This is a genomic window from Thermomicrobiales bacterium (assembly GCA_023954495.1).
GTDB lineage: Bacteria > Chloroflexota > Chloroflexia > Thermomicrobiales > CFX8 > JAMLIA01.
Genome location: JAMLIA010000024.1, coordinates 1 through 42,616, shown reverse-complemented (window position 1 = coordinate 42,616; position 42,616 = coordinate 1). Strand labels below are relative to the sequence as shown.

Annotated in this window: 36 protein-coding genes and 1 pseudogene; 12 read left to right on the top strand and 25 right to left on the bottom strand. The window is 61.3% G+C overall.

Annotated elements, in window-relative coordinates; translation table 11 throughout:
• A partial coding sequence (locus M9890_06845; protein MCO5176674.1) for an NFACT family protein occupies window positions 1-394 on the bottom strand: 394 nt, incomplete at its 3' end.
• Between the two features lie 101 nt (window positions 395-495).
• Between M9890_06845 and M9890_06840 the strand changes: the two genes are divergently transcribed.
• Window positions 496-1,176, top strand: coding sequence for a guanylate kinase (locus M9890_06840; GenBank protein ID MCO5176673.1), 681 nt, complete (start codon window positions 496-498; stop codon window positions 1,174-1,176).
• On the opposite strand, the gene def is transcribed toward M9890_06840, so the two are convergent.
• The 3 genes from def to M9890_06825 form a co-directional block, all read right to left on the bottom strand.
• On the bottom strand, window positions 1,151-1,702 hold the full coding sequence (gene def, locus M9890_06835) for a peptide deformylase (GenBank protein MCO5176672.1): 552 nt from the start codon (window positions 1,700-1,702) through the stop codon (window positions 1,151-1,153). The genes M9890_06840 and def overlap by 26 nt on opposite strands.
• A gap of 74 nt (window positions 1,703-1,776) precedes the next feature.
• Window positions 1,777-4,257 (bottom strand): primosomal protein N', encoded by a 2,481-nt coding sequence (priA, locus tag M9890_06830; GenBank protein MCO5176671.1) that lies wholly within the window; start codon window positions 4,255-4,257, stop codon window positions 1,777-1,779.
• A gap of 64 nt (window positions 4,258-4,321) precedes the next feature.
• Entirely contained in the window at window positions 4,322-5,314 is a 993-nt protein-coding gene (locus M9890_06825) for a D-cysteine desulfhydrase family protein (GenBank protein MCO5176670.1), read from the bottom strand.
• A 292-nt stretch (window positions 5,315-5,606) separates the two neighbouring features.
• On the opposite strand from M9890_06825, the gene M9890_06820 reads away from it, so the two are divergent.
• The gene (locus tag M9890_06820) at window positions 5,607-6,968 is read left to right on the top strand and encodes an aminotransferase class III-fold pyridoxal phosphate-dependent enzyme (protein MCO5176669.1); all 1,362 of its coding nucleotides are present in this window, start codon (window positions 5,607-5,609) and stop codon (window positions 6,966-6,968) included.
• A 79-nt stretch (window positions 6,969-7,047) separates the two neighbouring features.
• Here M9890_06820 and M9890_06815 read toward each other — a convergent pair whose 3' ends face one another.
• The 14 genes and pseudogenes from M9890_06815 to dprA all read right to left on the bottom strand — a co-directional run bounded on the left by M9890_06815 (window position 7,048) and on the right by dprA (window position 23,632).
• Entirely contained in the window at window positions 7,048-8,001 is a 954-nt protein-coding gene (locus M9890_06815; GenBank protein ID MCO5176668.1) for a branched-chain amino acid transaminase, read from the bottom strand.
• A gap of 224 nt (window positions 8,002-8,225) precedes the next feature.
• Window positions 8,226-10,109 (bottom strand): ABC transporter substrate-binding protein, encoded by a 1,884-nt coding sequence (locus M9890_06810; GenBank protein MCO5176667.1) that lies wholly within the window; start codon window positions 10,107-10,109, stop codon window positions 8,226-8,228.
• A gap of 608 nt (window positions 10,110-10,717) precedes the next feature.
• Entirely contained in the window at window positions 10,718-11,737 is a 1,020-nt protein-coding gene (locus M9890_06805) for an ABC transporter ATP-binding protein (protein MCO5176666.1), read from the bottom strand.
• A 34-nt stretch (window positions 11,738-11,771) separates the two neighbouring features.
• Window positions 11,772-12,812 carry an ABC transporter ATP-binding protein gene (locus M9890_06800; GenBank protein ID MCO5176665.1) on the bottom strand — a complete coding sequence of 347 codons (1,041 nt, stop codon included), beginning with the start codon at window positions 12,810-12,812 and terminating at the stop codon, window positions 11,772-11,774.
• A 73-nt stretch (window positions 12,813-12,885) separates the two neighbouring features.
• Window positions 12,886-13,815, bottom strand: a complete 930-nt coding sequence (locus tag M9890_06795; protein MCO5176664.1) for an ABC transporter permease — start codon at window positions 13,813-13,815, stop codon at window positions 12,886-12,888.
• 3 nt (window positions 13,816-13,818) lie between these two features.
• Window positions 13,819-14,694, bottom strand: coding sequence for an ABC transporter permease (locus tag M9890_06790; protein MCO5176663.1), 876 nt, complete (start codon window positions 14,692-14,694; stop codon window positions 13,819-13,821).
• A 457-nt stretch (window positions 14,695-15,151) separates the two neighbouring features.
• The gene (locus M9890_06785) at window positions 15,152-16,111 is read right to left on the bottom strand and encodes an ROK family protein (protein ID MCO5176662.1); all 960 of its coding nucleotides are present in this window, start codon (window positions 16,109-16,111) and stop codon (window positions 15,152-15,154) included.
• Between the two features lie 27 nt (window positions 16,112-16,138).
• Entirely contained in the window at window positions 16,139-16,867 is a 729-nt protein-coding gene (locus M9890_06780; protein MCO5176661.1) for a glycosyltransferase family 2 protein, read from the bottom strand.
• A gap of 28 nt (window positions 16,868-16,895) precedes the next feature.
• Window positions 16,896-18,269 (bottom strand): ATP-dependent protease ATPase subunit HslU, encoded by a 1,374-nt coding sequence (gene hslU / locus M9890_06775; protein ID MCO5176660.1) that lies wholly within the window; start codon window positions 18,267-18,269, stop codon window positions 16,896-16,898.
• On the bottom strand, window positions 18,266-18,871 hold the full coding sequence (gene hslV / locus M9890_06770; GenBank protein ID MCO5176659.1) for an ATP-dependent protease subunit HslV: 606 nt from the start codon (window positions 18,869-18,871) through the stop codon (window positions 18,266-18,268). Before hslV ends, hslU begins: the two co-directional genes overlap by 4 nt.
• Before the next feature lie 154 nt (window positions 18,872-19,025).
• Window positions 19,026-19,388: a topoisomerase DNA-binding C4 zinc finger domain-containing protein gene (locus tag M9890_06765; GenBank protein ID MCO5176658.1), complete on the bottom strand. Its 363-nt coding sequence runs from the start codon at window positions 19,386-19,388 to the stop codon at window positions 19,026-19,028.
• Window positions 19,389-19,607: 219 nt separating this feature from the next.
• Window positions 19,608-21,280, bottom strand: a pseudogene (topA, locus tag M9890_06760) (type I DNA topoisomerase).
• A gap of 86 nt (window positions 21,281-21,366) precedes the next feature.
• A complete protein-coding gene (locus M9890_06755; GenBank protein MCO5176657.1) occupies window positions 21,367-22,455 on the bottom strand; it encodes a sugar phosphate nucleotidyltransferase in 1,089 nt (362 codons plus the stop codon).
• A 67-nt stretch (window positions 22,456-22,522) separates the two neighbouring features.
• On the bottom strand, window positions 22,523-23,632 hold the full coding sequence (gene dprA, locus M9890_06750; GenBank protein MCO5176656.1) for a DNA-processing protein DprA: 1,110 nt from the start codon (window positions 23,630-23,632) through the stop codon (window positions 22,523-22,525).
• Between the two features lie 497 nt (window positions 23,633-24,129).
• Between dprA and M9890_06745 the strand changes: the two genes are divergently transcribed.
• From M9890_06745 to scpB, 6 genes are all read left to right on the top strand, one after another.
• The gene (locus M9890_06745; GenBank protein ID MCO5176655.1) at window positions 24,130-25,062 is read left to right on the top strand and encodes a branched-chain amino acid transaminase; all 933 of its coding nucleotides are present in this window, start codon (window positions 24,130-24,132) and stop codon (window positions 25,060-25,062) included.
• 270 nt (window positions 25,063-25,332) lie between these two features.
• Entirely contained in the window at window positions 25,333-26,328 is a 996-nt protein-coding gene (locus tag M9890_06740; protein MCO5176654.1) for an ABC transporter ATP-binding protein, read from the top strand.
• Window positions 26,329-26,408: 80 nt separating this feature from the next.
• Entirely contained in the window at window positions 26,409-27,398 is a 990-nt protein-coding gene (locus tag M9890_06735) for a dipeptide ABC transporter ATP-binding protein (GenBank protein MCO5176653.1), read from the top strand.
• 120 nt (window positions 27,399-27,518) lie between these two features.
• Window positions 27,519-28,169, top strand: a complete 651-nt coding sequence (locus M9890_06730; GenBank protein MCO5176652.1) for a site-2 protease family protein — start codon at window positions 27,519-27,521, stop codon at window positions 28,167-28,169.
• Window positions 28,170-28,730: 561 nt separating this feature from the next.
• The gene (locus tag M9890_06725) at window positions 28,731-29,474 is read left to right on the top strand and encodes a segregation/condensation protein A (GenBank protein ID MCO5176651.1); all 744 of its coding nucleotides are present in this window, start codon (window positions 28,731-28,733) and stop codon (window positions 29,472-29,474) included.
• Window positions 29,467-30,045 carry an SMC-Scp complex subunit ScpB gene (scpB, locus tag M9890_06720; GenBank protein ID MCO5176650.1) on the top strand — a complete coding sequence of 193 codons (579 nt, stop codon included), beginning with the start codon at window positions 29,467-29,469 and terminating at the stop codon, window positions 30,043-30,045. Before M9890_06725 ends, scpB begins: the two co-directional genes overlap by 8 nt.
• Here scpB and M9890_06715 read toward each other — a convergent pair.
• From M9890_06715 to M9890_06705, 3 genes are all read right to left on the bottom strand, one after another.
• On the bottom strand, window positions 30,035-31,210 hold the full coding sequence (locus tag M9890_06715) for a cysteine desulfurase (protein ID MCO5176649.1): 1,176 nt from the start codon (window positions 31,208-31,210) through the stop codon (window positions 30,035-30,037). The two genes, scpB and M9890_06715, sit on opposite strands and share 11 nt — an antisense overlap.
• 27 nt (window positions 31,211-31,237) lie before the next feature.
• The gene (locus M9890_06710) at window positions 31,238-31,705 is read right to left on the bottom strand and encodes an Rrf2 family transcriptional regulator (protein ID MCO5176648.1); all 468 of its coding nucleotides are present in this window, start codon (window positions 31,703-31,705) and stop codon (window positions 31,238-31,240) included.
• A 143-nt stretch (window positions 31,706-31,848) separates the two neighbouring features.
• Window positions 31,849-32,994 (bottom strand): site-2 protease family protein, encoded by a 1,146-nt coding sequence (locus M9890_06705; GenBank protein MCO5176647.1) that lies wholly within the window; start codon window positions 32,992-32,994, stop codon window positions 31,849-31,851.
• A gap of 248 nt (window positions 32,995-33,242) precedes the next feature.
• On the opposite strand from M9890_06705, the gene rpoN reads away from it, so the two are divergent.
• Window positions 33,243-34,649 carry an RNA polymerase factor sigma-54 gene (gene rpoN / locus M9890_06700; GenBank protein MCO5176646.1) on the top strand — a complete coding sequence of 469 codons (1,407 nt, stop codon included), beginning with the start codon at window positions 33,243-33,245 and terminating at the stop codon, window positions 34,647-34,649.
• 62 nt (window positions 34,650-34,711) lie between these two features.
• Window positions 34,712-35,647 carry an aspartate carbamoyltransferase gene (pyrB, locus tag M9890_06695; GenBank protein ID MCO5176645.1) on the top strand — a complete coding sequence of 312 codons (936 nt, stop codon included), beginning with the start codon at window positions 34,712-34,714 and terminating at the stop codon, window positions 35,645-35,647.
• A 6-nt stretch (window positions 35,648-35,653) separates the two neighbouring features.
• On the opposite strand, the gene M9890_06690 is transcribed toward pyrB, so the two are convergent.
• The gene (locus M9890_06690) at window positions 35,654-37,000 is read right to left on the bottom strand and encodes an MFS transporter (GenBank protein MCO5176644.1); all 1,347 of its coding nucleotides are present in this window, start codon (window positions 36,998-37,000) and stop codon (window positions 35,654-35,656) included.
• A complete protein-coding gene (locus M9890_06685; protein ID MCO5176643.1) occupies window positions 36,997-37,254 on the bottom strand; it encodes a DUF951 domain-containing protein in 258 nt (85 codons plus the stop codon). Before M9890_06685 ends, M9890_06690 begins: the two co-directional genes overlap by 4 nt.
• Window positions 37,255-37,377: 123 nt before the next feature.
• Between M9890_06685 and M9890_06680 the strand changes: the two genes are divergently transcribed.
• Window positions 37,378-38,016 carry a hypothetical protein gene (locus M9890_06680; protein MCO5176642.1) on the top strand — a complete coding sequence of 213 codons (639 nt, stop codon included), beginning with the start codon at window positions 37,378-37,380 and terminating at the stop codon, window positions 38,014-38,016.
• Here M9890_06680 and M9890_06675 read toward each other — a convergent pair.
• The gene (locus M9890_06675; GenBank protein ID MCO5176641.1) at window positions 37,982-38,284 is read right to left on the bottom strand and encodes a YbaB/EbfC family nucleoid-associated protein; all 303 of its coding nucleotides are present in this window, start codon (window positions 38,282-38,284) and stop codon (window positions 37,982-37,984) included. The genes M9890_06680 and M9890_06675 overlap by 35 nt on opposite strands.
• A 66-nt stretch (window positions 38,285-38,350) precedes the next feature.
• Window positions 38,351-40,114: a DNA repair protein RecN gene (gene recN / locus M9890_06670; GenBank protein ID MCO5176640.1), complete on the bottom strand. Its 1,764-nt coding sequence runs from the start codon at window positions 40,112-40,114 to the stop codon at window positions 38,351-38,353.
• 635 nt (window positions 40,115-40,749) lie between these two features.
• On the opposite strand from recN, the gene M9890_06665 reads away from it, so the two are divergent.
• On the top strand, window positions 40,750-42,426 hold the full coding sequence (locus M9890_06665) for an ATP-binding cassette domain-containing protein (GenBank protein MCO5176639.1): 1,677 nt from the start codon (window positions 40,750-40,752) through the stop codon (window positions 42,424-42,426).
• Window positions 42,427-42,616 lie beyond the last annotated feature (190 nt).

Genomic DNA, 42,616 nt, shown 5'->3' with positions numbered 1-42,616 from the left:
ACATCGTCGTAGGGGTGACCTCAATATCGTCGTCCGTCGGCTCCGTGTTGTCGTCCTTGTTGGTCGCATCAACAGCCTTGGCTATACTCAGTCGGATAATCCGTTCGCCGGGCGGTTGGGAGATGTCCAGCAATCGACCCCCACGAGCGTATTTCCGGAGCAGAAGCAGCAGCGGCGACACGTGCTCCGTGTCGGCGTCAACGCGATCCGACGAAAGCCAGAATGCGGCGGCGTCCGGATGCGCATTCAAAATGAGCCAGGAACGTCGACGCTGGGCATACAGTTCAAACGCAAGTGTGCGAGCGTCGACATGCAGAACCTGTTGTATTCGTGCGTTGGCAAGCCGGCTGTCACATTCATGGACAAGCGCGGCGATCGTCAGGACGTCGTACACGGGCAACTCCGGCAGATTGATTCGCGAGCTTGGAAGCTCTACAACGAGTAGCGGGCGCCGACACGTGAGAGCGCAGCGCCTGATCCGGAGGTACCTGAGGAATGGGTGATCGGCATCTGGCGGCGCGACAGGAGTCGACTCGGTCGATGGATTATCGCGGCAATGAGCTGATCGCCGAGGTGCGAGCCTCGGTCCGTCCGCGTCTGTACGTCATATCAGGCCCGTCCGGCGTCGGCAAGGATACGATCATCGACAACCTGCGTCCGCGACTACCGGATTTCTACTTTGCCGTGACCGCGACAACGCGCCCACGACGCCCCGGTGAAATCGATGGCGTCCACTACTACTTCATGACGCCCGAGGAATTCGATCGCAATCTTGCCGACGGTGAGTTCATTGAGCACGCCGAAGTCTATGGCAATTGTTACGGGGTACTGAAAGGCGGCGTCCGTGCGGCACTTCGTGAGGGCCGCAACGCCATCGTCAAGGTCGATGTTCAGGGGGCGGCGAGTATCCGCGCGCTCTCTGCGGAAGCGATCATGATCTTTCTGATGCCGACGAGCATCGAAGAACTGACGCGCCGGCTCTGGACGCGCAAGACCGACGCGCGCGACGCCTTGCTACATCGAATCAACACCGCTGCACAGGAACTGGCCAGGGTTGGCGAGTTTGACTATCGCGTCTTCAACGAAGAGGGCCAGGTTGATCGAGCGCTCGACGACATCATGGCAATCATCTCAGCCGAGCAGCTGAAAGTTATTCAGCGAGAGGCGTCGCTGTAGCCTCGTCCTCGGCGGGCGCCGGGTAACGCAGCGTCGACCAGTCCACCATCCGATCGAAGAACAGAATCCCGTTCAGATGGTCGATCTCGTGTTGCATGACGCGAGCGAGATAATCGTGGGCCTTGATCTTCACCCGCTTGCCGTCGGTCGTGTGAGACCGAACGGTGATGGACGTGTAGCGCGGCACATCGCCGATGAGCTCCGGAAAGCTCAGGCAGCCTTCGACATCCATCTCCTGCCCACCAGCTCGCATGACTTCGGGGTTGATGAGCGTCAGGCGCGTCTCCGGTGAGTCCTCGTACTCGTAGCCCGCTGGAATCCGAATCACACAGATCTGTAGCAAGACTCCAACCTGCGGCGCGGCCAGCCCGACGCCGTGCTCGGCGTCGAGCGTTTCATAAAGGTCGCGTTCCAGATTGAGCAACGCGTCATCGAATGCTGCAATCGGCGCGCAACGCTGCCGCAGGCGATCGCTGATCTGGCTGTATCTTGGATCCGGCTCAGTTACAAGTTTGAGTAGTGCCATACTGAATTGCTGTCTCTCCTTCTCTCACAATTATACCGAGTGCGGGAATCGCGATTCGGATGTGTTTGGGTCAGTCAGAGCAGGTTGAGCGGATCGACATCGATCAGCCAGCCGGGATGCAGATTCAGATCACCGAGCAGCGTCGGCAGCGGCCCTCCGCGAACGACGATCTGCCAACCGTACTGGCTGCGGACCCGCGCCGAGAACGCCGGCGCAGGCCCGACAATGTCGATCCCCTGCAAGTCTGGCCGGGCGAGGATGGTCCGCTCCAGATGCCCTGCGACAGCTTCGGCCTCGTTGCGCGCCCGGGTTTCGTCGGTGTGGCGGATGACGAGGCGAGCCAGACGCTTGAACGGCGGATAGCCGTGGCGCGCGCGGAAGGCGATTTCCTCGCGATAGAACGCGGCGTAGTCGTGTGCCGCCGCAGTCGTGATCGCATAGTGCGCCGGGGAGTAGGTTTGCAGGACGACCTCGCCGCCGGATGCCCGGCGGCCGGCGCGGCCCGATACCTGTGTCAGCATCTGGAATGTGCGTTCTGCCGCGCGGATGTCTGGCAGATACAGGTAGGTATCGGCATTGATGACGCCGACTGCGGTGACATCAGGGAAGTCGAGTCCCTTCGAAACCATCTGCGTACCGACGATAATATCGACTTCGTGCCCTACGACACTGCGCATGAGGGTTTCGTGCGTGACATCGCCACGTAGCGCGTCCTGGTCCCATCGCAGCACACGGGCGTCGGGCATAACCTGCTGGATTTCGCTCTCGATCCGCTGCGTCCCTGTCCCGAAGTACCCAATCGCGTCGCTGCCACACTCGGGGCAACGCTGCGGAGTCGATTCGCGGTGACCGCAGCGATGGCAGATGACCCGCCCGACAGTGCGGTGGTAGACGAGCGGGATGTCGCAGTACGGGCATTGCGTCACGGTTCCGCAGGAACGGCACTGCACGATCGTTGACATGCCTCGCCGGTTGAGAAACAGGATGACCTGCTCGCGTCTCGCCAGTCGTTCGTGCATGACCTCCAGCAGGCGGCGGCTGAAGATCGACGGATTGTTGGCGCGGAGCTCTGCACGCATGTCGACGATCTCGGTTGTTGGCAGTGCGATAGGCCGCGCCACCATCTGGCCGTCGTCGCCGATGATCCGCTGCCCGACACGTTCACGCAGATCAACACGCGACCAGCCAGATCGCTCCGATCGATAGTACGTCTCGACATCTGGCGTTGCGCTACCAAGGATGAGCAGCGCCCGGTGCGCACTCGCCAGCTGCTCGGCGACTGCGCGTGCGTGGTAGCGCGGAACGGAGTCCTGCTTGTAGGAGCTATCGTGCTCCTCGTCGAGGACGATCAGGCCGACATCGCGCGACGGAGCGAACAGGGCTGAGCGAGGGCCGATGACGACGACTGGCTCGACGTCTCCGGCGCGCCGCCAGTTGGTGGCGCGTTCGCGGTCGGTGAGCGCTGAGTGCAGGATCAACGCCTGGTCGCCGAACCGCGAGCGGAACCTGGCAGCGATCTGACTGCTGAGTCCGATCTCGGGGACGAGCACGAGCGCCGAACGACCATTGGCGAGACACGTTGCTGCCGCGCGAAGATAGAGTTCCGTCTTGCCGCTGCCAGTGACACCGTGCAGCAGGATTGTGTGCGGCTCTGCGCCGGGCGCGAGATGCGGCCGAATGCGATCCCAGGCCGCAGCTTGCTCGTTGGTCAGATGAATCGACGAGGAGCCACGCTGCGGAGTCGCCACATCTTCTTGCAGCGGCTCGATCACGACCGAACCGCGTTGAGCCAATGTACGAAGCGTCGCCCGACTGATGCCAGAGATCTGCAATACCGAATCGAGCGGCATCGCCAGGTCCGGGCGCACGCGTAGTCGCGGCAGCAGCCAATCCATCGCCTCGACCTGCCGCGGCGCGCTGTCAGGGGGCCGCGGTCCGTCCGGGATCAGACGGATCTGCTCGACGACGCGTGGCCGTGGTTCGGGGCGATGACGCACTTTCGCGATGCGCTGCAGGATGCCGGCTGCTTCGAGCGCCGGGATAATCGTCGAGAGCGATGAGCCTTGTGAGCGCTGTGCGCGTTCGAGCGGCACCTCACCCTCAGCTGTCAGGAATGCGACGAGCCGCCGTTGAGCCGCCGTCAGCCGCGCCAGATCATCGTCAGATGGCTCGTGGCGCAACGAAAGGTACTCAACGGCCCGCGAACCGACTCCGGGTGGCAACATGACCGAGGCAGCCTCAAAGAGTGTGCAGACGGTCTCCTCAGCGATCCAGACCGCCAGCTGCCATTGCAGCGGCGTCAGGCAGAAGGACGGCTCGACAGGTGCATGGATCGGTCGCAGGCGTTCTTCGTTGACGGGTCGCCCGTGACGCTCGACGACGATGCCGAGGACGAGCTTCTTGCGCAGCGGCACCCAGATCAACTGCCCGACGTCGATATCCTCATCCAGCGACTGCGGCACGCGATAGGTGAGCGTGGCACGTCGATCCGAAAGCCGCGAATTTGGCGCGACTTCAGCAAACGGCGTTGGCGGCTGAATAGAACATGCGTTCATATATTGCAGTGTACATCCAGCCGCAACCGGCGTGAGCAGCCTACGCCGCTCACGCCCTGTTTCACTAGCTCAATACTGACTTGAGGAGATCGCGCTGCGCGAAGAGCGCCGGCGAACCGCCGGTATGCAGGAAGATGATGCTGTCGTCCGGCGTGTAGACACCGGCGCGGATGTCGGCAACCATGCCGGCAAACGCCTTCGACGTGTAGACCGGATCGAGGAGCACGGCCTCGGTTCGTGCGAGCATACTGATCGCTTCGATACCTTCGTTAGTCGGGATACCGTAACCCTCGCCGACATGACCGTCGTCGGCAATGAACGCATCATGTGGTGGCGTGGTGACGCCAAGCTCACTGGCTGCCCAACCCGCGACTTCCTCGGCGCGAGCGATGCCGTCAGCGCTGTTACCTTCGACGAGAACACCATTCAGCGCGAAGTCGAGGCCGTGTTGATGTGCGCCCACGACAATGCCACCCTGGGTGCCGCCAGAACCAGCAGCGAAGTACATTGCCTTTGGCGACAGGTCGTTCGACCAGAGTTGCTCGGCAAGCTCAAGCATGGCCGCGACATATCCCAGAGCGCCAATACCGTTCGAGCCCCCGACTGGAATCGGATAGGGGACACCGCCGTTGTCGGCCAGATCGGCCGCAACCTCGTCGACCTTCGCCTGGCGCTGGGAGCCGTCAGTGACGATGTGAACCTTTGCGTCGAGCAGCTTGTCGAGGAGCAAATTGCCCTGCACGTCCGGCTCCGGCGTCGCCGCATTCAGCACGAGATGGCATTCGAGACCAGCCATGCGCGCGGCAGCGGCTGTCTGACGGGCGTGATTCGACTGTGCAGCGCCGACGGTGATGAGATGCGTGGCACCGTTCGCCAGCGCGTCGGCAACAAGGTATTCGAGCTTGCGTGTCTTGTTGCCTCCCATTGCCAGGCCGGTCAAGTCGTCCCGCTTCAGGTAGATCTTCGGACCGCCCAACTCGGCTGTCAGCCGCGGGGCGAATTGCAGCGGCGTTGGTAGAGCCGCCAGCCGAAAGCGCGGATGTGCAGAAAGCCCCATTGCAGTTGTTCCTCCCACATGTGACAGAATCGCTTCATCTGTCGTCTATGTGCCCCGATAGATTTGATCCCCGAAGATCGTATCCGATTTCCCCGGGTCCGTCCTGAACGTGTGGAGCACGGTTGAAGCCCCGATCGACTCTCGCGCGTACTATTGGCGTAGCGCTTGGCGTAGCGCTGGATATCCAGGCAGCTGGAAGTTGGTGGCACGACATAGACATGTGCGAAATGGTTGGCGATAATGGCAAATCGGAGCCTGGATTGGCACCAGGATGAAGGAGGAGACCGTAGCGATGGCACAGACCACGAAGACTCTTGAGCAGGAATTCAGTGAAGAATTTGGCGGTTCGCGCCAGCGCGCGATGCAGTCGATTGAGCTCTTCCCTGCCGGTGTGACCCACGACTCGCGCTACGTCAAGCCGTTCCCGATCTATATCGATCGGGCGCAGGGCGCGAAGAAGTGGGACGTCGATGGCCACGAGCTGATCGACTATGCCGTCGGTCATGGGTCGCTGATTCTTGGCCACAATCACCCGAATATTGTCTCGGCCGTGAAGGCGCAGCTCGAGCGTGGCACGCACCTCGGTGCCAGCCACGACCAGGAGCTGATTTGGGCCGACAAGGTGCAGCAGCTGATTCCGTCGATGGAGCGGCTGAAGTTCACCTCGTCGGGGACCGAGTCGACCATGCTGGCGATTCGCGCCGCGCGCGCGTTTTCCGGCAAGAACAAGGTGCTGAAGTTCGAGGGCCATTTCCATGGCTGGCACGACTACGTGGCACGTGGTGAGCGACCGGGCGACGGCGACACGGAGATCCCCGGCATTCCACGTGAAGTCCTCGACCTGACGCTTGTCGCGTCGATTGACGACCTCGATGCAGTCGAGGCCTACCTGAAGGATGGCGATGTCGCTTGCGTGATCCTGGAGCCGAGCGGCGCGTCGTGGGCAACACTGCCGCCGAAGGAAGGCTTCCTCAAGGATCTGCGCGCGCTCACGGAGAAGTACGACACAATCCTTATCTTCGACGAGGTTATTACCGGCTTCCGCTGGGCTCCGGGCGGAGCGCAGGAGCGCTTTGGCATCAGGCCGGACATGACGACGCTGGCGAAGGTGGTCGCCGGTGGCTTGCCGGGCGGCTGCTTCGGCGGACGTCGGGACATCATGAGCGTCTTCGAGTTCAGCACCGATCCGAACCACAAGAAAATCTTCCACCCAGGCACCTACAACGGCAACCCGCTGTCGGCCGTCGCCGGAGCAGCCATGCTTGAGCTGGTTGCTGATCCTGAGGTGCAGAAGAAGGCCGATGCACTGGCCGAGCGACTCCGCGTCGGCTTCAACACTGCGCTGGTCAACCAGGATCTGCCGGGCTTCTGCTACGGTGAGTCGTCCGTCTTCCACCTGATCCTCGGCAAGACCTGCGGCAACATGCAGGCGGGCGATATTCGCCGACCTGAAGGCATGCAGCTTGCCGATCTGAAGGGTGGGCTGCCCGGTAAGCTGAAGAGCAGCCTGATCTCCGGCCTGATGCTGGAGGGCACCGACCTGACCTTCGGTGGTGGCTGGCTCAGCGCCGCACACACGACTGACGATATCGATAAGACGATCGCAGGGTTTGAGCGCACGATCGCGCGCATGCACGGCGAGGGCCTGCTCTAGGCATAACCGCGCTCGCAACGGGCACGCAAAAGCGGGGTGGCCTTTCGCCACCCCGCTTTGCTGTGTTGCTGCTCGGGTGTTAGTCCGCGACGGCGGCTGTTGCGGCGACACCAACGGCGGTGCGCCACTCCGGACGCAGGCCGGACTTGCCACGGAAGCAATCGTCCAGCAGCTCTTCGAGCTTGCGGGTGATCGGCCCGACATCACCGTTGCCGACCTGGTACCGATCGACAGACAGAACCGGCGTGATCTCAGCCGCAGTGCCCATCATGAACACCTCATCGGCGATGTAGAGCTCAGTGCGGTCGACTTCGCGTTCCTCGACTTGCAGGCCAAGCTCGTTCGCGGCGAGCTGAATGAGCGCGTCGCGGGTGATGCTCTCCAGGATGCTCTGGGTGACACCAGGAGTAATCAGCTTGCCGTCGCGCACGAAGGCGATGCAGGCTCCGCCACCCTCGGCCACCTTGCCATTCTCGTTCAGGATGATGGCGAGATCGTAGCCGTTCTGGGCCGCTTCCTGATTGGCGAGCTGGCCATTGCGATAGTTGGAGAGATTCTTGATCCGTGGCGGCATGACGTTCTCGGAGATGCGTCGCCACGACGAGATGCAGGCGTGCTTGCCGTTGCCGGAAAGCAAGTGCGAGGCGCTTGCATGTGTGTTGATCAGGATCTCCGTGTCGCCACCGATGGCGCTGAAGCCGCGTGAGCCACCGCCTCGATACGCAAGTGGCCGGATGTACGTATCCTCGCGCGTCTCGTTGGCACGCAGCAAATCGAGAATCGCCGCTTTGAGCTCCTCCATGTCGTGCGTTTCCGCGAGATGCACGAGCTTCATCGAGTTGCGGAAGCGCTGCATGTGCTCGTCCAGACGGAATACATAGAGCTCTTCTTGCTCGGCGTTCCAGTAGGCGCGAATACCTTCAAAGATCGCGCCAACAGTCGACCAGCCGAGTGCGGTCACGTGGACGTTTGCGTCGTCCCAGGCGACCTTCTCACCATTCCACCAGAGGTACGTTGGATTCCCTGCCGCCATCGCGTCAAGCACCTTTCTTCAGAGGGGCCGGCGGGTATTGCCGCGGTCCAATCGGTGATCAGGCTGCTAGCATAACAGAGGTTTCGCTGCAATCTACAGCCAAAACGGCCTGATCCAGACCGTCCAATTTGACACAAGTGTCGCCCGGGACATGTCGCTGGCGCGATTGAGGGGAGCCGTTCGGCTCCCCCCTTTCGCTGTGTGTGATGTCGTCGTGCGTGAGATCAGGCCGGCCGGCCCTCCATGTACACGCGGTTGTACATCGACACAAAGATATTGCCGTTCGGAATCCAGTAGCCCTGCTTGTTAACGGGGACACCCTTCATCCATGGCTTGTAGACGTCGTAGGCGTTGCGATACACGATCGGAACGTAGGCCACGTCCTCGTTCATGAGGCGCTCGCAGTTCCGATAGGCGTCCAGTCGATCTTCGGGGTCGGCTGCTTCCTTACCCTTGATCGTCCAGTCATCGAACTCCGGATTCGACCATGCCTGGCGCTTGCCGGTCTCCTTGTTGGAGTAGAACATGTCGAAGTAGCCGTTGTTCGGATCCGGATAGTCGTAGTACCAGCGAATCCAGCACATCTCGTAGTTGTTCTGGAATTGCAGGTCACGGAACGGCTGGAAGTCCATGATTTGCAGCTCGACCTGCAGGTTCATGTTCTCCAGGAGCTGCGCCGAGACGTCCTCGGCCATGATGGTGGAGTTCAGCTGGGCCTCGTTGCGGAGGATCATCGTGACCTTCGGCAGATCCTGGCCGGCGTACGTTGACGCGTCCAGATGCTCCTTGACCTTGTCCAGGTCGAAGTCCGAATAGTCCTTGAACTCCTCGCCGAAGTAGCCGAACACGCCCGGCGGGACCAGGCAGTAGGCCGGGTCGCCACCACCGTTGGTCAGGGTGTTCAGGCGCTCCTTGTCGACCGCGTGCTGCAGGGCGCGGCGCAGCTCGATGTCGTCGAACGGCGTCACGTTCGTGCCCGGCAGGATCTTCCAGATCAGCGGCTCGACCCACTTCTGGAGCTCGTCCTTCATAACCGGATCGGACTGGATGCGCGGGAGGTCTGCGCCCGGGACGACCGCCCAGTCGACCTCGCCGGCCTCGTACGGCAGCATGCCCTGCTCGGCTGGAACGATCTTCCAGTCGACCGTTTCAAGGATGATGTCCGTGTCCCAGTAGTTCGGGTTGCGCTCGAGCGTCAGATACTCGTCGTGTTTCCACTCGGTCAGCACGAATGCGCCGTTGGAGATAACCGGTCCGCCGGCCTCGGCCGGGTCGGTGAAGTTGCCGCCCTTGGCAGCCGATGGCAGGTGGGTCGGGAAGCAGGCGGCATAACCGGCGATAACCGGGAACATACCGCGCGGGCCAACCATGTCGACTTCAAGTGTCCAGTCGTCGACGGCACGGCAGCCGAGCGTGCTCGGATCTGCGCCGTTGAGGTTGATGTCCTCAGCTCCGACGATGTCGAACAGAATCGAGGCGTAGGCCCCCTTTGTCTCCGGATTGAGCAGGCGCGCCCACGAGCCGATGAACGTATCGGCTGTAACAGGGTCACCGTTGGAGAAGCCCTTGTTGTCCTTGCGCAGGTAGAAGGTCCACATCGACGCGTCGTCGTTTGGCTCCCACCGCTCGGCCCAGTCGGGGATAGGAATCAGGTCGGCATCGTATGTCAGCAAGCCAGACCAGATCGAGGCAGTACCGCCGCAATACAGGTCAGCGTTGAAATCATTGGAGGCCGGTTCCTGGCGAGCACCGATTGTGTGCAGAATCTGCTCGGCGTCGATACTGCCGGTCGAAGAATCTTCTGTCGGCTCCGCCGGGGCCTCGGTTGGCTCTGCGGGAGCCTCGGTCGCCTCCGCCGGGGCTTCGGTCGCCTCCGCAGGAGCCTCAGTCGCCTCTGCAGGAGCCTCGGTCGGGGCAGTTGTCGCCTCAGCCGGGGCTGTTGTTGCTGCTGGCTCGTCGTCGTCACCGCCGCAGGCAGCGAGAATCGAGCCGACCATTGGCGCAGCCATCGCGGCCGACGCGAACTTCAGGAACGATCGGCGGTCAACACCGATCCCGCGTAGGCGCGCTTCCAGGAGACGAACCTGTTCCTTATCGATTACAACCATCCGCGTTATCTCCCTACTCGTTGGCGGCTGCGTACGTCCTGCTTATTCGCCGATGCTCATTCCTGGCCCTGCATCTTGACGTGGACGCTTTCAACCGTCGGTCTACGATTTTGAAAGATGCCCTCACCTGGGGCGGTCGATCGATTTACGGTGTCCCCGCGGGACAGCGCCCTCCTCTCTGCGGACGTCCATAGATTTAGTGGTCTGTCTGGTGATGCTACCTATCTGTACGTCAGCACTACGGCTTCCGGACGCCTGAACCCCGGAAATCCGGTCTGACGCAGGATCCGTAGGCGATACGTTCTTGCTGCGACTGTCCCCGACTTGCGGCGCGCCGTCCTGCTGAACGTGCATCAGAACGATCACGCTGCACGCAGCAGCGCCCAACGGACATCATCACCGTCGCGGCCCTGCCGCGACATCGACCTTTCCCTGTGGAACGACGTGAACTATGTAACACAAGCATTCGTGGATTGGCAAGCGTATTTGTTTCAGTTTGCGGGATTCTCAGACAGGCTCGTTTCACCTGCCGAACGGAGTTGCCCGCGCCGTACCTGCGCCCAGAGTCGACGCAGATGGTGGGTCGCGTTGCATTCAAACCGGTATGCCTAGACGGCATAGTGGCAAGCCACCCAATGACCCGGCTCAATCTCTCGCATTTCCGGCTCAACCTCAGCACAGTTCGGTCGCGCGATTGGGCAGCGAGGATGAAACCGACATCCAGTCGGAGGATTCGCAGGACTAGGGACGTCGCCTTCAAGAATGATGCGTTCGCGCTTGCGACCCGGGTCGACAATCGGAATGGCGGAGATGAGCGCCTGGGTATACGGATGCTTCGGGCGCTCGGTGATCTCTCTCGATTCGCCGATCTCAACCATTTTGCCGAGATACATCACGCCAACACGGTCGCTGATGTGCGCGACAACGGCGAGGTTATGAGCGATGAAGAGGTACGTCAGATTGAACTCTGTCTGAAGCTGTCGCAGCAGATTCAGCACCTGCGCCTGAACCGACACATCAAGCGCCGATACCGGCTCGTCGCAGATAACCAGCTCCGGCTGCAGCGCCAATGCGCGTGCGATGCCGATGCGCTGTCGCTGGCCGCCGGAAAACTCGTGCGGATAGCGATTGACAAAGTACGAGTTCAGACCAACGACTTGCAGCAGCTCGCGAACGCGATTGCGACGTTCGTCGCGAGAACCGATGCCGTAAATATTCAGTGGCTCAGCGACAATTGAGCCGACCGTCATGCGTGGATCGAGCGATGCCGAGGGATCCTGGAAGATCATCTGCAACGCACGCCGGTGCTTGCGCATGTCCGCTGCGCCCAGCGACGAAATGTCATTGCCGTTGAAGACGACTGTTCCGGCGGTCGGGTTGTAAAGTCGGATGATCGTTTGCCCCAGCGTTGTCTTGCCGCAGCCGGACTCACCGACGAGGCCGAACGTCTCGCCTCGGCGAATGCTGAACGACACATCGTCCACGGCGCGAATGTTGAGCTCGCTGCCGCGTGAAAGCAGTCCACCACCCATCCTGAAATGCTTCTTGAGGTTTTTAACCTCAAGGATGGTGTCGCCGCTCGCGGCAGACGCGGTTGCTGGCTCTTGAACTTCAGTGGCCAAACTCATCTCGATTCTTCAGGCTAGCGGCGAACATCGCGCCTTAACTTCGAGCGGCCGCAGGAGCAGGAACTGCCGCTTCATCTGGCGGCGTAGCGCCTCGCCCTTGCGGGAACCAGCAGCGCGCCCGCTGGCCGGGTGCGACATCCGCTAGCGGCGGCGATGTCTCGCACTTCTCCTGGCGGAAGCGACAGCGCGGGCGGAAACGACAGCCAACCGGCGGCGCAAGCAGGTCTGGTGGCAGTCCGGGAATCGGCGTGAGCGCGTCTTTCACGCGCTCGCCAATCTGTGGGACTGAGTTGAGCAGACCAATGGTGTACGGGTGTTGCGGATTGTTGAACAGGTCCTTCGCGTCGCCCGTTTCAACGATCTGCCCGGCATACATGACCACCACGCGCTCGCAGATCTCGGCGACGACGCCGAGATCGTGGGTGATCATGATGATCGCCGTGCCGAACTCGTGGTTGAGGTGCATCATCAGCTCCAGGATCTGCGCCTGGATGGTGACGTCGAGCGCTGTCGTCGGCTCGTCGGCAATAAGCACGCGCGGATTGCAGGAGAGCGCGATAGCGATCATCACGCGCTGGCGCATGCCGCCGGAAAACTGGTGCGGATAGGCGTTGATGCGATCCTCGGCGGCCGGAATGCCGACGCGCTTGAGCAAGTCAATCGCGCGCTCTTCCGCCTCGCGCTTGCTCAGCCCGAGGTGAAGGATCAGCGGCTCGGTGATCTGGTCGCCGATAGTCAGAACCGGGTTGAGTGAGGTCATCGGGTCCTGAAAGATCATCGCGACTCGATGGCCGCGTACGTGCCGCATCTCACTCTCGGAGAGCGTCAGGAGATCTGTCGTGCCCGATTCGTCAGACAGCAGAATCTCGCCATTGACGATCTTGCCCGGCGGGCTGGGAATGAGGCGCATGATCGACGTGGCAGTGACGCTCTTTCCGCAGCCCGACTCACCGACGATACCGAGCGTCTCACCTTCGCCGACGTGGAATGACACACCATCGACGGCGTAAACGACGCCTGCGCGTGTGAAGAACTGTGTTTTCAGGTCGTTGACTTCAAGAACGTTCTTAGCCATGCGTTGCTTGCCTCATCCCGTGCTGCGAGTCCGCATCAAGTGACATCGCCGCCGATCCTTTCGTCAGGTCGCGCTAATCGTTCATCTTGACATCGAGTGCGTCACGCAGTCCGTCGCCCAGGAAGGTGAACGCCAGCATCGTGATGGCAATCGCCAGACAGGGGAAGAACATGAGGTGCTGCGCCGACTGAATGTACTGTTGGCCATTCCCAACCATTTGTCCCCAGGATGGCTGTGGTGGTCGGATACCAACGCCGATGAAGGAGAGCGATGCCTCGATAAAGATGGCTTGCGGGATGCCGAAGGTGAGCGCGACGATGATGGGCGTCAGGCTGTTGGGCAGCATGTGGCGAAGGATGATGTAACCGCTGCCGCCACCAGCGACCTTCGATGCCTTGACGTACTCCTGTTCGCGATTGGCCAACATCACGCCTCTGACAAGGCGCGCCATTGTCACCCAGCCGGTGAGGCCAATGGCGATGAAGATGTTCTTCATACCCGGCCCAAGCATGTTGACCATGAGCAGCACCAGCAGCAGCTGCGGAATGGCGTAGAAGACATCAACTGTGCGCATCAGCGCGTTATCGACATTGCCGGAGTAGTAGCCAGCGAGTGCGCCAATCGGCACACCGATCGCGAGCACGATGAGCTGCGCGACGACACCTACGAGCAATGACACACGCGCGCCGTAGAGCATGCGGCTGAACAGGTCGCGACCATTTTGATCGAGACCCATCGGGAAGTACCAGGATGGGGTCGACAGACGGAGATCCGTCGACACAACCTCGGCCGGCCCATACGGCGCGATCAGGGGCGCAAACAGCGCCAGCAACGACAGCATGATGACGGTGACGAGGCCAATGACTGCCAGCTTGTTCTTCAGCAGTCTGCGCCATGCGTCACCCCAGAGGCTCGCCTGTCGAATAGGTACGGCTTCGGCAGCCTCTGCGAGGAGCTGCGCCTGAGAAACGGCGTCAGCGTTGCGGTCCTGCGGGGTTGCCATTCGTTACTCTCCTCGAATGCTCATGCGAATTCGCGGATCGATCACACCGTAGAGGATGTCGACGACAAGATTCATGGCTGCCAGGAATGTCCCGTAGAGCAGGACAACCGCCATGATCATGGGTTGATCCTTCGACGACATACTGACGACGAAAAACTTGCCGATGCCGGGAATGCCGAAGACCTGCTCGACGAAGAACGAGCCAGTGCCGAGTGCGGCAAACAGCGGGCCGATCAGTGTAATGACCGGGATGAGCGCGTTCTTCAGCACGTGCTTCAGAACTACCTTCTGCTCTGCGAGGCCCTTCGCGCGTGCTGTGCGCACATAGTCAGAGCGGATCACGTCGATCATGCTGGATCGGGTGTAGCGCGCCAACTGGGCGAGCGGCCCAGCGCCCAGAGCGATCGTTGGGAGAACCCACGCGCGCGGACTCTCCCACCCGCTGAGCGGGAAGAATCTCCATCCTGTCCAGTCAGGTATCCAGATGACAAACAGAAGCAACAGGAGAATGCCAAGAACGAAGCTGGGGACGCTGTAGAAGAGGATCGCGAGCGTGGCGCTGAAGTAGTCGAGCCATCCGTTCTGATTCACCGCGGCCAGCACACCAAGGAGGATGCCGCCGACTGAGGCAAGAACCAGGGCCATCGCACCGAGCTGCAGTGAAACCGGGAAGCCACGGCGAATGATGTCATTCACCTGCTGTGGCCGCCGTGTGTAGGACTCACCGAAGTCGCCGCGCACGGCTTTGCCGAGATAGATCACGAATCGCACCGGTAGAGGCTTGTCGAGCCCGTACTGCTTTTCGATCTGCTTGATGATGTCTTCGCGCAGGTTATTGGCACCTGCAGGTTGGAACGGACTGCCTGGCGTCAGATTCACATCAGGATGAATCCTTCCGCCGTCACCATGGCGATAGCGAGAATCGTTGGTATAAACCACATCACGCGCTTGACGATAAATGAACATCTCCGGGAACGCCTTCCTCTGAGCGGTCGCCGACCGGACGATCCGTTATCGTCGCGGGAACGATCGGGCGAAAGTCCAACGACCGTCACGCAGCCGACCATCAAACAACCGTCACCTGAACCACTCCAGCGTACGGAGTCACCGTGTGAGGAGTTCGGCGCATTGCATGCAGTTCCCAAATAACGGGACATACCGCGGCACTTGCTGCGAATAACTGGCTCGCGGTCGTCATCCTCACGCGGGCCAAAGCGGGATCGTACTTGTAGTGCGATCTGTTCGTTCGGCGCGGACTATACACGGATGCGAAATCCACTGTCAAGCGTCTTAACGGGTGGATCTGCAGAAATTGGCTCGAAGTTCAGGGCAGAGGTTAGCGAGGACCGTCGTAAAACACGAGCGCGGCCGCACCGTAGATCCCGGTTTTGACGCCCAACTGCGACGGCACGACCTTGACGCTCTCCAGCATGATCGGCATCGCAAATGCGGCAAGTGCTTGTCGGGCGGGCTGGAGCAGCGGCTCGCCGATCAGCGACACGCCGCCGCCGATGGCAATGACTTCGGGATTGAAGATGTTGACGAAGCTCGCCATGCCGGCACCCAGCGCCCTGCCGGCGCGATCCAGTAGCGCGAGCGCGGCGGCGTCTCCGTCGCTCGCTGCCTCGCCGATCGCCCGTGGCCCGACCGTACCGCGATCTCCGGCTGCCTTGAGGATGGCATCGCCGCGACCACTATCGACGAGTGCGAGCGCGTCTCGCGTCAGCGCCCAGGCGGAGGTATAGGCTTCGATGCAGCCTGCCGATCCACAGGTGCAACGCGGCCCGTTGAGATCGACGGTCACATGCCCCAGCTCGCCACCCATGCCACGCACACCGTCGATCAGCATGCCTTCGGAGTAGATCCCGCCACCGACACCCGTTCCCAGCCCGATGTAGAGCAGGTTCCGCGTGCCTTTGCCCGCGCCAAAAAATACCTCGCCGAGCCCCGCTGCATTGGCATCGTTGCTCAGGACAACTTCACGGTTCGTGTGTTCACGCAGTTTCGTCGCAAGCGGGATATTGGTCCAGCCCGGCAGGTTTGGTGAGAAATAGACAACGCCGGTACGAGGATCGAGTGGGCCCGGCGATGCGATGCCTACCGGCACATCCTTCGGCACCTGGTTGCTCTCAGCGATGTCGTTCACGGCGGCACCAATGCGGGCGATGACGGCATCCGGACCTTCGGATGCCTGGGTCCGCTGCTGTGTCTCGGACTGGATGACACCATCGCGGTCAACGACGGCAGCGCGAAGATTCGTGCCACCCAGATCGACTGCAAGTGCAAGTCGAGGCATCTCAGTCCTCCTGCTAGCTCGTGGGTCCTAGCGGAAAAAGCGGTATCGGATGAGCGTTCGCAACACGACGAATGCATCTTTCCACGATATTTTCTTGCCCTCCCAGAACTCTCGCCCGTTGTAGGAGATGGGCACTTCGTAGATACGGTGTCCATCTCGCAGGATCTTGGCCGTGATCTCCGGGTCAATTCCCCAGCGCATTTGCTGGATGTTCAGTGACTTGGCAATGTCTATGGTGAAAACTTTGTAACACGTCTCCATATCGGTCAGCGTGGTGTCGAACAGCACGTTGGTCACCAGCGTCAGGAACTTGTTGCCCAGCGCATGCCAGAAGTACATGGCCTTGTGCTCGCCGAGGAATCGCGATCCATAGACGGCTTCGGCTCGCCCTTCGAGGATCGGCCGTAGCAGGACGCGGTAGTCACGCGGGTCGTATTCAAGGTCGGCGTCCTGGATCAGCACGATGTCGCCGGTAGCGTGCTCGAGTCCGGTTCGGACCGCGCCGCCCTTGCCGCGATTCACGTCGTGGAGGACGACAATCGTATCGGGGTGTTGCCGTTCGTCCTCAAGCTTCTCGCGGGTTCCGTCGGTCGACATGTCATCAACGACGATGATCTGCTTGGGGATGTCCACAGCTCGGACGCTCTGAAGGATTTCGGTGATGGTGCGCACTTCGTTGTAGACCGGCACGATGACGCTGAGGACGAAGTCTCGATCCGTCTTTGCGTCGGTGTCCGTCACGGTCGCTGATCCCATCTCCCCCGCTCCCATTGCTGCGTGATTGCTAGAGAATCGCGTTACTCAGGTCGTCATCGGTGGCAATATCGCCGACGTGCTCGGTGACGTAGGCAACGTCAATGACAACGCTGCTGGTGCCCTGCTCCGGCGCATCGAACGAGATGTCTTCGAGGACGCGCTCGACGATGGTTTGCAGGCGGCGCGCGCCGATATCTTCCGTTCTCGCGTTTACGTCTGCGGCCAGCCGGGCGATCTCGCGCAGTGCCTCGTCCTGGAACTCGACCTGAATTCCCTCGGTCGCAAGCAGGGCAGTCGCCTGACGGGCGAGGGCGTTGTCCGGGGCTGTGAGGATCTCGTACAGATCGTCCTCTTCGAGGCTGTCGAGCTCGACGCGGATCGGAAAGCGCCCCTGCAGCTCCGGGATCAGATCGCTCGGGCGGTGCGACGAGAACGAGCCGGCCGCAACGAACAGGATGTGATCGGTGCGCACCGGACCGTAGCGTGTCGCGACGACTGAGCCCTCGATGATCGGCAACAGATCGCGCTGGACACCCTCACCGGAGACATCCGGGCCGTAGTCGCCGTCGTTGATCGTCTTGTCAATCTCGTCGATGAAGACGACGCCAGACTCCTCAACGCGCTTCAGCGCCTCGTCGATCACGGTGTCGATGTCCACGAGCCGCTCGGCCTCTTCGTGCGCCAGGATGCGCCGTGCTTCGGCAACAGAAACCGTGCGCCGCATGCGTTGCGGGCCAGACGCGCGCATGATCTCGCGCAGCGTATCCGGCAGCTCGTCTGGCGCGACGCCGGTGATGATCTCGAACGGCATCATGAACGGATCCTCATCCTGGGCGACATCAATGACAACAGTCTCATCTTCAATCGCGTTCTTGCCCAGTTGCTCGATGAGCTTGTTGCGGCGTCGCGTCCGGCGGCGCTTGGCGGCCGGAGTCAGCGATTCTGATTCGTCTGCGGATGCGTCGTCGGTACCCGGTGCTGCGTCCAATTGCTCGACGAGCAGGTCGACGAGACGCTGGACTGCCACCTTCGCCGCCTCGGCGCTGACGGCCTCCATGCGCTCCTTGTGGAGCATCGCGATGCTCGTCTCGACCAGGTCGCGAATCATCGACTCGACGTCGCGACCGACGTAGCCGGTTTCGGTGAACTTGGTCGCCTCGACCTTCACGAACGGCGCGTGCACAATCCGGCTAACGCGGCGGGCAATCTCCGTCTTGCCGACGCCGGTTGGTCCGACCATCAGGATGTTGCGCGGCTGAACTTCGTCGCGCAGGTCGTCATCGAGCTGGCGGCGACGCCAGCGGGTGCGCAGCGCAACGGCGACCGCACGCTTGGCGGCTGTCTGCCCGATAACGTATCGATCGAGCTCGGCAACAATCGCTTTCGGTGTCAGCTCCGTCATGCCTGCACCTCCGCCGACTCATCCGCGTCTTCGGTTTCTTCGGCCACCTCGATCGATTCGACAACGATCTGAGAGTTCGTGAAGATGCACAGATCAGCCGCGATCTTCATTGACTCCTGAACGATATCGAGCGCCGAAAGTGACGTGTGTTCGCGGAGCGCGCGGGCAGCGGCCATCGCGTACGGCGCACCGCTGCCGATCGACGCAATGCCGTCGTCGGGCTGCAGCACGTCTCCTTCACCGGAGAGGATGAGGATGGTCTCAGCGTCAGCAACGATGAGTTGGGCCTCCAGACGCCGCAAGTACCGATCGGTGCGCCACTCTTTGGCAAGCTCAACCGCCGCTCGCCGGAGGTCACCCTTCCAGTCGCGCAGCTGCGACTCAAACTTCTCGAACAGTGTCATTGCGTCGGCGACCGCGCCGGCAAACCCGGCGACGACTGCGCCATCGTGGAGCATGCGGATCTTCCGCGCACCATGCTTGACGACCATGTCACCGAAGGTCACCTGGCCGTCGCCACCGATCGCGACGCTACCGTCGCGGATGACGCCGAGAATCGTCGTTGCGTGCCAGCGGGTCGGGAGATTTGATTGGGGGTTCAAGCTCAGAATCACTGCCGTTTCTGTATCACGGCGCGGGTGACTGAAATCGATGGACAGACCGCGCCAACCGGCAATTCTACCTGACGGCAACGATTGTAGTGGCGCAGTAGGAACTGATGCGCCGGGCGCTGGTATAGCACCCGGCGCGGAACCATCAGGCGGGGATTGCGTCGGGCTTGTTCGTGCTGCGTGTTGCTCGTGCGGTGTAGCCGCAGGAGGCGCACTTAACGTCGGTCTCCTTGCGGTTTGTGTACACCAGCGGTTCGCCGCACTGCGGGCACGGCTCGCCGGTTGGCTTCAGCCACGAGACATAATCGCACGACTGCGGATCGTCCTTGCGCCAGTTACTGCAGCCGTAGAAGAGACGACCGCGAGTCGAGCGCCGCTCGATCACTTCGCCGACCTTGCACTTCGGGCAAGGAACTCCGATTTTGGTCAGCAGCGGCTTGGAGTTGCGACACTCCGGGAATCCACTGCAGGCGAGGAAGCGACCGTAACGACCGAGCTTGATCACCATTGGGCGACCGCACTTCGCAGACTTCGTCGGTCGGCTCATCGCGAACCTTGACGCGCTCCATCGTCTGCTCAGCGTGCTGGAGCGTGTCCTTGAACGGGCTGTAAAACTCGCGCACAACTGGCACCCAACTGCGTTCGCCGGATGCGATGTCGTCCAGCCCTCTTCCATGCCCGATGTGAACCCGATGTCGACGATGGCCGGGAAGTGTTCGACGAGGATGTCGTTCACGACCAGTCCCACTTCGGTCGGCGCGAGGCGCTTCTCCTCGTTGGTGACATAGTTTCGTGCCAGCAGCGTCGCAATCGTCGGCGCGTAGGTGCTTGGGCGTCCGATGCCGTTCTCTTCGAGCGCCTTCACCAGCGTCGCCTCAGTATAGCGGGGTGGTGGCTGGGTGAAGTGCTGTTCCGGCAAGAGCTTCAGCAGGTCGAGCAAATCGTTGGCGGTGAGCACCGGCAGTGCTGCGCGATCGATTTCGTCGACCTCATCGTCATCCCGATCCTCGCGATAGGCGCGGATGAACCCGGCGAACTTGATGACTGATCCCGTGGCGCGGAAGCGATATAGCTTCTCTCGCCCGGGCGTCCGGCATCAATGTCGACGCCGGTGGCGTCGAAGATCGCGTTGCGCATCTGGCTGGCGATGAAGCGCTTCCAGACGAGGTCATAGACCTTGAACTGCGGCCCGGTCAGACGTCCCTTCACCATTTCTGGTGTGCGGCGCGGATCGGTCGGGCGAATCGCCTCGTGCGCTTCCTGCGCACCCTTCGCTCGCCGTGCATAGACCGGCGGTCGTTCGGGCAGGAACTCGGATCCAAACTTCGTGGCAATAGCCTCACGAGCCATCTGTTGCGCAACGCTGGCGACGTTCGTGGAGTCAGTACGCATGTAGGTAATGAGACCCTGCGTGCCTTCATCCCCGAGATCGACGCCCTCGTACAGCTCCTGAGCGATCTGCATCGTCCGTCGCACCGCGTAGCGCAGCTTGCGGGATGCCTCCTGCTGCAGCGTACTCGTGGTAAATGGCGGCGACGGTCTTCGCTGCGTCTCGCGTGTTTGCACCTGCGAGACGACGTATTCGGCCCCGTCCAGCCCGGCGAGGACGCTATCGGTTGATTCTTTGTCGGCCAGGTCGGCTTTCTTGCCGGAGATGCGTGAGAGGCTGGCCTTGAAGACGTTCGCCTTATTCGTCGCTGCGCCGTGCTTCTTCAGCTCGGCGTCGACCGACCAGTACTCGCGTGGGACAAACGCGTCGATCTCGCGCTCGCGCTCGGCGACGAGCCTGAGTGCGACAGATTGGACGCGCCCGGCCGAGAGACCGCGCTTCACTTTCTTCCAGAGCAGCGGAGAGATGCCGTAGCCGACCAGCCGATCAAGCACACGGCGGGCCTGCTGCGCGTCGACAAGATCCATGTCGATCTGGCGCGGGTTGTCCATCGCGGCGCGGACTGCGTCGGGCGTGATCTCGTTGAACACGACGCGCTTGACTTTCGTCGGATCGGGCTGCGTCGCCTCGGCCAGATGCCAGGCGATAGCCTCGCCCTCGCGGTCGGGGTCTGTCGCCAGAATGACCTCGCGCGCCTTCTGGACGGCGGCCTTCAGCTCCTTGACCGTCTTCGACTTGTCGCGGGGCACGGTGTACTTGGGCAGGAAGTCGTCATCGACGTTGATGCCGAGCGTGCTCTTGGGCAGATCGCGGACGTGACCCATCGAGGCACGTACGGAGTAGCCCCGCCCCAGATATTTCTCGATCGTGCGCGCCTTGGCTGGTGATTCGACGATCACAAGCCGCCCGTTCGAGGCTGCCCGCGTTGTCGATCCCTTCACTGTTCGAGTCGTTGTCTTCTTTGGTGCTGCCTTCTTGGGCTTCGTGTTGGTCGTTGGTTTCGTGGCCATGTCTATCCAATTACGTGGTTGCGGAGGCGGTCGATTCGTGTGCTGAAACACGCGCCAGCAGCGTTCGATTCCCGCCGATCATCTCACTATAACAATGTTGTCGAGCCGCGCTCCCGCAGCTCTTCGACAAGCTGTTTCACTTCCTGCGTCCGCGAGCGATCGCAGATCAGGAGCGCGTCGTCGGTGTCAATGACAACGACATTTTCCAGCCCCAGCAGGGCGACGAGACGACCCTGACCAAAAACGAAGCTGCCGCGTGCATCGCGAGCCAGCAGCTCGGCATTGATCGCCAGATTCGCTGCTGGATCAGCTGAATCTGCGCTGATCGTACCGAGACCATGCCAGTCACCAAGGTCGGTCCAGCCAAAAGTACCCGGGACAACAGCGACGTGTGTGGACGGCTCCAAAATACCATGTTCGATAGTGACGTCGGCAACCGTCGGCCAGATGGTATCCAGGGTTTCCTGCTGTCGCGGGGTGCCCCAGTCTGCGGCGATGCGCTCCAGAGCCGACGCCAGAGCGGGCAGATGGACGCGCATCTCTTCCATCAGGACGCGCGCCTTCCAGACGAACATACTGGCGTTCCAGAGGTACTCGCCGGAAGCGATGTATTCCTCGGCGACTTCGATGTCCGGCTTTTCCTTGAACCGGTCCACTTCGCGAGCCTGGAGCTCTTCGAACGTTCCGAGTGGCTCGCCGGCACGGATGTATCCATAGCCGGTCTCGGCATAGCTTGGCTCAATGCCGATCGTCACCAGATAGTCGCGGCGGGCGATCTCGATCGCAGCGCGCACAGCCTGCTCGAAGCGAGGGTGCTCCGTTACGACGTGGTCCGCAGCAAATGAGCCGACAATCGCTTCCGGATCGCGCTGCAACGCTATCGCGGCGCCCAGCCCGATTGCAGGGCCACTGCCACGCGGCTCTGGCTCGGCAATGATCTGTGCAGCGCCCAGCTCCGGGAGCTGTCGCTGCACTTCGCTGACATGGGCAGCTCCGGTCACGATCAGGATGTTCTCACGGCAGGCAAGGTTGCTGAGGCGATCGACCGTATCCTGAATCATCGTCCGTGGACCTGGCAGGGGTAACAGGAACTTCGGCCGCTTGGCACGACTCACCGGCCAGAGGCGCGTGCCGCTCCCGCCAGCTGGGATGACAGCAAAGAACTGACCCGTCATGTCCTGACCCTTCACATGGCCACCAACGATTTCGTATCGAACACGTCTGGCGATCTCCTCGCAATCCTCAGGCCCGAACGTAATGCTGTGGGGCCGTCTGGCGGACAAGACCCTTAAGTTCCATCTCGAGCAGTGTTCCGGTCACCTCGTAGATCGGTCTCCCGCTGGCTAGACATATTTCATCCAGATGCAAAGGATCCGTGCCGATCAACTCATAGAGTATGCGCTCACCGGCAGATTCCGGCAGCGTCAACCGGACCTGAACGTGCGACTTATGGTTGGCGAGGTCCAACTGCTCCAGAACCTGCGATGCGTCAGTGATGAGTGTCGCTCCGTCACGTATGAGTGCGTGGCAACCGGCGCTCGAGTTCGCCGTTGCCTGACCCGGCACTGCGAAGACATCGCGGCTCTGGTCTGCGGCAAACGACGCCGTCAGCATTGCGCCGCTCGCTGTCGGCGCTTCGACGACGATCACGCCTCGCGACATCCCGCTAATGATCCGGTTGCGTGCCGGGAAGTTGCGCGCGTCCGGCTTGGTCCCGACCGGATACTCGCTCACCAGAGCGCCTTGTTCTATCACGCGCTCGGCCAGACGACGATTTTGAGGCGGGTAGATCGTGTCGGGTCCACTGCCCAGCACTGCGATTGTCCGCCCGCCCGCGTCAACAGCCGCACGGTGCGCGGCGGTGTCGATGCCGTAGGCAAGCCCGCTGATGACAGTGACCCCGGCAGAAGCGAGATCAGCAGCGAGCCTGGCCGCCATTTCGATGCCATAGTGCGTCGCCCTGCGCGTACCGACAATCGCAACCGCGACATCATCGACTGGCAGGATGCTACCCCTCGCGAACAGCACTGGCGGAGCGCTGGGCACATGCTGCAAGAGCCGCGGATAGTCGTTGCTGTCGGCGGTGATCGCGTGGACGCCGACGCGGTTCATCCGGTCAATCTCTGCGCGGATATCGAGTGCTTCGCGCGTGTCGTGAATCGCGCGGGCGATTTCAGCCGATACGCCAACTGCGCGAAGGTCGGCAACCGAGGCATCCCACGCGTTGTCGATTGTGCCGAAGAGCGAGATGAGTCGAGCGAGGCGAGCTGGGCCAATACCCGGAACGCGCTGGAACCCGATCCAGGATGCCAGTCGCTTGCCTTCGTCAGATTGTGGGTCAGTCTGTTCCACCACGAACGTCCTCTATCTCGCCGGAAGAGCCGCGCAGTTATACGGACTCGTTGTCAGCAACGTCAATGCGGCAGCTGGCCATCTCGTGCCCACGCCTTCCAATTGACACCATACAGTTGCGACGCGACAATGCGAGCAAGACATCGTCCGGCGACACGTCCCTTGTGTGGCACGGGCGGAAAGGACGCGCGGCAATGGGCGCAATACTTCTCGCTGTCGGGTTCGTTGTTGGCATTGTGGCAGGTGCGATCATCGACCGCCGAACAGGTCGCGGTCATCTCGGTGAAAAGCACTCCATCGGATCGCACATTTCGGAGTCCGAAGCGACCTTTCGACATCCATATTAGAGGCAGGTTTCGGCGGTCTGGCGACAACCGCACACAGCGACGGTGCTAGAATGCGCGCGTTGTGGTGATCGTCCCGCGCAATCGGTTCGCGGGCGGCGCGGAAACGAGCCCGCGATTGCGGCAGGCGAGAGCGGTAGATTGGAGCCGGGCGTGGAGATTGACCTCCAGCCGTATGCCTATTTTGAAGGTGAGATCGTCCCAGCTGACCAGGCGAAGGTGAGTATTGCGACGCATGCGTTGCAGTACGGAACGGGCGCGTTTGGCGGCATCCGCGGATATATGGATGTCAGCGGCGAGACGATCAACATCTTTCGCCTTCCTGATCACACGCGGCGGCTGATGAATAGCGCCCGTATTCTGCGGAGTGAGCTGAAGCTGGACGCGGACGGTCTGGCCGGCGTCATTCAGGATCTCGTTGCGAAGAACAATCCGCACTCGAACGTGTATATCCGTCCTTTCATCTATAAAGCGGGTATCGAGCTGACACCACACCTGAAGGGCATTAAGGACGAGATCGCGATCTACGTCATCCAGCTCGATGACTACTTCGCGATGGATCACCCGCTGCGCCTGATGGTCTCAGCCTGGACGCGCATCGCCGACAACATCATCCCCAGCCGCGCCAAGATCACCGGAGGCTACATCAACTCAAGCCTCGCCAAAGACCAGGCTGCCGAGGCCGGGTTCGACGATGCGCTGATGCTCAACGAGCGCGGCAAGATCGCCGAGGCCAGCGGTGCAAATCTGTTCATCGTGCGCAACGGCACGCTGATCACCTCACCGGTGAATGGCGACATCCTCGAAGGCATCACCCGACGAACAGTTGCCAAGTTCGCGCGCGATCTCGGTATTGCACTTGAAGAGCGGGAGATTGATCGCTCTGAGCTGTATGTCGCGGACGAAGCGTTCCTGTGTGGCACAGGTGCGCAAGTTGCGGCGGTCGGCAACATCGACGGGCGACCGGTCGGAAACGGCGAGCGTGGCCCGATCACGCAGAGAATTCAGGAAGTATTCTTCTCATGCGTGAAGGGTGAGGACCAACGGTACGGTGACTTGCTGACAAAGGTGCCAGTTCGCCCGTGACAAATGGGTGATCGGCGGTTTGACAGCAACGTGATTGCCGATTCCGAACGTTTGCGGCCTTTTTTTGGAGCGTGCTATACTGCGCCAGAGGCCAGCACAGATTGAGACCCGAATCACAGGTAACCGGCGCTACGCACGGTCGCGCCAAGGGGAATCGGCACACGCGAATACCGCTTGGTTGAGCGAGTGTCGGGGCCTGATTCGGAGTATCGTAGGCGCGGTCGTACAGACTAGGTAAACCCTGCGGGGGCGGGAGGCGAAGGAGCAACGATGGAACCGTTACTCCAGGTGAAGAATCTGAAGACTCAATTCTTCACGCAGGACGGCGTCGTCAGAGCAGTGGATGACGTCTCATTTGAGATCATGCCGGGCGAAACGCTCGGTGTCGTCGGTGAGTCTGGTAGTGGCAAGAGCATCACGGCAATGTCGCTGATGCGACTGATCCCCAGCCCGCCGGGCAAAATCGTAAACGGGTCGATCTCGTTCGAGGGTGAAGACATCCTCGGAATGAGCGACGAAGAGATGCGCCACGTTCGGGGCAACAAGATCGCAATGATCTTCCAGGACCCGATGACGTCGCTCAATCCGGTGCTGTCGATCAATCGGCAGATCAGCGAGTCTCTCGAACTCCATATGGGGATGAGCAAGAGCCAGGCACGCAATCGGGCGATTGAGTTGCTCAAGATGGTCGGTATTCCGAATGCTGAGCAGCGCGTCGATCAGTATCCGCACCAGTTCTCTGGTGGTATGCGCCAGCGCGTGATGATCGCCATGGCGCTTTCCTGTAATCCGAAGATGCTGATCGCCGATGAGCCAACGACGGCGCTCGACGTGACGATTCAGGCGCAGATTCTCGACCTCATGCGAAATCTGCAGGCTGAGCACGACACGGCGCTCATGCTGATCACCCACGACCTCGGCGTCGTGGCTGGTATGTCGGACCGCATCCAGGTGATGTATGCCGGACATATCGTCGAGACGGCAGAGACAGAAGAGCTGTTCGCGAATCCGCGACATCCGTATACGGTTGGTCTGTTGAATTCGATTCCGCGCCTTGACTCCCTGCGCAAGGAACGGCTGGAGCCGATTCGTGGCCTTCCGCCAGACCTTATCGATCTTCCCGATATGTGCCCGTTCCTCCCGCGGTGTGACTATGCTCGCGAAAAGTGTGAGCAACAGAACCCGCCGCTGATGAACGTTGGCGCGGGCCATCAGTCCGCGTGCTGGTACTGGGAAGAGGTCAGCAAGGAAGGACCGCGAGCATAATGGCAACTGAAACAGCAGTGCCCGCAGAAACCCAGGCCGGCAACGATCACGAAGTACTTCTTGACGTCAAGAACCTTGTGATGCACTTCCCGCTGACGCAGGGCATCATCTTCCAGCGCAAGGTCGGCGCAGTCCAGGCCGTGGATGGCGTGTCGTTCTCCGTCCGCCGTGGTGAGACGCTTGGTCTCGTCGGTGAGTCTGGCTGCGGCAAGAGCACGACGGGTCGTGCGATCCTGCAGCTTTACAAGCCGACATCTGGTGAGGTGGTCTATCAGGGCCGCGACCTGACCAAGCTTGATGGTGGCGACATGCGCAAGATGCGCCGTCACCTGCAGATGATCTTCCAGGACCCATACGCATCGTTGAACCCGCGTATGACGGTTGGATCGATCATCTCCGAGCCGATGCAGATTCATAACCTGGTTCCGCGCGAACAGCGCAACCGCCGGGTGCAGGAACTGCTGGAGACCGTCGGTCTGAACCCGTACTTCGCCAACCGCTATCCGCACGAGTTCTCCGGTGGTCAGCGACAGCGCATCGGCGTTGCCCGAGCGCTGGCAGCCAGCCCGGACTTCATCGTCGCTGACGAGCCGGTCTCGGCCCTGGACGTGTCAATTCAGGCGCAGATCGTGAACCTGCTGGAAGACCTCCAGGAGCAATTCAATCTGACCTATCTGTTCATCGCCCACGACCTGTCGGTTGTGAAGCACATCTCAAACCGCATCGCGGTGATGTACCTCGGCAAGATCGTCGAGCTCGCCGACCGTGAAGCGTTGTACGAGGATCCACTGCACCCGTACACGAAGGCGCTGCTTTCGGCTGTGCCGATTCCGGACCCGGTCGTGGAACGGCGTCGTGAGCGCATCATCCTGACCGGCGACGTGCCGAGCCCGATCAACCCGCCATCGGGTTGCCACTTCCACACACGGTGTCCATATGCGATGCCGGTGTGTCGGGAGATTGACCCGATCTTCTCGGACCAGGGCAACGGCCACTTTGTGGCCTGCCACCTGTATCCAGGGTCGGGCGCGGATCAGTCGAAGGCGAACATCACAACCGCCAGCGCCTGATCTCACAGTCTTACGTCCAACCTCGAATGCCACGGCCCACGCCGTGGCATTCGTCATCTCGTCTGGTGTTTACTGACTCTTGGTGGTGTGCCAGCGAAAAGAAGGTAGCGTTACGAAGGTATGTTCGGCTCGACCCTGTCAAGTGATGTCATCCTGGCGCGGGTCATCGCCTTCGTCGTTGCTGTCACGATCCATGAGTTCTGCCACGCCTGGTCGGCGTACCAGCTAGGCGACCCGACAGCCGCTCGCCTCGGCCGCATCACCCTCAACCCCATCGCTCACTTCGACCCGATTGGCTTCATCGGCCTGATGATGATTGCGATTGGCTGGCCGGCATTTGGTTGGGGCCGGCCGGTGCCAGTGAATCCCGGTCTCCTGCGTTGGGGCCATCGCGGTATGGCGCTGACGGCGCTGGCCGGCCCGGCCTCCAATGTCTTACTGGCGATTCTGTTCGTCTTGCCGTTACGTTTGCTGAATGCGGAGCCGGTTGGCTTCGCCGATGTGCTCGTGACGCAGATGATCTTTGTCAATTTGCTGCTTGCCGCGTTCAACATGATCCCGATCCCGCCGCTGGATGGTCTGAAGATTCTGAACGGCATTCTGCCGTCGTTCTGGTATCAGTTCACTGCCCCGATGGAACGTTATGGCTTCATCGTCCTCTTCGCGGTTGTCATCGTCGGCGGTCGTGCGGGCGCAGAAGTGATTAGCGCCATGTACTCGCCGGTGTATGACCTGCTGCGAACCGCCATCGTCGGATCAGTGCCGTTGTGATTCGCGTACTTACCGTGGCGCCCGGAGGCTTGGAGCAACCACTTCGTGCTGCAGGTCAACGACTGCGGCAGGGAATCGCTGCACTGCGCAGTCGACCCGATCCGGCGGTCGATGTCGCCTCCGTCGCCTGCTGGCCAACGATGCTCAGTGGTCCCTGCTTTCCCGTCTGACACCGTTCGACCGCCGCCATCATCTGATGGTCTATGACACACTCCGCGCCATGGGTTGCGATGACAGAGATGTTCTGCAAGCTGCATTGCTCCATGATGTCGGCAAAGCGGATGAGCGTCATCGTATTGGAGTTCTCCATCGCACGACTACTGTGCTGTTGCAGGGTCGGCTGAGCCGGTTGTTGCATCGGGTTGCTCGCAGGAACGCACACTGGCTACGCCACGGCCTCTGGCTGAATCTGCATCATCCAGCGCTTGGCGCAGAGCTCGCAGCCCGTACTGGTGCGAATGCACGCGTGTGCGAACTCATTCGCTCCCACGCCGACAAGGACGCTGCCAAGTCGGATGCTGCGCTTGCGATGCTGCAGCGAGCAGACGACGGAGCGGCGCAGTGAGCGATCGACGATCACCCGTCACGCTGGAGAGCTACCAGCTGCGGCTACCGAGCTTTGAGGGGCCATTGGATGTCCTGCTCGCACTCATCGAACGCGAGCGACTGGACATCTCTGACCTATCCCTGGTCGCGGTGACCGACGGGTTTCTGGCCTACATTGAGGCGATGGAGCGCCCGCCTGCGGCACTGCTGGCTGAGTTCGCCGGCATCGCTGCGCGATTGCTGGTGCTCAAGTCGCGCGCCATGCTGCCGCGCCCACCTGCGACCGAGGAAGAGCCGAGTGCCGACGACCTCGCGCAGCAACTGCGCGAATACCAGCAGATGAAGCTTGTGGCCCAATCGCTTCGCGAGACACACGAGCAGGGGCTACGCTCGTTCAGCCGTCCTCCGCGTGCCGACACTCCAACTCGCCTCGTGTTTGTAGCGCCGCCAGTAGCGTCGCTCAAGCGTGCGTTCGCCCGCTCGTTGGCGCGCATGGTGCCGGATGCGCAGGTGGCGCCACTGCGGCGGATCGTCACGATCGGGGAGATGCTGGATCGCATAACGGCGAACCTGAATCGGTTGCGACGACCTCGACCATTCCGCGAGTTGATCGAATCTGCCGACCGCGAATCGACCATCGTCGGCTTCATCGCGCTCCTGGCGCTCTGGCGACGGGGCGATATCGACGTGCATCAGGACGGCCTCTTCACCGATATCGAAGTCACACCATCCGGATCGGGAGTGTTCGCCGATGACTGACCAGCAGCTCGCGCTGGATATTGTGCCAATCGACGAGGCGATTCCGGCAATTGAGGCGCTGCTCTTCGCGTCTGGCGAAGCCGAGGATGTCCCGACGCTGGCTGCGGCGCTGGAGTGGAGTCAGCGAGACATACGTCGGGCCATCGAAGCGCTGGAAGAAGATCTTCGCACACAGCCACGGGGGATCACGTTGCAGCGTGATGGAGACCGGGTGCGGCTGGTGACCGTCCCGCGCTATGGACGGGCGGTCGAGCGTCTACTTGGCATTGAACGTCAGGTGAAACTCTCCAGTGCGGCACTGGAAACGCTGGCCATCGTTGCCTATCGGCAGCCAATTATCCGTCCGGAGATCGAGGCGATCCGTGGCGTCGATTCGAGTGGGGTGCTGGCAACGCTTGTCGCGCGCGAACTAGTGGAAGCGCGTGGCCGCCGAGTCGGGCCGGGTAACCCGGTCGAGTACGGAACGACCGCATCATTTCTGCAGTTCTTCGGTCTGGCATCGCTGGATGCGTTGCCACCGCTCGACGCTGTTGAGCCGAGCGATGACGTCCTCAGCAAGATTACGACGTGATCGCTGCCAGGTTCTGGATTCGCTCGACTGCCGAGACGATTTCCTGGACTGCCGTATCAACGTCGCTGTCGCTGGTGTCCTTGCCAACAGTGAGCCGGATAGAGCCGTTCGCGCGCGCCTCTTCGATACCCAGCGCGGTCAGCACGTGGGATGGCTCAGTTGAGCCCGAAGTACAGGCCGATCCGCTGGATGCTGAGATGCCGACCATGTCCAGGGCAAGCAGAAGTGCTGGTCCGTCGACGCCCGTGAAAGCGATGTTGGCATTGTTCGGCAGCCGCAAGGTGGGATGGCCGTTGAGCTGTGCATTCGGCACACGCTCCAGGATCGCCTCTAGCAGGCGATCGCGCAGCCTTCGACTGTGTGCGGTGCGCTCGTCCATCTCGTCAATGGCGAACTGCATTGCAGAGACAGTCCCAACGATTCCAGCGAGGTTTTCGGTGCCGGCGCGGCGCGTGTTTTCCTGTCCGCCGCCGTGCTGCTGCCAGTCGATCGGCGAACCCGCCCGGCAATAGAGCAGGCCAGTGCCCTTTGGCCCGTAGAACTTGTGCGCGGTGATCGACATAAGATCGACTCCGAGCTCGTTGGGAAGCACCGGAATCGCGCCAACTGCCTGGACAGCGTCGGTGTGCATGATTGCTCCGGCAGCGTGAGCGATCTCGGCAATCTCACGAATGGGCTGAATCGTGCCGATCTCATTGTTCGCCAGCATCACCGACACCAGGCAGGTGTTCTCCGTGATGAACGGTCGAATAGTCTCCGGTTGGACGATGCCATCTGCATCAGGCATCACCACCACGACTTCAAAGTCATGACGCTCCATGGCCTCGGCTGAGTGCAAGACAGCGTGATGTTCAATTGCTGAAACGACGATGCGCTTGCGCTCTGGCTTGTTGAAGTGATGCCACCAGGCAACGCCCTTGATCGACAGGTTGTTCGATTCCGTTGCGCCGCTGGTGAAGATAATTTCCTGCGGTGCGCAGCCGAGCAGGGTGCCGGCGGTAGAGCGGGCCCAATCGAGGGCAACGTGAGCATCACGACCCGTCTCATAGACACTGGACGGGTTGCCAAAGCGCTCGGTGAAGAATGGCAGCATGATGTTCACGACATCTGGATCCACCGGCGTGGTGGCGGCGTGGTCGAGATAGATTCGGGTGCGAGAATCCACGGCGTATCCTGATCTGAGATCGAGTCGTCAGGCCGGTGCGTGGCTCGAAGGTTCGGCCTGTGACGCTTGAGCGGATTGCTCCTGGTGTGGATTGATCAGGTCTGCGAGGGTGGTGGAGTCGAGCACATCAATGATGTTGTCGCGCACTTTCAGCCAGACAGATCGCGTCGCGCAGCCGTCAATTAACGGACACTGCTCATCCGGCTCAACTTCCGAGACGCAATCCCAGGGGGCGATTGGGCCCTCAAGGACACGGTACACGTCGCCGACGCGGATCGCTGCCGGCTCGCGTGCCAGTTCGTAGCCACCGTGCGCGCCACGCGTAGACGCCACCAGACCGGAGCGCCGGAGCATGCCCAGAAGCTGCTCCAGGTACGACTGCGGGACAGCCGAATCGTGCGCAATTGTCGACAGGGCCGAGGGCCCGTCACCGTACGTACGCGCCAAAGCGACCATCGCTCGAAGTCCGTATTCTCCGCGGGTAGAAACTTTCATGCGGCCGCGTCCTTTCGCGCTCGCGCTGGGGTGGTGTTCAAAGTATCGTACACCTGTTCGTTCAGTACCGCAAGTGCGAATGATTGTTGGATGGTACTGAGACTCATTAGCAGATAGTGTATACCATCTCGTCGATGTGCGCCTCAGGCAAGACGCAGACTCCGACGCAGGAGACGCATCCCCGAGCGATACCAGGCAAATTGCCGACTCTGAACATGATCGTAAACGTGCCAGAGGCGGTCGGTCGTAAACACCCCGCGATAACGCCCATTCTCGACAACCGGCACGGCCGGGATGTCCGCAAGCATCAACCATTGATGGACATCGTAGAGCGAATCGTCGGCTTCAACAGCATGGACGTTCGCATCCATCAGGTCCGCCACGCGCAAACGATGCCGACTTGTCTGGTTGGCCATGATGTCGCGCCGCCAGAGCATACCGACGACGACGCCGTCCTCAACGACAACGACATCGCGCGGGCCTCCGGAGATGGCGGTCAGCAGCGCTTCGTTCGGCTGAACGCCGCCGCCGTCCCAGAGCGCGTACTGGCCGACCGGCAGACCGCGAAGTGACATCTCGGTCGCGACCATCCGGAACTCCATCGATGCGGAGACAATGATGAAGACAGCGACCAGGATCAGCACATAATCGCCAATCAACAAGCCACCAATCGCCATCAACAAGGCGAGCGCAGCGCCGATGATTGCCGCGATTCTGGTCGCTTGGAGGCGGCTGCGAAACGACGCCAGGAACGCGCGCAACACGCGTCCGCCATCCATTGGGAAGGCTGGCAGGAGATTGAAGATCGCGAGCAGGATATTCGCCAGCCAGAGCTGCAGGATGAACCCTGCCGGCGAAAGCTCACTGGAAATGAGCAGGATGTCGATTGGATCGGAAACCGCACGGATGGCGGAGATCATCAAGATGAATGGTGTAAGCGCCAGCGCGATAGCGATGTTCGTGGCTGGACCTGCCAGCGCGATGACCGTCTCGGCCCGCGGCGTGAGGGGTGTGTACTCGAACCGCGCGACTCCGCCTATTGGAAGCAGCGTGATGTCTTCGACATGCACCCCGTAGCGGAGCGCTGCAACGGCATGCGCGAGCTCGTGGAGCAGGACGCAGCAAAACACCACCAGCACAATAATCAGACCAAATGCAGCGCCGTTTACGCCGCCACGCGCGCGGATACCCCACTCGTACACCACCCACAGCAAAACGAGCGCAAACGTTGGATGCACCCTGATCGGAATCCCGTTGGTGCTGCCGAGCGGTATGACCTTGTCGAACACGCTCTCCTGCTCGCTTCTGCGGACGACACACGCGCAATGAACTATCGAGAGATAGCCACATCGCCATCATAGCAGACGCTATTCTGGTCGATTTACGCTGCTAGCGCGAAACATGTCTGTCGGTGCTGAGAACATTTCCACGTATAGCAAGAATCAGGCCACGGATGTGATACGATGTTCACGACCTGCGATCCGCGACGTTTCAAGCGGTCGTATGGCAGGAGGGAGGGTCACTGGCCGTGTCACGTATGCAAGCCGGATATGACCTCATTACTGAACAACGACAATGGATTTCCCCCAGCCTGATTGAGGCCAATTACATCCTGAGCCTCTCGCGGCAGGAACTGGAAGCAGTCATTAATCAGGAGCTTGACGAGAACCCCGCACTCGAAGCATCCAACGAACAGATCTGTCCACGCTGCGGCGGGATCCTTGAAGGAACGTTCTGCGCCACCTGCATGATCAATCACGCAGAACAGCAGAAGCAGGACTCCTGGGAGGACTACCCTGAGATTGCCTATCAAGCGTCGATCACCCGCGATGATTCGGATGACTTTGACCCCATGACGCTGGTTGGTGACAACCTCAGTCCGCGAGACCGTGTCGCATTTGACTTGCCAACACTCATCGGCGGCGACCTTCTGCCTATTGCCGAGTACCTGCTGGATTCACTCGACGAGCGCGGATACGTTGACGCGAACCTGCGTGACGTCGCGCGGCTATTCAATGCCACGGCACAGGACATCGAAGAGGCGCTCGGGGCGATCCAGACGCTAGCGCCAGTCGGCGTCGGGGCTCGCGACCTGCGTGAGTGCCTGCTCTTGCAGCTGCGCTATCTGGCCGAAAACGACGCCGACATTCCCGAAGCTGTGTTCGAAATTGTCGACCATCATCTCGACGACCTGGGCAGTCACAAGTTCGGACTCATCGCCCGCGAGCTCGGCGTAACAGCCGACGTTATCGAAGAGGCTCGCGATTACATTCGCAGTAGCTTGACGCCGTTTCCCCTGCAACGGCAGGAAGCTCAACAGTGGCGATCGCCAGTTGAGGACGGGTACGTCGCACCCGACGTGGTCATCAGCATCAAGGACGGTGAGCTGATCATCGAAGTCGTTGAATCGCGCTACTCGCGTTTGCGTGTGAACGACATCTACGATCAGATGGCGAAGGTCGCGCAGGCAAGCCGCAAGTCGAGCGACATGGATTCGGAGACGCGCAGCCATGTCCGCGACCACGTCGGCCGTGCGCGTCTCTTCCTCGGCAACGTCAAGCAGCGCCACGAAACGCTTGCACGCATCTCGCGATGCGTGGCGGATATGCAGGAGGACTTTTTGCGCGGTGGTGTGCGGAAGCTGAGACCGCTTACTCGCGCGACGGTTGCGACGCAGGTCGGCGTTCACGAGTCGACCGTGTCGCGAGCGACTGCGAACAAGTACGTCATGCTCCCGACTCGGCAGGTCATTCCGTTCAGTGACTTCTTTACCCCGTCGCTGAGCGTGAAGGACATGATCAAGGAGATGATCGAGAACGAAGAGCAGTCGTTGACCGACAAGCGCATCGTTGAGCTGCTCAATCGCCGCGGTGTGCGGATCGCTCGACGAACGGTCGCGAAGTATCGTGCCGAGCTGAATATCCTGCCGAGCACGTTGCGCTGATCGCCGAGGGCTATAATCGGCAGCGATGCGGCTGTGGATGACAACACGACAATGGAGGCGCGATGCTACCTCGGCATATCCTGCGAGTGGATCAGTTCAGTCGAGGAGACCTCCAGGAGCTCCTGACGCATTCCCGGGAGATGCGCCGCATCGCAGATTCTGGCGGGGATGATCGCCTCAAAGGGAAGATTCTGGCGACGCTCTTTTTCGAGCCGAGCACCCGCACCCGCTTGAGCTTCGAATCCGCCATGCTGCGGCTTGGCGGCGAGGTGATCTCGTCGGAAAGCGCCGACCACACGTCTTCCGCCGTCAAAGGCGAATCGCTCGAAGATACGATCCGCATCGTTGAGTCCTATGCCGATGCCATCGCTATTCGTCACCCGCTTGCCGGCGCGGCCGAGACATCGGCATCCGTCGCCTCAGTGCCGATCCTGAATGCCGGCGATGGACCGCGCGAGCATCCAACGCAGGCGCTCCTGGATCTGTACACGATCTACGACGAGCTGCATCGGATTGATGATCTGACTATCGCGCTGGTGGGCGACTTGCGCTTTGGCCGAGCGCCGAGGTCGCTGGCGATGCTGCTCACCCGAACTGAGCGTTGTCGCATTCTGCTTGTAGCGCCCCCGGGCATTGAGATGTCGCAGGATGTCCTGGCGTACCTCGACGCGCACAACGTCGTCTGGGAACAGCTGCACGATCTGGAAGAGGCGTTGCCACGCGCGGATGTCATCTACATGACGCGCGTGCAGAAGGAACGCTTTCCGAGTGTCGATGCGTACCGACGGGTGAGTGGGTCGTATCGGCTGGGCGAGGAGCATCTCGCGCTTCTCAGGCGGGACGCGATCATCATGCATCCACTGCCGCGCGTTGATGAGATCGACACGATCGTCGATGCAGATCCACGCGCTGCCTACTTCCGGCAGGCGCGCAACGGCGTCTATATCCGGATGGCGTTGCTGGACCTGATGTTGAGGTCTCGCCTGCGCACAGCCTAGAGCGCGCTAACCATCTGCGTCTGCCGCGCTGTTCGCCATGACGACGTGATCTGGTGGCACGACCCGCCGCAGGTTATACAGGCCGATCAGAATCAGCAGCACGGCGATAAAGACGATCACCTTCAACACGCCGAACAGGTCGGCAAATGCTCCAGCGAATAGCACCGGCGCAAATGAGGCGATGTTCGAAATCGTGAAGTACGTCGCGTAAACCCGCGCAAGCCCCTCTTGAGGACTGCCCTCCTGCAGCAGCGTTTGGCTTGGCACCAGAATGAACGCGTTCGAGATGCCAAGCATGGCAGCACAGAAGACGGCGAAGACCGTGACGCCGAGTGCGACGCTGTTTTCAGCAAGCCCGAGGACACCCGCAATCGGCTCGCTCAGAGCAAAGAGCGCCAGCCAGATACCGGCTGAGATGATGCCGTAATCGACCAACCGGATCGGTCGGATCAGTCGGGCGACGCGATTGACCAGCAGCGCGCCGGCGACGACGCCCAGCCCGGCCGGAGCGACGATGTAGGCGATGTCCTCGCTGGGGAGCTTCAGCACGCTGACGATGAATTCCGGGCCGAGTGCGGCGATCATCAGGTAGGTCGTTGTCGCCAGTGTTAGATAGATGATCGCCTTAATCAGCACCGGACTCTGCAGAACGAATACGGCCCCTTCGCGCGCTTCGTCGACAAACCTGCGCCAGGCTGAGCCCTCTTCCGAGACCGGGCGCGCGACAGGTGGCGTCTTCGGCAGCAGCAGTGCGAGCGCGGTCGTCAGGATGTACAGGATGAGGATGCCGATCAGTGTGTTCTGCACACCAAGGACCTTGATCGCGATCGGCCCGAGTGCGGCAAAGCCGAGGATCTGTGATCCCGTGAACGTCAGATTGAACAACGCGTTCGCGCTCAGCAGCTCCCGTGCATCGACGAGCGTCGGGATTGCCGCCGCCTGGGCAGGGCCGAAGAACTGCCCGACCGTCCCGAGGAAGAACGTAATGAGATAGAGCGCGACCAACGTGAGAACCGGCGGCCACGACGGGTTGAGTGCCAGGAAGCCGAGCACGCCGACGACCCTCAGTCCGTTCGAGACAACCATGACGGTCCGCTTATCGGTGCGTTCCACCACGACACCGGCGACCGCCGAAAAAAGCACGGCTGGTGATGAGAACGCCAGCACGAGCAGCGATATCGCTGTGTTTGCTTGTGCGAGCTGCTGCGTTTCAACGATCTGGCGAACAAGGATGAGTAGCGAGAAGTTGATCATGTTCTGCGCTGTCTGGGACAGCGCTTGCACGATCCACAGGCGCAAAAACGCCTGATTTCGCAGGACTTCGACGACTCCAGCGTCCCGCTTCGACGTCACTGACCGAATGCCCCGGTCGATGGTTCGGCATCGATCGCTGGGGCAACATACCCCTCGCCGCGCGAGACAAAGGTCTTCAGCCGACGCTCAAGCTCACGACGTGGCAGCAGGACGCGCCGGTTGCAGCCGTGGCAGCGCAGGCCAATGTCTGCACCGAGGCGCACAACTGACCATTCGTAGGAGCCACATGGGTGCGGCTTCCGCAGCCGAACCACGTCACCGATATAGATGTCGAGCGGTTGTGCTGAACGCATGAGACGAACGAAGCTCCTCGATCATTTCGTCGGGCCACCTGCCCAAGTATAGCGATCGATTGTACGGTGACTCGTGCCCATATCGTCTGCCTGCTACACTCTGATGCGAGGAGTACGTACACCATGCAGCGAATCGTAGGCGGCCTGATTGCCGTCGTTGTTATCGGGCTGATGTGGATAACGCTGGGTCGGCTGATATTCATTGCCGATGTCGGTCAGCACGGCATGCTCAGCAGTGAGGCGATCGTGACCTACCTCCTGCTGTTTCTGGCTCCAGCGGCGACGTTCGTTCCGCTGCGACTTTGGACCAACATCCCGTTGTACGACGTCGAAGCGATTGCTGGATGGGCAACGCTCGGGTTCGCACTCGCGTTCCTGCAGCCGGGCACTCCGCCGTCGCTCGGGCAGTTTCTCTTCTTCATCCTCACGTTGACCGTCGCACTGGCGACGATTTGTACGCTCGTGTCGTTTACCGTTGGTCTGCGGGCGTGCCGCGATGTCGCCCACAAGCACGACGTGATGCGGGCTCGTCGACAAGGCTACCTGCTGGCGATGTTTATCGTGGCCTGCTTCGTCTTGCATGGCATCGGCACGTTGACGCCGGCGAGCGGGACGCTGCTGTTCATGCTGCTCGTGCTGGCGGAGCTGCTCGCGTTTTCCCGCGCCAACGCAAAACCGGCCGCGCGTCGCGCCGCCGGTTCACCAGCAAAGTCGTATGCGGAAGCGCTTACATCAGACCGGGGATACGCATCCCGCCGGTGACGGCCGACATCTTGTCGGCGGCCAACTCTTCGGCCCGCTCCATCGCGTCATTGATGGCAGCGAGAATCGTATCTTCCAGCATCTCGGCGTCGGAAGGATCAAGTGCTTCGGGTGCGATCTTAATACCCACGACCGCCTTCAGGCCGGTCACGTGGACCGTCACCATGCCGCCACCGGCTGTGCCCTCGACGATTGTCTCGCCAAGCTCGCCCTGAATCTTTTGAATCCGGTTCTGCATCTGCTGCAGCATTCGCATGTTCGGCTGCATCTGCTGGAAGTCCTTTCTGGTAGCGCCTCACGGGGCTCCGGAAGCGCCGCGATTATATCAGTCGCCTTATCGCGCTTTGGCGTTGCGCCTCTGTTTCCAGTCGCTGGCGCGCTTCAGCAGTGCCGTTGCGCTGGCGCGTGATTCGGGCGTGATCGGCGTGCCGTCGAGCATGGCCGCGACCTCATCGATACGCTCGCTACCGTCGATGGTTCGCGCCGTCGTCACGGTACGCTCTTCCTCTTCCGTCTTTACCAGGGTGATGTGATGGTCGGCAAACGCTGCGATCTGCGGCAGGTGTGAAATGACAATGGCTTGGTGGCGACTGGTCAGGCCCCACAGCTTTTCACCCACGACCTGCCCGCTGCGCCCTCCGACGCCGACGTCAACCTCGTCGAAGACCAGCACCGGCGTCTCGTCGGCGTCGGAGAGGATGGATTTCAGCGCCAGCATAAGCCGCGCCGTCTCACCGCCGGATGCGATGCGCGCCAGCGGACGCGGATCTTCGCCGCGATTCGTTGCCAGGTAGAACGTCAGCTGATCGACACCGGTCGGATCGATCGCAACTGGCTTGCCGTCTGGCCCGTCAACACCGTCCGGATCTGGTCGCGTCTCGAAGCGGACCTCGAAAGCCGCTCTGCCCATGTTGAGCTCGTGGATCGCGTCTTCGACCTTGCTGGCAAGCTGCGTCGCAGCCGCCTTGCGCGCGTTCGAAAGCTGTATTGCCGCAATGCCCAACGCGCGACGCTGCTGTGCTTCGGCAGTGCGGAGTGCATCAATGTCATCCTCGCCGCCGGTGAGCTGCGCCAATTCGTCGGCGATGCTCGCCGCGTGGGCCAGGACATCATCGAGCGTCGGTCCGTACTTGCGCTTGAGGCGGCGGAGGAGATCGAGGCGTTCTTCGACAACTTCGAGGCGTTGCGGGTCAATCTCGACCTGTTCGGCGTAGTTGCGCACGTCTGAGCTGACATCTTCGAGCACATAGAGCGCGTCATTCAAGCGCGTCAGCGTCGGTTCGATGCCGACGTCAAGGCCAGTGATCTCGCCGAGGATACGCCCGGATACGCGAAGGAGGTCGAGCGCACCCGTCGGCTCAGTCGATGTCGGGTCGCCATTGAGCGCCGCGATCGCGTCTGCCGACGCCTGCATCAAGCGCTCGGCGTTCGCCAATCGGGTGCGCTCCTGGCCGAGCAGCTCGTCTTCATTCGGCAGGATGGCAGCCGCTTCGATCTCGTCAGACTGATACTGAAGGAGGTCGATGCGCTGAGCGCGTTGCCGCTGCTCGTCGTCAAAGTCCTGAATTCGTGCGCGCAAGTGCCGCCAGGCGTTGAGTGCCCCTGCTAGTGCCAGCCGTTGTTCGATTGTCCCGGCGTAGCGATCAAGCAGCTCCAGCTGAACCTGTGGCCGCAGGAGCGACAGGTGATCGCTCTGCCCGTGGATATCCACCAGCGACTGGCCGATGCGCGCGAGCGTGGCGACGGTGACGGTGCGGTTCGCGATCCGGGCGGTGGATCGGCCAGCCGCGCTGATGTCGCGGCTCAGGATCAGTGGCTCGTCGACATCCTGAACGATGCCAATGTCTGCCAGCTCCGCGATGAGCGCTTCGCGCCCCCGTACGTCGACGATGTCGAAGACGGCTTCGACCCAGGCGCTGGACGCACCGGTCCGGACGACTTCGGCAGATGTCCGCGCGCCGAGCACCGCCCCGAGCGCATCGATCACCATCGACTTTCCGGCACCGGTTTCGCCAGTAAGGACGTTCAATCCCGGCGCGAACGAGAGTCGCGTCTCCTGGATGACTGCAAGGTTGTGGATCGCGAGTTCACGAAGCACCGGCGGGTCGGGCCTCCACTGGTCGGAACGACGGACAACAACGTTCCCGTAATGGTAGCGCGTGGTGATTCCTGACGAAACTGAAGCCGGATTACGGGCTGATCTGAACCGTTGGGCATCGACCATGCACCAATTCTAAGAATCAGTTCATAACCAGTTGACAATGGTGATGAATCAAGTTATAGTCTCTATCAGTTAGAAGGTGATGGTCGTGAACAGGACGATGGTTATGTCGAAATGGTCAACATCTGGTCGGAGGAGCTCACCAATCCCGCTTTGCTTCGTTGGCCATCAGAACCGACATCGAGCCGGTTCGCCGGCTATTCACTGGACGCGGTAGCAGAACGTACGGAATCAACGAAAGAGGAGACACACGATGGACAACTTTCTGGTTGAGATGCTCGTAGAGCAGAAGAAGTTCGAGCTTCAGCGCACAAGCGGCAAGCGCGACTGGATCGCGATCTTCCGCAAGGCTCGCTAACGAAAGCCCAATACTCCATCCCCCACACCCCCCGAATCCCCCGGCATCGACGATCGATAGCCGGGGCATTCGTGTCACCCGCTGCGCGTGATACGCTGTCGCGACATCAATTGAGGGATCGTGCAGTAGTCATCAACGGGAGGCGCGGGAAAGCGTGCCCATCCTCGTACAGGCAAGTAGCGTCAGTGTTGTTTACGGCGGTAACGAGATCTTCAGCGATCTCACGTTTGCCGTTCGTGATGTCGACCGGATCGCGCTCGTGGGCGAAAACGGCTCGGGCAAGAGCTCGTTGCTGCGCTTGCTGGCTGGTGAGGCCGAGCCGCAGAGCGGCTCCGTGTCGCGTCAGCGTGGACTGCGCGTGGCGTACCTGCCGCAAACGCCGGCGTTGGATCCGCAGCACACGGTCCGCGAAATCGTCGCGCTCGCCGGGGGGCAAGCCGATGAGGTCGATGCGCGGCTCCGTGAGCTCGAACAGCGCATGGGTGAGCAGCTTGACGACGATGAGCTTGAGTCGGTGCTGGCGGCCTACGCCGAGCTCCTGGAACGCGCCGATGCCAATGCCGGTGTCCCGGCCGACGTGCGGGTGGAGCAGACGCTGGCCTCACTCGGGTTGCCGCGCGATCGGTGGGATCTGCCGTCCGACGCGCTGAGCGGCGGCGAGAAGCAGATCGTCGGCCTCGCTTGCTGCCTGCTCGAAGAGCCCGAGCTGCTGCTATTGGACGAACCGGACAACCACCTCGATGCCGACGCGAAGACCTGGCTGGAATCCTATCTGGGGCAGCGGAGCGGCGGGACAGTCGTCATCTCGCACGATCGCTACTTTATCGATCGGATTGCGACCAGCATTGTCGAGCTGGAGGATGGCGGTGTCGTTGAGTACCCAGGCAATTACACCGCCTTCGTCAAGCAGAAGCGTGCTCGCCTGGAGCGCAACGCACAACTGTATGAGCTTCGCCAACGCGAGATCAAGAAGTTGAAGGCTAGCGCCGAGCAGCTCACGCAGTGGGCCCGACAGAATCCGAAGTTCGCCGCGCGTGCCGGCAACCGCTGGCGGATCCTGGAGATCGAGCGGGAGCGCCTGGCCGACACGCCGGTGCCGGTTCTGGACCGGCGACGGATGGAAGTCGAGTTCAATGCCGAGCGCGGCTCATCCCTGGTGCTGGACATCAAAGGGCTATCGAAGTCCTACGGCGATCGGCAGATCATCCGTCCGTTCGATCTTGAGCTGACGCACGGCGAGCGCGTTGGTGTCGTAGGCGAGAACGGCTCCGGGAAGACGACGTTCTTCCGGCTGATCCTCGGTCGAGAGGAGCCGACCGGCGGACGCGTGCGGATTGGCCCGTCGATTGCGCCCGGCTACTACGCGCAGGAGCAGGAGACCCTTGACCCGGCGAAGACGCCTCTGGAGCTGGTGCGCTCGCAGCGACCCATGACGGAGCAGCAGGCGATTGGCTTTCTCGTTGGCTTGCTTTTCACGCGCGAGGACGCGCTGACGCCAATTGGCAAGCTGAGCGGCGGCGAACGCAGCCGATTGCAGATCGCGCTCATGGTGCTCGGCGGTGCGAACTTCCTGATGCTCGACGAGCCGACCAACAACCTCGACCTTGGCTCAATTGAGGAGCTGGAGGACGCACTGCTCGACTTTGGCGGCACGATCCTGACGATCTCGCACGATCGTTACTTCCTCGACCGTATCTGCAATCGCATCATCGAGTTTTCCGACGGCTATGTTCGAGAGTACCCCGGCGGGTTCACGAACTACGATCGCCATCGTGGCACAGGCAGCCTGCTGACGAACATGCCAACCCCCGACCGCCGCAAGAAGCGCTAACGGTCGGGGGGCAGCAATTCGATCAGACGGGTTGGGCTGGAACTGGCAGCTCGATCTGGTTCGTCCATCGTTCCATCGAGCGCACAAAGCCCTGCGCGACCAGATATTCAATGATGCGCTCGGCATTGTCGTCCGGCGTGTGCCCGACGGTATCCAGACTCAGCTCTGGTGCTGTCGGCGCTTCGTATGG

Excerpts from the sequence above, each read along its gene's own strand:
- M9890_06840 (MCO5176673.1), top strand. The coding sequence starts at position 496 with ATGGGTGATCGGCATCTGGCGGCGCGACAGGAGTCGACTCGGTCGATG.
- def (MCO5176672.1), bottom strand. The coding sequence starts at position 1,702 with ATGGCACTACTCAAACTTGTAACTGAGCCGGATCCAAGATACAGCCAG.
- priA (MCO5176671.1), bottom strand. The coding sequence starts at position 4,257 with ATGAACGCATGTTCTATTCAGCCGCCAACGCCGTTTGCTGAAGTCGCG.
- M9890_06825 (MCO5176670.1), bottom strand. The coding sequence starts at position 5,314 with ATGGGGCTTTCTGCACATCCGCGCTTTCGGCTGGCGGCTCTACCAACG.
- M9890_06820 (MCO5176669.1), top strand. The coding sequence starts at position 5,607 with ATGGCACAGACCACGAAGACTCTTGAGCAGGAATTCAGTGAAGAATTT.
- M9890_06815 (MCO5176668.1), bottom strand. The coding sequence starts at position 8,001 with ATGGCGGCAGGGAATCCAACGTACCTCTGGTGGAATGGTGAGAAGGTC.
- M9890_06810 (MCO5176667.1), bottom strand. The coding sequence starts at position 10,109 with ATGGTTGTAATCGATAAGGAACAGGTTCGTCTCCTGGAAGCGCGCCTA.
- M9890_06805 (MCO5176666.1), bottom strand. The coding sequence starts at position 11,737 with ATGAGTTTGGCCACTGAAGTTCAAGAGCCAGCAACCGCGTCTGCCGCG.
- M9890_06800 (MCO5176665.1), bottom strand. The coding sequence starts at position 12,812 with ATGGCTAAGAACGTTCTTGAAGTCAACGACCTGAAAACACAGTTCTTC.
- M9890_06795 (MCO5176664.1), bottom strand. The coding sequence starts at position 13,815 with ATGGCAACCCCGCAGGACCGCAACGCTGACGCCGTTTCTCAGGCGCAG.
- M9890_06785 (MCO5176662.1), bottom strand. The coding sequence starts at position 16,111 with ATGCCTCGACTTGCACTTGCAGTCGATCTGGGTGGCACGAATCTTCGC.
- M9890_06780 (MCO5176661.1), bottom strand. The coding sequence starts at position 16,867 with ATGGGATCAGCGACCGTGACGGACACCGACGCAAAGACGGATCGAGAC.
- hslU (MCO5176660.1), bottom strand. The coding sequence starts at position 18,269 with ATGACGGAGCTGACACCGAAAGCGATTGTTGCCGAGCTCGATCGATAC.
- M9890_06765 (MCO5176658.1), bottom strand. The coding sequence starts at position 19,388 with ATGGTGATCAAGCTCGGTCGTTACGGTCGCTTCCTCGCCTGCAGTGGA.
- M9890_06755 (MCO5176657.1), bottom strand. The coding sequence starts at position 22,455 with ATGACGGGTCAGTTCTTTGCTGTCATCCCAGCTGGCGGGAGCGGCACG.
- M9890_06740 (MCO5176654.1), top strand. The coding sequence starts at position 25,333 with ATGGAACCGTTACTCCAGGTGAAGAATCTGAAGACTCAATTCTTCACG.
- M9890_06735 (MCO5176653.1), top strand. The coding sequence starts at position 26,409 with ATGCACTTCCCGCTGACGCAGGGCATCATCTTCCAGCGCAAGGTCGGC.
- M9890_06730 (MCO5176652.1), top strand. The coding sequence starts at position 27,519 with ATGTTCGGCTCGACCCTGTCAAGTGATGTCATCCTGGCGCGGGTCATC.
- scpB (MCO5176650.1), top strand. The coding sequence starts at position 29,467 with ATGACTGACCAGCAGCTCGCGCTGGATATTGTGCCAATCGACGAGGCG.
- M9890_06710 (MCO5176648.1), bottom strand. The coding sequence starts at position 31,705 with ATGAAAGTTTCTACCCGCGGAGAATACGGACTTCGAGCGATGGTCGCT.
- rpoN (MCO5176646.1), top strand. The coding sequence starts at position 33,243 with ATGCAAGCCGGATATGACCTCATTACTGAACAACGACAATGGATTTCC.
- pyrB (MCO5176645.1), top strand. The coding sequence starts at position 34,712 with ATGCTACCTCGGCATATCCTGCGAGTGGATCAGTTCAGTCGAGGAGAC.
- M9890_06685 (MCO5176643.1), bottom strand. The coding sequence starts at position 37,254 with ATGCGTTCAGCACAACCGCTCGACATCTATATCGGTGACGTGGTTCGG.
- M9890_06680 (MCO5176642.1), top strand. The coding sequence starts at position 37,378 with ATGCAGCGAATCGTAGGCGGCCTGATTGCCGTCGTTGTTATCGGGCTG.
- M9890_06675 (MCO5176641.1), bottom strand. The coding sequence starts at position 38,284 with ATGCAGCCGAACATGCGAATGCTGCAGCAGATGCAGAACCGGATTCAA.